This window comes from Xanthobacter sp. NM-59 (assembly GCF_021401125.1).
GTDB lineage: Bacteria > Pseudomonadota > Alphaproteobacteria > Rhizobiales > Xanthobacteraceae > Xanthobacter.
Window position 1 is genome coordinate 172,757 of record NZ_JACBFQ010000006.1, and the last position, 57,671, is coordinate 230,427.

Consider the following 57,671-nt stretch of genomic DNA (forward strand, 5'->3'; position numbering starts at 1 on the left):
TCTCGTTCTCCGTATTGATGCGGAGATATTCGGTCATGGCGATTTTCATTTTCCTCAATCCTCCCGGCTCAGCAGGATGTCGCCTGCGTCGCTGATGACGAACTGCCAGCCCTCGGGGACGCGGCAGGTGAAATAGTCCTCCTCCAGAATGGCGGGGCCGGCGGCGAAATCGCCGGCTGCAAGATCGGCGAGGCGATAGACCGGCACGTCGATGCGCCCACGCTCGCGCACCAGCACGTTGCGCTTGCCGTGGGAGGGCGCCGGCGCCTTGGGGGCGAAGCTGGCCGCCTTTTCAGTGGCCGACCGCAGGCCCCGGACCGCCTTGAGCTCCAGTTCGAGGGACTGCGCCGAAGCGAAGGCGGCCGGCACCACCGGCTGCTCGCCCAGCGCGAAGGTCTCGATGCGGCCATCCCCGAAATCGGCCACGAGCCGGGCCTCGATGTCGTAGCTGCCCGCGGCGCAGCCTTCCGCGAACATGTCGCGGGCGGCCTTCACCTTCAGCGTCGCGAGGGTCTCTTCGAGCGCGGACGGGCTGGGAAGGGTCACCGCATAGCGCTGCGAGATATCGCAGGAGCCGATGCCGTAGGCGGAGAATACCGCCGCCATCTGCGGGATCGCCACCCGGCGGATGCCCGCTTTGTCCGCAACGCCGCAGGCATTGAGCGGACCGGCGCCGCCAAAGGCCAGCATCACCGTGTCTTCGGAAATCCGGGTGAAGCGGTGGAGCTCCGCCGCAATCTTCTCCTCATACGCGAACTCCATGCGCAGCAGCGCATCATCCAGGCTGAGGCCCAGGGGACCAGCCACATTCGTCGTCACTGCCGCCGCCGCGCGATCGAGGTCGAGCCCCATGCCACCGCCGAAATAGGAGGTGGGGTCGAACAGGCCGATAAGCAGGCTCGCATCCGTGATGGTGGCCTCGCGCCCACCGCGCCCGAACGACGCTGGCCCCGGCACCGCCCCAACGCTGTCCGGCCCGATGACGATGCGCCCGTCGACCACCTTGAACACCGAGGAACCGCCGGCCCCAGCGCTGAGGATCTCGCAGAGCGGGAACGAAACGGAGATGCCCTCCACATGCCCGCGGCGCACCTCGGCCACCGTGCCGTCGCTGTACTGGCCGATGTCGGTGGTGGTGCCACCCACGTCGATGGAGACGGAATCGGTGAAGCCGTAGCGCCGCGAGAAGGCCTTCACCCCCTCCATGCCGCCGCGCGGACCCGAGGAATAGGTCTTGATGGCAATGGTCTTGGCCACGCGCGAGGCATCGCCGTCATTGCGGAAGATCAGCAGCGGATTCTTCGTGCGGTAGGCGCGAAGACGGTTTTCCGCGTTGAAGAGAAACGCCTCCATGGAGGGATGGAGGAAGGAATTGATGATGGCGGTCCAGGTGCGCCGCTCCCCGTCCGCGTCGCTGGTGAGGTCGGAGCCATAGAGGATCGGAACGGCACCCAGCAGATGGCGCGGATACTTGCGCAGGGCGACGAGGCGGAAGCGGTTTTCCAGGGCTTCGAAATCCGCCCCGCTGAAGCTCACCACAAGGCGGTTGGCGCCGGCGGCGGTGAGCTTGTTGATGGCCTTCACCACCTCCACGTCCGCATCCTCGCCGCGCACCGTGGCGGCGTCGAGGAAGGCGATGCGATCCCCCACCAGGGCTTCGAACACATCCTGGTCGTGCGCCGCCAGGCGGCTCGGCAGATCGTGGGCTGCCGCATCCAGGATCAGGCCCAGGCGCGGCCCCTTGCGCTCGCAGATGGCGTTGGTGCCCTGGGTGGTGGAGTAGCGGATAAGATCCACCTCCTCCAGCAGCCGCTTCACATCCGGCTCGCCATAAAGAACGCCCGAGGCCTTCGTCAGTCCCTCGAAGAAACACTTGCTGAGATCATAGGGCGTGGTGAGGACCTTGGTCTTCTTCACCTGATCGCCGGACAGAATACAGATGTCCGTCAGCGTGCCGCCATTGTCGATGTTGATCTGAAGGGACATTCCCTCACTCTCCTCCCATTTTCCGGCTGGCGCCGGATGCGCCCATTGCTTGGAAGACCACGCGGCCGCTCCCGCCCTGCTGGCGAGACGCTCTCGGCGAGGCTCGCGACCCTGATCGCAAGGGCCATGCCAAAAGAGAGAGAGAAGAGGAAAATCGATCTTCCCCTTTATTTGCGTCGACTCCGGGCATGAAGATCTATTGCGGGACGCAGGCCACCGACTTCTTCGCGAATACCCGCCCGAAAATCGAACTCTATTGTGCGACGCGATGAGGAGAGAGGGTGCAACGCAGCATCCGCGCACAGGCAAAAAAACACCGCCGATCAGGACCGGCGGTGCGCAGGAGGCTTTCGGGAGGACGGCGAAAGCTGCTTCACTCAGGCAATCAGCGTGCCGAACCAGAGGACCGATCGGCCGATATCGGCAACGCAGAGACGCCGCCGTTTTCAGGAGAGCGGAAAATCCGGGGCACGAGACCCGGAAATGGCTGCGTTTCAAGCCGGCGCGGCGCGGCGAAGGGGCCTCGGGTTTGGAACCCGGCTGCGGTCCGCGCCCCTCCCGGAGGGGCGTCAGACCTGGAACCGGCGCGCCTCACCCACCGCGTCTTCAAGGCCGAAGCGGCGCAGCTTGGCGTACACGGTGCTTTTGGCGATGCCCAGCTCGCGCGCCACCGCCGTGACATTGCCTTTATGGGTCTGCATGGCCTGCAGCAGGGCGAGCCGCTCGGCATTCTCCATGCCGGTCAGCCCCCGCGGCGGCTCAGGCGGCGCGGTCCCGGCGGCCGCTGACACGTCGACGACGTGGCCGGGCGTTCGAATCTCGTCCGGAATGTCGCGCTCGGCCAGCTCGTCGCCCTCAGCGGTGAGCAGCATGCCTTCGATGACGTTGCGCAGCTCGCGCACATTGCCCGGCCAGGCATAGGCCTGGAGCACCTCGATCGCCCGCGGCGAAAGGGGCCGGGGCACAAGCCCGCCCCGCGCCGCGAGTTCGCGGATCAGATGGGATGCCAGCAGCGGAATATCCGAAGGGCGCTCGCGCAGCGCGGGAATGGCGATGCTGGTCACCGCCACCCGATAGAACAGGTCCATGCGGAAGCGCCCGGCCTCCACCTCGCCGCGCAAATCGCGATTGGTGGCGGCGACGAGCCGGAAATTCACCTTGCGCGGGCGCGTTTCACCGATGCGATACACCTCGCCGGATTCCAAAACGCGCAGGAAATGCGGCTGCAGATCCTTCGGCATCTCGCCGATCTCGTCGAGGAACAGCGTGCCGCCATCGGCCGCCTCGATCTTGCCCACCATGCCGCCACGCCGGGCCCCCGTGAAGGCGCCCTCCACATAGCCGAACAGCTCGCTGGTCAACAGCTCGCGCGAGAAGCCGCCGCAATTGAGCGCGACGAAGGCGCCCTCGCGCCCGCCGCTGGCCCCGTGGAGAGATTGCGCGAACACGTCCTTGCCCACGCCGGTCTCGCCCAGCAGCAGGACCGGCACGCGACTGCGGGCCAATTGGCGCGCACGGCCGATCGCCTGCAGCAGCGCCGGCGCTTCGCCCACAATGGTGGAAAAGGCGCCGGTGCCCGCGCTGCGGTCTGCCGCCCCTTCGGCGACGGCAGTGCGCGGGGCCGCGCTGCGACGCGCCGGCAGCCGCAGCACGATGCCCAGGCGTTCCCCATCGCTCACCACGGGCTCAAGCCATTCCCGCCGCATCCAGGCCGGCAGCTGCTCCGGCAGGTCGGCACTCTTGCGCCAGTCGAGACGCAGGCGCGACAGGTCGGAACCGGGCGCGTCGCCGCGCTGGGGCTGAAGATCGGCCAGAGCGGCGGTGGCCGCGCCATTGGCCTTCACGGCACGCCCACGGCGATCGAACACGATCACCCCCTCGCTGCCGGAGCCGGAAAAGCGCTCCATGCAATGGTCGAGCAGGCGCAGGCGAAAATCCATTTCCTGCTGCGCCAGGCGGTTCTCGATCCGTCCCGCCGTCGCCACCACCAGCGCCAGGCTGTGGCGGTTGAAGGTGTCCGACAGGCCGGAAACATCCACCACGCCGACCACATTGCCGTCATAGGGATCGCGAATGACGTTGGCGGAGCACGACCAGCGCTTGATGCCGGAGCAATAATGCTCGGCCGAGTGGATCTGCACCGGTTGGCCGATCTCGATGGCGGTGCCGATGGCATTGGTGCCGCAGGCCTGCTCGCTCCAGCTCGCCCCCGACAGAAGGTGAATATTGGCCGCCGCGTCGCGCAGACGCGAGTCGCCCTCGAGGTTCAGGATGATGCCGGCGCCGTCCGTGAGCACCATCACCGTTCCGGTTTCGGCCAGAAGCTCGCGGGCGGAGGCCATCACCGGCTGGCTCGCCTCCAGCAGCTCGCTGCAGTCGTCGCGCAGGGAGTGCAGCGAATCCTCGCGCATGGGCGGTGGCGCCTGCACGCGCTGCGGATCCACGCTGTTGCTCAGGCAACGGCGCCAGGAATCATCCACCAGCCGACGCAGCGCATCCGAGCCAAATTGATCGCCGCCGAGGAACTTCTCCCACGACGTCATAACTTTATCGTCGTTCTCGGGCACCGAGAACTTCTGTCGGGACCATCCCAAAGGCATTTCGCGTCCTCCCCCCGGCGGCCTGAAGGGCCAACCGGTGCGCCGCCCCGGGGCAAATCTATTGTCTGCGTCCTCTTGGGCGGACTTGTCGTTCATCATCCTCAGGCAGCGCGGCATGCGCCCGCTCCGGTCTCCTCTGCAGGAAGCAAATGGCCTTTGCCCTGGAAACCAGGGCCGCCGCGCCTGTGGGGTGTCACACTAGCATCCTTCATGCCAGCCCGCACTTCCCCCACGCCAGTGCCGCGCCGGTATCCAGCCCCCGCAACGACCTTAGGGAAAGCATCGGCCGGCGTTTGATTTTGATCCATCCGACCGTCTGAAAATCGAACGCTCGGCCGTTGCGCCCGCCAGAGGGAGGCGGTTTGCCGCCACTGGCACAACCATTGCTGCGGGCCCACACCCGCTGAACCATCGGCGCAACCCTCCCGAGACAGCCATGGCCGAACGTGACACCGCCGATCCGCGCATCCCTGTGAGCGTCCTCACCGGCTTTCTCGGCGCGGGCAAGACCACCTTGCTGAACCATCTGGTGACCCATCCGGACATGGCCGGCACCGCCCTGCTCATCAACGAGTTCGGCGCGGTGGGCATCGACCACCATCTGGTGGAGCGCATTGGCGAGACCATGGTGCTGCTCGAATCCGGATGCGTGTGCTGCACCGTGCGCGGCGACCTGGTGGCGGCGCTGGAGCAGCTCCACGACAAGCTGTCCCGCCGGCAGATTCCGCAGGTGAACCGCGTGGTGATCGAGACCACGGGCCTTGCCGATCCCGTGCCCGTGGTCTGGACCTTGATGGAGCACCGCTTTGTCGCCACGCGTTTTCGTTGCGACGGGGTCATCACCCTGGTGGATGCCCGGCTCGGAGCCGGCCAGTTGGAGCGGCATGAGGAGGCCCGGCGCCAGGTGGCGATGGCGGACCGCATTCTGCTCACCAAAGCGGATCTTGCCGACCGCACGGCCCGCGAACAGCTGGAGGCACGGCTTCAGGCCCTCAACCCCGCCGCCCCCCGCCTCACCGTGACCCACGGTGCGATCGAGCCCCGGCGCATTCTCGATGCCGGGCTTTATGCACCCGGCAGCCGCCCGGCGGAGATCGAGCGGTGGATGGCGGAAGCGGCCGCGCCCGACAGTGCGGCGCCCTCCGCCGCCCATGCCGGCGGCCCCCCGGTCACAACTTTCACCTGCTTCTTCAACCGTCAGGTCCCCTGGCGCGGGTTCGCTGTCACCATGGGGCAGATCCTCGCCGAATACGGACCTCGCCTGATGCGGGTGAAGGGGTTGATGAACGTCGCGGGCCTCACCGCGCCGGTAGTGGTGCAGTGCGTGGAGGGCGTCGCCTATCCCCCTGTGCGCCTGCCGCGTTGGCCGAGCGACGGAAAGCGCTTCGACATGCGCGGACGGCTCGTCTTCATCGCCCGCGACCTGCCGCAGGCGGCCATGGACGACATTCGCCAGCGGCTGGAGGAGCTGCCCGCCGACGGGCCAGCCCTGAAGGCCGCCGCCACCACGCCGCTTCTGCCCACGCGCTGCTGGCTGAGCGCGCGCATGCCGATGCAGGGCACAAGCCGGCTCGAAACCGGGGGCTGGCATGTGAGCTCCCTGCGCCTGGGTGCCGGCTCACGCTGAACCGGACCCCAGGGCCCAGGCCCACGCTGGGGGCCCGGACTCCGCCGCCGGGATTGCACTTCAAGATGTCGGCGCAAAACGGACGGTGCCGAACCTGCGCCCGAAGGAGAGCCCGAGGTTCCGCGCGGCCGCAAGCCCGTCCGGACAAGCCGTGCGCGGCCACGTCTCGCCCGGGGAACAACCTCCCATAGGGACAACCAGCCCGGCTGCCTCCGCGTGTCGCGGAAACAGTGAATCATCCTCTTACTTTGTTTCGAAACACATTTCTCGCGCGGACCGAGACCCGCTTCGCATGAAGGTGCTCCGCCGGCGCCGCCACTTCGGGGCGCACCGTGAGGTGCCGCCGAAGCGAGTGCGCGCGGGCCGCGCGAGCTTGACCGAAGGCCCAGGGGCCAAGCTCGCGCTCCCGGCGTCACTTCACCGGTTCGAGCACGCTCACATAGTTCGCCACTGCCGATCCGCCCATGTTGAACACGGCGCCCAGGCTGGCTCCGGGCAACTGCATGTCGCCCGCTGCACCGGTGAGCTGCATAGCCGACAGGGCGTGCATGGACACTCCGGTGGCGCCGATGGGATGCCCCTTCGCCTTGAGGCCGCCCGAAACATTGACGGGCAGACGGCCCCCGCGTGCCACGGTTCCGTCCTCCAGCACGCGCGCGCCCTGCCCCTCCGGCGCCAGCCCCATGGCCTCATAGGCCAGCAGCTCAGCGATGGTGAAGCAGTCGTGCACCTCCGCGAAAGACAGGTCATCGACGCCGATGCCCGCTTCCGCGAACGCAGTGGCGAAGGCCCGGCGCGGTCCTTCGAACCGCACCGGATCACGCCGCGACATGGGCAGCAGGTCATTCACCTGGGCGCGGGCGCGAATGCGCACCGCCCGCCGCGCGTCCGCGAGCAGCTCGTCCGAGGCGAGCACCAGGGCGGCCGCCCCATCGGAAACCAGCGAGCAATCCGTCTTGCGCAGGGGGCCGGCGATGATCGGGTTCTTCTCGGAGACGGTGCCGCAGAACTCCAGATCCAGCGCCTTGCGCATCTGCGCGAAGGGGTTGGAAACACCATTGGCGTGGTTCTTCACCGCGATCCGCGCCAGCGTCTGCGAATGGTCGCCATAGCGCTCGAAATAGGTGCTGGCGATCTCCCCGAAGATGGAGGGGAAGGTTTTGCCGCAGCTCGCCTCCTCCTTCACGTAGGAGGCAGACCCCAGGATGCGGGTGACCTCCTCACCGCTCACCGCCGTCATCTTCTCGGCACCGACCACCAGCGCCAGCCGCGCGCGGCCGGACTGGATGGCGTCGCAGGCGGCGAAGATGGCGCCGGCCCCGGAGGCACAGGCGTTCTCAACCCGGGTCGCCGGCTTCCAGCGCAGCCCCGGCTCGCCATTCATGGGCAGCGAGGAACAGAAGATCTCCGGCACGAAGCCGCCATTGAGGTTGCCCAGCCACACGCCGTCCATGCTTTCCGCAGGAAAACCGGAATGCGCCAGCGCCTCGTGGCAGACGCTGGCGATGAGCGCTTCAAGATCCATGTGCGCGAGGCGACCGAAGGGCGAATGGGCCCAGCCGACGATGGACACTCCGTTGTTGCGTTCCATGATGCTCCCTACCGACAGATTATGATTGTCGCGCCGGCGCTCCTGCACCGGCCATGCCACTGCCGCCCCTGCCCCGTCCGGCCCCGAAGGCCCGGCCCCGGGCTTCCGAAGCGGCCGGAATCACGACGCCACCGTCGTATTTTCACACGGCGGGGCGGCGCGGCCCGCCAGCAATAGCACGCAAACCGCCAGCCGGCCGCATCGCGCGCCGTGGCATCCCTCTTGCCGAAGGGGGAAGGCCCAAGGCGGGCGCCGGCCAGCGCACCGCCCCTCAACGACATCCAGAAAGAGAATCCCCATGAAGGGTCTTGTCTATCGCGGTCCCGGCCAGAAGGCGCTGGAGGATGTGCCTGATCCCAAGATCGAACAGCCCACCGATGCGGTGGTGAAGGTGTCGCGCACCACCATCTGCGGCAGTGACCTTCACATCCTGAAGGGCGACGTGCCCACCGTGAAGCCGGGAACGGTGCTCGGCCATGAAGGCGTGGGCATCATCGAGGAGGTCGGACCGGCGGTTTCCACCTTCAAGAAGGGGGACCATGTCCTCATCTCCTGCATCTCCGCCTGCGGACGCTGCGAATATTGCCGGCGCGGCATGTATTCCCATTGTTCCGTCGCCGGCTGGATGCTCGGCCACACCATTCACGGAACGCAGGCGGAATATGTCCGCATTCCGTTCGCGGACACCTCCCTGCATCGCATTCCCGAAGGCATGGACGAGGAAGCCCTCGTGATGCTCAGCGACATCCTGCCCACTGGCTTCGAGTGCGGGGTGCTGAATGGAAAGGTGCAGCCCGGCAGCACGGTGGCCATCGTCGGCGCCGGGCCGGTAGGCCTCGCAGTGCTGCTGACCGCGCAATTCTACTCCCCCGCCGAGATCATCATGATCGATCTCGACGACAACCGGCTGGAGCTCGCCCGCACCTTCGGCGCCACGCAGACGGTGAACAGCGGGCGTGAAAATGCGGCGGAACGCGTGATGGCCCTTACAGGCGGTATCGGCGTCGACGCCGCCATCGAGGCGGTCGGTATTCCGCCCACCTTCCTGCTGTGCCAGGACATCGTGGCGCCCGGCGGCACCATCGCCAATGTGGGCGTACATGGCACCAAGGCCGACCTGCATCTGGAGCGCCTGTGGTCCCACAACATCACCCTCTCCACCCGGCTGGTGGACACGGTGACGACGCCCATGCTGATGAAAACCGTCCAGTCCCGGAAGCTCGATCCGGCCAGGCTGATCACCCACCGCTTCCCGCTCACCGACATCCTGACGGCCTACGAAACCTTCGGCGGCGCCGCGCACACCAAGGCGCTGAAGGTCATCATCGAAGCCTGACGCCCCCGAACACGACGGGAGCCCCGGTCGCGGGCTCCCGGCTCTCGGGCGCGGCCCGCTCGGCCGGCGGTGGCCTTGAGCAGCCGGTGCCCGGCTTCCCGCCGCTCGACCTGATCGATGTCCCATACCGCGCCGCCGGCTGCCGCGCGGGCAGGCTCCACCCCTCGCGGAACAGTTGCTCCCGCGGAGTGCCGTTACGATAGGATGGGGGTAGATGCCGCGCCGCTGAAGCTCCGGCACCAGATGACCCATCACATCCGCGAGCGTCTCGCGGGCGACCACATAGGCCAGAAGCCGTCGAACGCCGTTTCCTCGACCCAGTCCTGGAGCAGGTCCGCGGCCGTTTTCGCGGAGCCGACGAAGAGCGGCCCAATTTGGCCAGCTCCTCAATGGTCCAAGTCGATGACCCAGGCCTTCTCGCCGTCGGCCTGATGCCCGATGGTGGAGCCGGTGGCGTTGGTCTCAGCCTTTTTCACCGTGGCGGCGGAAATCGATGCCGGGGCAACTGGACATCAACGCCAGGGCCCCGTCATGGGACGCGTAGCGCACATCGTCCACATGCTTCGCGCGCGCCCCGGCACAGGTCTCGTCCACGATGACGGTCGCCATGGCATAAACCAGGATCTTCCGCGGATCGCGCCCCTGCACGGCAGCGCGTTGCGCTACTCGCTCGCCGGAGGACCTCAGGGCGTTCCGGCGGGAATGGGGTGGACGCCGGGAGCTTCCGCAGGCGCCCCGGCAACGCGCGCCGCGATGGCTTCCGCCCAGGCGGTCACTTCGGGCACGCCCATCAGCTCGCCAACCGACCCGCGCGCCAGCGGACCTGCAACGAGCAGATTCGGCTGCTCCACCCCGTAGCGGTCGAGCACCACGCCCTGCGGCGACGTCCACAGCCCGAGCCCCAGCGGATCGGACTGCAGCAGCCCCTGCGCGGCGAGGTCCTTAAGGACCGGGTTTGCCGCGATGACCGACCCGTGGGCGGGCCCGGTGGCAATGACGATCCGCTCCACATCAAGGACGGGCGAGGCGCCACCACGCAGCGCGATGCGGACGGCGATGCTGGCGCCGACGCTCTGCGCCGAAACCAGCCGCCCCGCCAGCGGCTCCAGCCGGCCGGCCGCGATCTCACTTTGCAGCGCCTGATAGGTCTGCGGCGCGATGCGAAAGCGATGAATATCCCAAAGCCCCCGAAGATGGCGGACCACCCGCCGCCGCTCAGGCCAGGGCAGCGCGGCCCAGATGCGAGGCCCCTGCTCGCGGAGCCGATCAAACACGGCGTGCCATGTTCGCCCGGCTTGCGCATCGCGCTCCAGCTCGCGGCGCACCCGGCGCAGCAGCCCCACCGCGCGCGTCTCCCTCGGCTGCGTGAAGTCGGCGGACGTTGGCGACTGCGCCGGCCCGTGAGGTTGCGACCGGCGGCCGTGGCGGGACAGCATGTGAATGGACGCGCGATGGGAGCACCGCCGCAGGGTGGCCACCACATCGGCCCCCGTCAGCCCGGAACCGACAATCAGCACGCGGTCACTCGGGGCGATAGCGGAAAGCGCATTGCAGCCATAGGCATCCGCCACCAGCCGCGGATCATCCCGAAATGCGGCCAATGCGCCGGGAACCGCCGGAGCGGGATGGGCGACGGCCAGCACCACCCGATCGGCGACGACCTCTCCGCCGCCGTCCAACCGCACCGCATAGCCCTTCCCCCGCTGCCGCACGCCCGTGGCCTGGGCCCGCAGATGCTCGACCCGCCCGCTCTCCAGCAGCGGCCGCAGGTGGTGCGCCACATACCGGCCGAAGATCTCGCGCGGCACGAAAGCCTCACCCTCGGCCGTGCACGCCCCGTGCGGAACGCCCGGCCCCTCGCGGGACAGCAGCCAGCGCTGGAAATGCAGCGGATCGCTGGCATCGAGGCTCATCTTCCGCTCGGGCACGTTGAGGCGATGATCTGGATCCGGCGTCGCATAGGCAAGACCCCGGCCCAGCTCCGCGCGGGGCTCGACGATGATGATGCGGATCTCGCCCGGCCGGGTGCGGCGTGCGAGATGCCAGGCGACCGCAGCGCCCGAAAGGCCCCCGCCAATGATGACGACGCACGATGGCCCACGCGGCGCTGTCCGCATGCCGGCTGGCCCGCCCCCTGTGCCTTCGGATGAACTCATCAAACTTCACCTTCCCGTGGCATTGCGCACCAGATCCGGGCTTCAACTCCGACCCGGAAGCGCCATCGCTCCCATCGGCGCGTTTTCCGCCAAAGGCCCTTGCGCCGCCCCACACCAAGAGCAGCACGCCATGCTGGCAATCCCGCTCACGCAACGGACAGCTACTGAACGCCCGTTCCGGTGAACCGGATGCCGGCCCGCGTGCATAACTCGCATCAGCGCCCTAGAGTTTCAGCAGGCGAGCAGCATTTCCATAAAACAGCCTCTCCAAGAGGGCCTCATGGAAGCCCACTTTCTGAAAATCCGCGATGGTCTGGGTGATCGGGCGGAACGGATAGGAGGAGCCGAACAGGAACTGGTCACCCAAAAAGCTGTTCACGGCCTCCACATAGGTCTGCGTTCCGGGCTGAAACAAATACATATCGGGAATGAGAAAGACATTCTCATGCCGAAAGGCGACGCCGACGATCTGCTGAACATTCGGCCATGAGCCGTGATAGACGGCAATCTTCAGCCGCGGAAACAGCCGGGCCACATTGCCGATGGCGGCGGGATCGTTGAAGCGGGGGTCCGGCGTGGTGGGGCCACTCATCAGAAACAGGGGCACATCCAGCGCCACTAGAAGTTCGTAAAGGGGAAAATACACAGGGTCGTCCGCGTGGCGGGCGGGCGTGCCGAATCCGGGCTCCAGATCGATGCCCTTCAGCCCCAGCACCTTGATGGCCCGCTCCGCCTCATCGAGCGCCGCCTGCTCGCCCTCAACCACCGGATCCACCGCGCCGATGCCCTCAAGCAGCGCAGAGCCGGCCACGATCCCATGGATGGTGTCATTCGGAAGGTGCTGGGTGGGGGTGTGGCGGCCCACAACCACGGCCTTCGCGAGGCCCGCCTGCGCCACCTCTTCCAGAAAGCCTTCCGGTGTCGCCGAACGGATGAAATGGGTGTCGCTCCCCCGGGTCCCCACGCGCCGGTTGAGCCAGCGCGCGGTTTCGAACTCCGCCGTCCCGGGCGTTCTGCCAAAGAAATCGTGCAGATAAGCCGGCCGGCAGCGCATATCGATGATCTGCATGAGCGCCTCTCAGCTCGCCGCGACCTGCCGCACGGCTCGAATGTCGAAAGCGCCCCCGGTCTGCGCGCCGCGCTGCGTCACCGCCCCCTTGCCGAGCAACGGGAACACCAGCTCCGCGAACCTCAGGGATTCCTCAAGATGCGGATAGCCGGAGAGCACGAAGGTATCGACGCCCAGGCCCTGGTATTCGCGCAGCCGTTCCGCGATCTGTTCCGGCGCGCCCACGAGCGCAGTTCCGGCACCGCCGCGAACGAGCCCGACCCCGGCCCACAGGTTCGGCCCCAGCACGAGCCGGTCGCGCCGCCCCCCGTGCAGTGCCGCCATGCGGGCCTGCCCCACGGAATCCATCTTGGCGTAATTGGCCTGCGCCGCCGCGATATCCTCATCAGTCAGGCGCGAAATCAGGCGATCCGCCGCCGCCCACGCCTCCTCCTCCGTCTCGCGGGCGATGACATGGAGCCGCACGCCGAAGCGCACAGTGCGCCCGTGCCGCGCGGCACGGGCGCGAACGTCGGCGATCTTTTCCGCCACGGCCGCCAGCGGCTCGCCCCAGGTGAGGTAGGCGTCTACATGCTTGGCGGCCAGTGCATGGGCGGCGGGCGAGGAGCCCCCGAAATAGAGCGGAGGATAGGGCCGCTGCACCGGCGGATAGTAGTTTCGGGCGTTATCCACCTTCAGGTGACGGCCCTCGAAGCTGAACTTTTCTCCCGTTTCCAGAATGCGCCGCCACACGGTCAGGAACTCGTCCGCCGCCTCGTAGCGCTCGTCATGGCTCAGAAACACCCCGTCTGCCGCCAGCTCGGCGGCATCGCCGCCCGGCACCAAGTTCAACAGCAGCCGGCCACCCAGGGCTTGGTCCAGCGTCGCTGCCTGGCGGGCGGAGGCGGTGGGCCCCATGATGGAGGTTCGCAGCGCCACCAGCAGCTTGATGCGGCTGGTTACCGGAATGAGGCTGGCCGCCGTGATCCAGGGGTCGTGGCAGCTGGAGCCGGTGGGGATCAACAGCCCATCATAGCCGAGCCGCTCCGAAGTCACCGCGATTTCGCGCAGATAGGCGTTGGTCGGCTCCCGCCCGTAATCCGAAGTTCCAAGGTAACGGGTGTCGCCCGAAGTGGGCAGAAACCAGAAGATTTCGGGAGAGGAACCAACGGCCATCGCATTTTTCCTATCACGGGGTGCGGCGCCGTCACCCAGATCGGCGATATTCCCGCATTCATCCTTTGATAGGCCCCGACGCATGGCCGCGGCCATTCCAAAGAACGTGGCCAGTTTAGGAGAAGACCTTCGCGGCCGATGCTCAAGGGAGATCAATATTCTCCGCCGCGCAGGGGCCCTCAGTTCCAGGGGGCGGCGCGGATGCACGCCATTCAGATACCAGTTCCCCACATGGAAGAACTTCCACCGCACCGGATCGCGCAGGGGCTGGACCCGCGCATTGCACCAGTGCTGGTCGAGCCCGAACTGGGCAAGGGCCGTGCGCGAAAAGCCGGGCGCGCCGAAGTGCTTGGAGATGAAAAGGGACCAAATGTCGCTTTGGGAATAACGCTCCAGCGCCGCCTTCAGGACGGAGGCGATGGCGTGCGGCAACGTTTGGGCAGCGACATCGGGCGCAAGGCTCGCGTCCTCGTCGCGAAGAAAAATTCTTCTCGCCACCACCGGCTCAATGCAAAACGCCTGCTCTGTGCGCGTGAAATATGGAAGACGTAACTCTCGCTTCCGCGCGGCTGTTCTGACTACACTTGATGCACTCGGTACTCCACTGGCCAACGGCTGCAAAAAGCCGCCCCATCAGAAGATCTTTTCGCCCTCCGAACCTCCCTTCGCGGGCATGAAGGAGCCTTACCGTGACCGTGCATGAGTTCCGGGGCACGTTCCCCGACACCGGAAAGCTGAAGGCGCGCTTCAGCCCGCTCTTCGCGCGCATCACGGAAGGCGCCATCGAGCGCGAGCGCGAACGCATTGCGCCCGTCGAGCAGATCGCGAGGCTGAGGAATCCGGGTTCAACGCCAGCCACAACCTGCTGATCTACAAGGAGCGCAGTCTGGGCGACAACGCGGCGAACGGAACCGAGCCGATCTATGTCTGGCAGATCGCGGCCATCGCCAGCTGATGCGCCGCCTCGCGGCGGCCCGTCGCGGCCGCGCAGCTTGTCCCCGAAAGCCAACTTCAATCCACCACGGCACCACGAACCGGAGGATGTCGCCATCGCGCCCTCCGGTCCGCCATCACGCGCCGCCGCATCGCCCGAGGGCAGCGGACATGACGAGGACTTCATATGACCACGAAGAAACGCATCATTCTCAATGCCTTCGACATGACCTGCGTCGGCCATCAGGCGGCCGGCACCTGGCGACACCCCTCCAGCCAGGCCTCGCGCTATAACGACATCGAGTACTGGACCAACCTGGCGATCGAGCTGGAACGGGGTGCTTTCGACGCCCTGTTCATCGCCGATGTGGTGGGCGTGTATGATGTGTATCGCGGCTCGGCGGAAGCAGCGCTGCAGGACGCGGCGCAGGTGCCGGTGAACGACCCGTTCGGCGCCATTTCCGCCATGGCGGCGGTGACCAGGAATTTGGGCTTCGGCGTGACGGCGGCGGTGACGTTCGAGCACCCCTATCTGCTGGCGCGCCGGCTCTCGACCCTCGACCACCTCACCAAGGGGCGGGTGGCGTGGAACGTCGTGTCGTCCTACCTCGATTCCGCCGCGCGCAATATCGGCATGGATCGCCAGATCGAGCATGATGCGCGTTACGATCTCGCGGAAGAATACATGGAGGTCGTCTACAAGCTCTGGGAAGGGAGCTGGGAGGACGGGTCCGTTCTGCGCGACAAGGAGAAGGGGATTTTCACGGACGCCTCGAAGGTCCATCCCATCCAACACGATGGTGAATACTTCAAGGTTCCCGGCTTCCATTTGTGCGAGCCCTCGCCGCAGCGCACGCCGGTAATTTTCCAGGCCGGCGCCTCCACGCGCGGGCGTCGCTTCGCCGCGCGCCATGCGGAGGCCATGTTCGTTCTGGCCACCTCGCCCGAGACGGCGCGCAAGCTGACCGACCAGATCCGCGCGGAGGTGGTGGCCGCCGGCCGCGAGCCTGACTCCCTGAAGATTTTCACGCTGCTGACCGTCATTACCGGGCCCACCGACGAAGCCGCCCGGCGCAAGTATGAGGAATACCTTTCCTATGCGAGCCCGGAAGGGGCACTCGCCCTTTACGGCGGCTGGACGGGCCTCGATTTCTCGTCGCTCGACCCGGACCTGCCGCTCACCGCCGTGGAGAATGACAGCCTGCGCACGACGCTCGAATCCCTCGCCGCCGATGGCAAGGCCTGGACGGTGCGCGAGGTGATCCGCAAAAGGTCCATCGGCGGGCTCGGCCCCGTACTGGTGGGTGGACCGAAAACGGTGGCGGACGAGCTGGAGCGCTGGGTTGATGAAGGCGGCGTGGACGGCTTCAACCTCGCTTATGCCATCACGCCCGCCTCGACCACCGACTTCATCGACTTCGTGGTGCCCGAGCTGCGCAAGCGCGGGCGGGCGCAAAGCGGCTACGCCCCCGGCACCCTTCGCGAAAAGCTGCTGGGCGATGAAGGCGGGCGGGTGCGCGCAAGCCACCCGGCGGCCCAATGGGGCCACCATTATGTGGGACGGGAGAGTGTGGCCGATACAAGCCGCGGCGCGCCCTTCGACGCGCCGGCGGACCGCCGCCTGAACGCAGCCGAGTAAGCTGCACGCCATAGGAAAAGGGGCCTGGCCCAGGGCCCGCCCTTACCTTGCCGGCTCCCGCTTCGCGCGGAGCCGCTTTAGCGCCGCGCGCCGTGGAGCTCCAAAGGATAGGCCGTGGTGAACTTCATCCGCTCCATCGCAAAATGGGAGGTGACATTTCGCAAGGGCAAGGTCTCCGTCAGCCGGCGATAGAACAGGTCGAAGGCGGGCATGTCGGGCATGGCCACGCGCAGCAGGTAGTCCATTTCCCCTGCCATGCGGTAGACCTCCAGCACCTCGGGCATCGCCGAAACAACGCCCATGAAGGCTTCCCGCCATTCCCCTGTGTGATCGGGCGCCTCGATGCCGATGAACACGGTGAGCCCGAGGCCAAGCTTGACCGGGTCCGCAATGGCGACGCGGTTCATCAGCACCCCGGAGGCCTCCAGCTTCTGGATGCGCTTCCAGCACGGCGTTTGGGACAGGCCGACCTTGTCCGCGACCTGGGCGACGGTCTGCGTTGCGTCGCGCATCAGCTCGGCGACGATCTTGCGGTCGATCTGATCGAGGCCACTCATCGATTTTCTCCGGAACCCTCGGTGGGAAAGCACCATTCCAGATATACGATATAATCAATGGATTTTATATAATATATAATTCCCGCAGTCCGACGCGCTGTCGGCCCCCTTCGATCGAGATCAGGTGCCCGCAGCCGCCGAAGCCCTGACGAGACTGAGGCTCGCCAAGGGCCCTGTTCGCTTCCAGCCTTCGATCGTGGTACCTAGATGCCTTCTCCACAGCGCCGGGCCGGACTTGGTTCAGGAGCGCAGTGACCGCTTCAGGCCGACGAGCCGGGCGCCCGACAAGCAGTTCGCCGCGGCTTAGGGCCAGACATTTCAGCTTTTGATAGACACGCGATAAGCAGGCTATCGTTTTGTTTTTAAACACGTCCTGCGCGGGGGCGCATCTCACTTCGCACACAGGACGCGCTCTGGTCTCGACCGAGTGGCGGCCTCGGCCCAGCCGTTTCCGGTGCAGCCCGCCGGCGATGGCCCGCCCATGGTGGGGCATGTATTGCCCGCTCGCCGCTCTGTGCAGGGCCTCTCCTGCTCGGCGATCACCCTTTATTGGTCACCGCCATTGCCGCACTTGCCGGCGGGCCGGCTCTCTCCTTTGCCCGTGGAAAAGCGGGTCGTGAAAACCATCGGCATGGGCGAAACCGTCGCGCCCCTCACGACAACGCTCGGCTTATGGCCACCCCGTCCGCAGCCGCCTGAAGACAGTGTTCCGCGAAGCGGGGGGCATCCGGGTGGTCCGGGGGCGTGAGTGCGGCTGAATGCGCAGGATATCCGCGCCTGATGGCCCGACGGCCCCCGGGCGCGCGGCCCGAGTGCGGGAGGAACGCCCGCCGATGCCCGCGCCGGCTCACGCCTCGGCGGCCTGGGCGCTGCGCCATTGGTGGGGAGTGGCGCCGGCGAACCGGCGAAACACCGTGGTGAAGTGCGCCTGGGTCTGGAAGCCCACGGCCAGAGCGATCTGCACCAGGGGATCGCGACTTTCCAGCATCAGCCTCTGCGCGCGCATGATGCGGGCCTTCAACAGGTATTCGCGCGGCCGCAGGCCGGTGGAAAGCCGGAACTGGGCGGCGAAATGCATGCGGCTGAGCCCCGCCGCGCGCGCCATATCCGCAAGGGAGATGGCGTCGCAAAGGTTCGCCTCGATGAACGCAAGCACCCGCTTCAGCCGCCATGTCACGAGACCGGATTTCACCCGCGCCGGCGCGCTCGGCTCGACTTCGGGTGGAAGGGCGGGACGTGCATTTTCCTCCACGGCGAGCATGCGCGCCACCAGCGCCAGCTGGAGCGCATCGGCATAAACACCGCATCCGCCCTCCGCGCGCGTCGCCTCCAGCGCCTGCGACAGCTGCCGCACCACATGATCGTCCACAGCGGCGTGCCTGCGGTCGGCCTCGCGGCGCGCAGGCACGCTGGCGCCCCCAGGCGCCCCGCCACAGCGCCTTTCGAGGCGCAGAACGATGCCTTCCGGCTCGCCGTCGGGCCGATGCCGTCTTTCCGGCTCGCTCGCGGTCATGCCGAGGACGAGGCCCATATGCGGCAGGTACACAGCAAGGGCGCCCCGGCGCGCCCCAGTGGGCTCGGTTTCCTCGAAGTCCTGGAAGGCCCCCCCTGTAGCGGCTATCGAGACATGGACGGACATGCGCGGAACCCCAATCGCTCGGAGCGGATGTTCGGCGGAGGCTCACCCCTCGCCAGTGGCTGCAGCGAGGATCGGGGATGGCGGCCGCGCGCTCCATTCTACGTGGGTTTCGCCACCCATATGATGGGAGGTGCCTGCCCATACCTTGGTATGGTCGCAGACGGGATCCCGAAGCCGGGCCAGGCCTGGCCCCAAAGCGCCAGCACGTCCGTTCGCGGGCCGACGATTCGGAAATTCAGCGTCCGATCTGACAAAACGGCCGGATCCCGCAATGGTAGTGAATGTCTCGCTTGCAGTGGGCTGGCCCGCCGCCGGTCGATGGACTGACGGCGGCGCACGGTTCCGCATGAAGGTCCATCGAGGTGTCCATGTCCGGCCAGCACCACATCTTTTCGGGGACCGGGCCACCGACAGGTCGATGGCTCGGCCCCACCCTGGTCATCGCGTCATGCGGCGGCATCTTCCTCGTCGACACGCTCTCGCCGCTGGATATGGCCATCGCGGTGCTCTACGCGCTCGTGGTTCTCCTCTCGGCGCGCCTCCTCGAAAGGACGGGACTTCTGCTTGTCGCGGGCAGCTGCATCAGCCTCACGGTGCTGAGCTTCACGATCGTGCACGCGAATGATTACGCTCTCCCCTCCACCATGCGCGGGACGGTCAGCATCGTCGCCATCATGGTCACGACCCTGCTGTGCCTGCGCAACCAGGATGCCACGCGTTCCCTCAGGGAGCAGGCGGCGCTGCTCGACCTCTCTCACGACGCCATCTTCGTGCGCGATACGTCGGATACCGTCACCTATTGGAATCGCGGCGCCGAGGCGCTCTATGGCTGGTCCCGCGAGGAAGCCGTCGGGCAGAAGGCGTCCGCTTTGCTGAAGACCGTCTTTCCATTGGCGCGCGCGGACATCGCCAGCACCCTGATCGACACCGGGCAGTGGGAGGGCGAGCTGGCGCATACCACGCGCGACGGCCGCAAGCTCACCTGCATCAGCCGCTGGTCGCTTCAGCGCGACACGCGCGGGCGGCCCATGGGCACCATGGAGACAAACCACGACATCACCGAGCGCCGGCGCGCCGAAAACCAGCTCCACGAAATGCGGGCCGACCTGGCCCATGTCACGCGTGCGAGCACCCTCGCCGAGCTCACCACCTCCATCGCCCATGAAGTCAACCAGCCGCTCGCGGCGGTGGTCACCAATGGCGAGGCCTGCCTGCGCTGGCTGCGGCGGCCGGTGCCGGACATCCGCGAGACGGAACTCAGCGTGACGCGCGCGATCGCCAATGCGCGCCGGGCCAGCGATGTCGTCGCCCGGCTGCGAGCCGTCGCGCGGCAGGACGACAGCGCCCGCGCGCCCCTCGGCGTCGCGGAACTGGTCGCGGAAAGCGCCATGCTGCTGGAACGCGACCTTTCCTGCCACCGGGTGGGGCTTGATCTCAAACTCAATCACCAGCTGGCACCGGTCCTGGGCGACCCGGTGCAGCTGCAGCAGGCCCTCATCAACCTCGCGCTCAATGCCATTCAGGCCATGGACGGCGTGCCGGAGCAGGAGCGGATGCTGCGCATCAGCACGTTTCTCATGGCCGCGGACGAGGCCGCCGCGCCCGCGCGCGTCGCCATCCAGGTGGAGGATACCGGCCCCGGCGTCGCTGAGGAGACGCTGCCATTGCTGTTCACGCCCTTCTTCTCGACGAAGAAGCGGGGCATCGGCCTCGGACTGTCCATCTCCCGCTCCATCGTCGAGGCTCATGCAGGCCGGATCAACGCCGCCCTTGGCGCGGGCCGTGGCATGTGCTTCACCATGGCCCTGCCCATTGCCGAGGATGTTCCCCAGGCCATCGCCAAGGAAGCCCTGCCGTGACCAGCCGACAGCCCCCCAGCGCGACACCCCCGAGCGCCCCCGTCGTGCTCGTGGTCGATGACGATGCGGGTCTGCGGGATGCGCTCTCCAGCCTGTTCCGCTCCATCGGCCTGGAAGTCGCGCTGTTCTCCTCGGCCGCCGAGCTGCTGGCGGCAAGGCTGCCGGACGGGCCGCGCTGCCTGGTGCTCGACATCCGCATGCCGGGCCTCAGCGGGCTCGATTTCCAGAGCCAGCTGGCCCGATCGGGCATGGAGATTCCGATCATCTTCATGACGGGGCATGGCGATATTCCCATGTCGGTGCGGGCCATGAAGGCGGGGGCGGTGGATTTCCTCACCAAGCCCTTCCGCGACCAGGACATGCTCGATGCGGTGGCGGCCGCAATCGACATCGACCGCACGCGGCGGGAAGCGCGCGCCACCTCGTCCCGCCTGCGCGCCCTCTACGACACCCTGACCGAGCGCGAGCGCCAGATCATGGCACGCGTCACCGCCGGCCTGATGAACAAGCAGGTGGCCGCCGAGGTGGGGCTGAGCGAGATTACCGTGAAGATCCACCGCGGCAACGTCATGCGCAAGATGGAGGCCCATTCCCTGGCGGACCTGGTACGGATGGCCGAAGCCCTCGGCGTCAGTACCGCGAAAGGGTAGCGCGGCAAACGAGTGTATGATTCCTGCGCCGGAAGGCGGCAGCTACATTGGGTGTACATCGGTGCGGCGTGCCGCGCCGAAAAGCTCGCGTTTCGAGGTGTCCAGACGTGTCGCCTGTCCCGATGATCACGATCATCGACGATGACGAATCCGTTCGTCTCGCCACCGAAAGCCTCATCCGCTCCCTCGGGTTCGGCGCGAGCTGCTTTGCCTGCGCGGAAGACTTCCTCGGTTCCCCCGAACGCTGCCGGACGAACTGCGTCATCACCGACGTCCAGATGCCGGGCATGAGCGGGGTGGAGCTGCAGAGCCGCCTGCGCGCCGAGGGCGACGCGGTGCCCCTGATCTTCATCACCGCATTTCCCGAGGAGCGCATTCGCCGCCAGGTGGATGCCGCGGGCGCCTTCGGCTTCCTCGCCAAGCCGTTCGACAGCGCCGCCATGATCGACTGCATCGGCCGTGCGCTGCAGGCCGGCGCGGCCGCGCGGCAGGGCTGAACCGCCAGCGCCGGGCCACCGCCTTTCGGGCCCGGCACGATGCCGCGCCTTGGCAACGGCCGCTCCCTGGTCCCCGCATCCACCAGCGGATGCGCCCATTATCGCCATCCCGCGGCAAGTCCCGACCGGCTCGGCAACTCCCGGCAGGCTCGACCAGCGCCGCTTTTGGGGATGCCATGGTCTTCGTGAAGGCCGCGGCCCCGGGCCAGGCGGGATGATCACTGGCTCGGCGCGCCCCGTCACGCCGGCCCCATCCTCGATCTCCGAGAGATCATGGGGGCAATGTGCTGGCCTCAGTGCGAACAGACAAAGCCATTCGCTTTTGCGCAAACCCGTCGCGACGACACGGGCCATGGTCGACATGCCATTCACAGCTGGATGCAAGGGATATCCATGCCGACCGCAAGCCCCACTCCCGGAACGGCGCTCATCGCGCCCGACAACCACATGCTCGTGATGATCGACTTCCAGTCGCAGATGTCGTTCGCGACCAAGTCCATCGACGCGGTCACCCTGCGCAACAACGCCGCTCTCGTCTCGCGGGCGGCGGCCGGCTTCAAGGTGCCGACCATCCTCACGACAGTGGCCGAGAAGAGCTTCTCGGGCCCCATGTACGCTGAAATCACCGATGCCTTTCCCGGCCAGGCGCTGCTCGACCGCACCTCCATGAACACCTGGGAGGATGCCGCGGTCATCGCCGAGGTGAACCGCATCGGGAAGGGGCGCGTGGTGCTGGCCGGGCTCTGGACCAGCGTGTGCATCGTCGGCCCGGCTTTGTCCGCCATCGACCAGGGCTTCGAGGTCTATGTGATCGCCGACGCCTGCGGCGACGTTTCCGATGAGGCCCACGAGCGGGCGATGGATCGCATGATCCAGGCCGGGGCGGTGCCGATGACGGCGTTGCAATACCTGCTCGAGCTGCAGCGCGACTGGGCGCGCACCGGCACCTACGACATGACCACCGGCATCGCCAAGCAATATGGCGGCGCCTATGGGCTGGGCATCATCTACGCCAAGAGCATGTTCGGCGCCTCCGAAGGTCATTGAGGATCGCCTCATGACCGAGCCGCAGCTGTCCCTGACGCGCCGAACCCTCCTGGAGCTGGGCGGCGCCGGTGCCCTGGCCACCGTCCTCAGCTCCCTGCCCGTGGCCGCCGCGGCCACCCCTCAAGCCAAAGGAGCGCCTCCCATGCCGAGCGTGACCACCAAGGACGGGGTCGAGATCTTCTACAAGGATTGGGGGCCGAAGGGCGCCCAGCCCATCATGTTCCACCATGGCTGGCCGCTGTCCGCCGACGATTGGGACGCGCAGATGCTGTTCTTCATCCAGAACGGCTATCGCGTCGTTGCCCATGACCGGCGCGGCCATGGCCGCTCGACCCAGGTGGCCGACGGCCACGACATGGACCATTACGCCGCCGACGCCTTCGCGGTGGTGGAGGCGCTGGACCTGAAGAATGCCGTTCATATCGGCCATTCCACGGGCGGCGGTGAGGTCGCCCGTTACGTGGCGAAGTTCGGCCAGCCTTCCGGTCGCGTGGCCAAGGCGGTGCTGGTCTCCGCCGTGCCGCCGCTGATGGTCAAGACCGCCGCCAACCCCGAGGGCCTGCCCATCGAGGTGTTCGACGGCTTCCGCAAGGCACTGGCGGACAACCGCGCCCAGTTCTTCCTCGATGTGCCCACCGGCCCCTTCTACGGTTTCAACCGCCCGGGCGCGAAGGCGTATCCGGGGGTGATCGAGAACTGGTGGCGCCAGGGCATGATGGGCGGCGCGAAGGCCCATTATGACGGCATCAAGGCCTTCTCCGAGACCGACCAGACCGAGGACCTGAAGGCCATCACCGTGCCCACCCTCGTCATGCACGGCGAGGATGACCAGATCGTGCCGATCGCCGATTCCGCGCTGAAGTCCGTCAAGCTGCTCAAGAACAGCACGCTGAAGACCTATCCGGGCTTCTCCCACGGCATGCTCACCGTCAATGCCGAGGTGATCAATCCGGACCTGCTGGCCTTTGTGAAGAGCTGAGCCGCCAGCGCGGCCCATGACCGGCGCGGGCCATTCCGCGCCGGTCGCGACCCTGGGGGGCGGAGCGCACCCCGGTCGCCACCCGTTCCCACCACCGTTCGGGAAGGAGGCCCCATGAAGCTTTATCTCGCCTCGCTGGGTGCCGGCCTGCTGGTCGGCATCGTCTACAGCCTCATCAATGTGCGCTCGCCGGCGCCGCCGGTCATCGCCCTGGTGGGGCTCTTCGGCATTCTCCTGGGCGAGCAAATCGTGCCGGTCACGCGCCACCTGCTGAAGGGCGACAGCCTCAGCCGCGCCATCGGCCTTGCGGACTGCTCGGACCACGTCCTTGGCCAGCTCCCCGGCCGCCCGGACACGCCGACATCCCCCATGGCCTCGCGCGACAAGCCGCCCGCAACCTGAACCAGACCGCCCCGCCGTCGTTCCCCCCACAGCAGAACCCGAAGGCCCGAACCATGAACGAGATCGCCGACCTGATCCTCTTCAACGGCAAGGTGACCACCCTCGACCGCTCCAACCCGCAGGCGGAAGCGGTGGCGGTGAAGGATGGGCGCATCCTGTTCGCCGGGTTGGCGGCGGAGGCCATGCGCCTTGCCGGGCCGCAGACGCAAACCATAGACGCGGGCGGGCGGCGGATCGTCCCCGGCCTCATCGACAGCCACATGCACATCATCCGTGGCGGGCTCAACTACAATATGGAGTTGCGGTGGGACGGGGTGCGCTCCCTGGCCCAGGCGATGGAGATGCTGAAGGCCCAGGTGGCCATCACCCCGCCGCCCCAATGGGTGCGCGTGGTGGGCGGCTTCACCGAGCACCAGTTCGCTGAAAAGCGGCTGCCCACCCTCGACGAGATCAATGCCGCCGCGCCCGACACGCCAGTCTTCATCCTGCACCTTTATGACCGCGCCCTGCTCAATGCGGCCGCCCTGCGGGTTGTCGGCTACACCCGCGACACGCCCAACCCGCCGGGCGGGGAAATCCTGCGCGATGGCGCGGGCAACCCCACCGGCCTGCTGGTGGCGAGCCCCAATGCCACCATCCTTTACGCCACCCTGGCCAAGGGTCCGAAACTGCCGCCGGAATACCAGAAGAATTCCACCCGCCATTTCATGCGGGAGGTGAACCGCCTGGGCGTCACCTCCGTCATCGACGCGGGCGGCGGATTCCAGAACTACCCGGACGACTATGCCATCATCGAGGAGCTGGCCCGAGAGGGGCAGCTCACCGTGCGCATTGCCTACAACCTCTTCACCCAGAAGCCGAAAGAGGAGCTGGCGGACTTTGCCGGCTGGGCCAAGCAGGTGAAGCCGGGCCAGGGCGACGACATCTACCGCGCCAACGGCGCCGGCGAGATGCTGGTCTATTCCGCCGCCGACTTCGAGGACTTCCAGCAGCCCCGTCCCGAAATGCCGGCGAACATGGAGGGCGACCTTGAGCCGGTCATCCGCCTTCTGGCCGAAAACCGCTGGCCCTGGCGCCTGCACGCCACCTATGACGAGACCATCTCGCGCGCCCTCGACGTGTTCGAGAAAGTGAATCGGGATGCGCCCCTGAAGGGCCTCAACTGGTTCTTCGACCATGCGGAAACCATCTCCGACCGCAACATCGAGCGCGTCGCCGCCCTCGGCGGCGGCATCGCGGTGCAGCACCGCATGGCCTATCAGGGCGAATACTTCGCCGAGCGTTACGGCGCGCAGAAGACCGAGCGCACGCCCCCCATCCGCCGCATGCTGGACATGGGGGTGCCGGTGGGCGCCGGCACGGATGCGACCCGCGTCGCCTCCTATAATCCCTGGGTTTCCCTGTCCTGGCTGGTCACGGGGAAGACCTTGGGCGGCCTCTCCCTTTATCCCGCCTCCAACCTCCTGGACCGCGAGGCGGCGCTGCGCCTGTGGACCGAGGCGAACACCTGGTTTTCCACCGAGCCGGGCAAGAAAGGGCAGATCAAGCAGGGCCAGCTCGCGGACATCATCGTGCTGTCGGACGACTATTTTTCGGTGCCGGGCGAGCGCATCCAGGACATCACCTCAGTGCTGACCCTGCTCGGCGGCGTTCCGGTGCACGGGGATGGCGACTTCCGCACGCTGGCGCCCGATCTTCCCCCGCCCATGCCCGATTGGTCGCCGGTGCGCCGCTTCGGCGGCTACCAGGAACGGGCGGCGGCGAGCGAAAACCGCCTCGCGTTCGCTTCCGCATGCGGCTGCGCGAAGGCCTGCGGCGTTCATGGCCACGCCCATTGGGGCGCCTGGGGCGCCAGCCTTCCCGTCGAGGATGCGCGCGGCTTCTTCGGCGCCCTCGGCTGCGGCTGCTGGGCCGTCTGACGCGGCACCATGGCGCAACTCCCCAAAGGCGCGACACCCAGGGCCGAGACACCCAAAGCGTGGGCGAAGCGGGCGCTCGCCTTCGCGCCTGTCCGGGTTCTCGCCTTGCTCGCGCTTACCTCTCCCTATGTCGAGGGCGGTCTGGCCAAGGCGCTGGACTTCGCAGGCGCGCAGGCCGAGATGGCCCATTTCGGCCTGGAGCCCGCGGCGCCCGTCGCCATCGCCGTGGTGGGCGTTGAGCTCGGTGGCTCGCTACTGGTGCTGACCGGTTTCCAGCGCTGGCTGGGCGCCCTGGCGCTGGCAGGCTTCACGGTGATGGCGACCTTGCTCGCTAACCAGTTCTGGGCGGCGACGGGGCCGGAGCGCTTCGCCGCCATCAACGGATTCTTCGAGCATCTCGGGCTCGCGGGCGCTTTTGTCCTCGTGGCCTGGCATGATCTTGCGCACGGGCCGGGACAGGGGCCAGGAGGACATCGGGAATGAGCGAACCGCATCACGCTCCCCACATGGACGGCACAGCCACCACGGCGCCCGCTGCGCAGGGCGCCTTCGCCCCGCTGCGGCGGAAGGTGTTCGCCGTGCTGTGGGCGGCGACCGTGCTCGGCAATACGGGCACCTTCATCCGCGATGTGGCGAGCGCCTGGCTGGTCACCGACCTTTCCGCCTCTCCGGCGGCGGTGGCCACGGTGCAGGCTGCCTCCATGCTGCCCATCTTCCTGCTCGCCATGCCGGCGGGTGTACTCTCGGACATCCTGGACAGACGGCGTTTCCTCATCGCCATCCAGATCGGCCTCGCCTGCGTGAGCGCGACCTTGATGGTGCTTTCCCATACCGGCCTCATCAGCGTGTCGTCGCTGATCGGCCTCACCTTTCTCGGCGGCATCGGCGCGGCGCTGATGATGCCCACCTGGCAGTCCATCGTGCCGGAGCTGGTGCCGCGCCAGGACCTCAAGAGCGCGGTGGCTCTCAATTCGCTGGGCATCAACGTGGCCCGGGCCATCGGGCCGGCCACCGGCGGCCTGCTCTTGGCCTCCTTCGGCGCGGCGGTGACCTATAGCGCGGACGTAGCGAGCTACCTCATCGTCATCGCCGCCCTGCTGTGGTGGCGCCGTCCCCCCTCCGCCGAGGACGAGCTGGGCGAGCGCTTCGCCGGCGCCTTCCGGGCCGGTCTGCGCTATGCGCGCTCAAGCCGCGAGCTGCATGTGGTGCTGGTGCGGGCGGCCTTCTTCTTCGTGTTCGCCAGCGCCGTATGGGCGCTCCTGCCGCTGGTCGCGCGCGAGCTGCTGAAGGGCGACGCCGCCTATTACGGACTGCTGCTGGGTGCCATCGGCGTCGGCGCGATCGTGGGCGCGCTGCTGCTGCCGCGCATGCGGGCCAGCCTCGGCACCGATCGTCTGGTGCTCGCGGCGGCCCTCGTGACCGCAGCGGCCACCGTGAGCCTGGCGCTAGCGCCACCGCGCTGGCTGGCGCTTCTCATCCTGCTTGGCATCGGCGGCGCCTGGATCGTGGCGCTGACCACCCTCAACGCCACCGCCCAGGCCATTCTGCCCAATTGGGTTCGCGGGCGGGCGCTGGCCGTCTACCTCACCGTGTTCAACGGCGCCATGGCCGCCGGCAGCATCACCTGGGGCTTCGTGGCCCAGGCGCTCGGGCTTCCGACGGCACTGATGCTGGCGGCGGGCGGGCTCGCGCTGGCGGGGATCATTCTCCATCGCCTGCGTCTGCCCACGGGGGAAGCGGACCTGACGCCCTCCATGCACTGGCCTGAGCCGGCCATGGCCGAACCGATGGACAATGATCGCGGCCCGGTGCTGATCCTCATCGAATACCGCATCGACCGGAGCGACCGCTCGGCCTTCCTCAAGGTTCTCCATCACCTCTCCGCCGCCCGCCGCCGCGACGGCGCCTACAATTGGGGGGTGACGGAAGACTCGTCCGACCCGACCCTCCTCACCGAATGGTTCATGGTGGAATCCTGGGCCGAGCACCTGCGGCAGCACCGCCGGGTTTCCCACGCCGATGCCGACACGCAGAAGGCGGCGCTGGCGTTCCACAGAGGTGAACAGCCGCCCGTCGTGCGGCACCTGCTGGCGCTGGATCCGCGGCAGAGGTGACCGGCCGCAGGCGCGCCCGCCCTGCACCATTTCAGGGGCCGGGCCGTTAGCGCGGAGACCGTTTGTCAGCGAAGCCCATCCAGCAGGCGCAGCCCCTGCCGGATGGGCTCATTCGACGAGGCCGAGGCTCAGAAAGAAGGTGCTGCCCCGGCCGACGACCGAGCGGACATCCAGCCTTCCTCCGTGGGCCTCGACGACAGACCGGCAGATGGCAAGGCCGATGCCCATGCCCGCGCTCTTGGTGGTGAAGAAGGGCTTGAATATATCCTCCATGACCTCCTCGCTCATGCCGCATCCGGTGTCACTGATGGCGAGATGAACCCGCCCGCCTGCGCGACGGGTCTCGACCAAAAGCCGTCTTTGCCCCATGGGGGTCTCGCCCATGGCGTGCATCGCATTGGTGATGAGGTTGAAGACCACCTGCTGGATCTGGACCGGGTCCGCCTCCACCCGTCCCGGCTGCGTCGACAGGCTGGCGCTCACGACAATTCCCTGGGCCTGCGTGTCGTCGCTCGTCAGCCGCAGCACGTCCTCGACAATGTGCTCCAGCCGGACCGGGACGAAGCTGATGGGCGTCTGCTTCGCCAGGGCGCGCAGCGACTTGATGATGCCCGCCGCCCGCAGCCCCGCCACCCGGATCTGCCCCAGCCCGCCAAGGGCCTCGCCCAGATCCGGCTGCGGGCGCTTCAGCCAGCGCATCGCGGCATCCGCATTGGCGACGATGCTGGCCAGAGGCTGGTTGATCTCGTGGGCGATGGAGACGGCATAGCCCTCGATCGCCGTCATCCGCGAGGTGCGCGCCAGCTCTGCCCGCGCCTCCCGCAGCGCGAACTCGGCATTCACGCGGCGCGTGTTCTCATCCAGCAGGTCCTTGTAAAGCCGCGCGGCATCAAGGGAAATGGCCGCCTGGGGCGCCAGGATCTCCAGCATGGCCGTGCGCTTCGGCGTGAACACCTCTGCCGCCAGGTTGTTCTCCAGATAGAGAATGCCGACCAGAACGCCGCGCTTCATCAAGGGCATGCAAAGCAGGGAGCGCACCACGCGATCCTTCGGCCCCTCCGACCGCAGGCGCGGGGCCTCCGCGAAAGCGTCGGAAAAGACGACGGCCTTATGGGTCCGCATCACCGTGTTGAGCACCGGCAGGGGCAGATCCGCCGCCGTCGGCACGGCCGAATGGAGCGTCACCGCCACCTCTTCCCGCCACACATGGGCCGATGCCTCGATGAAGGGCTCATTCTCACGCAGAAGCATCAGCAGTCCCGACTGGGCGCCCGCATGCACGATCATGTCGCGCATGAGGGTTCGGATAACCGCCTCCAAGCCGATCTCCTCGGCCAGGGTCTGCGCGCATTTGGTCATCACCGCGAGGTCGAGATCCTCCTGCCTCTCCTCCCCCGGCGCACCGGTGCCGGGATCCTCCGCCAGATCGAAGCTCCGCAGCAGGTGCTCCGCCTTGCCGTCCGCCCCCCATTGCCGATAGCCGCGGCAGGCGGCACGGACGTAGGCTTCCACGGGACGGGGCAAGCCCGCGTCACGGTAGCAGCGGGCGGCCAGCTCGAACGCCAGCGCCTGCTCGTGCACGAAACCCGCCGCGGCGGCCGCCGCAGCCGAGCGCTCATAAAGGGATTGGGCCACGGCCAGGTCACCGGCCATCCGCGCCGCCTCGGCCTCCACCAGCAGATGCTTGCACCCGAACGTCGTGGGATTGAGCCGAGCCCAGTCCGCGAGCCGGGCACGCACCGCAGCCATCCGCCGCAGCCGCGCCTGGGGCTCGGTGCCGGAGGACCGCGCGACGGCAAGGGCGAAGAACAGGGAACAGGCCGCCGTGTCGATATGGGCGGGCGCTGCCCACGCCAGGTCCATCGCCTTTTCGAGATGCCGGACCGCCTCGTCGAAATCGCCGAACAGGAAAGCGGTAATGCCGGCGTAATCGTGGCTCCAGAACAGGGTCGAAACGGAGGTGATCCGCTCCTCCGGCACCGTCCTGGCGCTATCGTAATTCCCGGAAATCAGCGTGTCCGCAAGGGCATGCTGGGCATCGAGGATATGTTCGATATCCCGGTACTGGATCTGGCGCGTCCAATCGAGCCCCTCCTCGATCTCGTCGCGGGTCGCCCGCAGGGGTTCGCCCAGGATGAGGAGATCGGACGCGATGTGGTTGCGGGCATAGCAGGCCATGCCCATGTCGCCGGCCGCGCGACCGACCCGCGCCGCTTCCCGCGCCAGTTCCAGCGCGAAGCGCAGGGGCCGGGTCCAGGCAACCACCTGGTCCAGGGCGACCAGCGTGGCGGTGCGCTGAGCCTCATAGCCTTCGCGACCGACCAGGGCATGGGCCTGCATCGCATAGGCAGCGCCATCCTCATAAGCCCCATAGTGGTGGGCGCTGAACACGCCGAACCAGGCTAGGCCATAGGCGGATTCCGGGGTCGTCCCGTGCTCCAGCGTGAGCTCGACGATCTTGATGACGTGCAGGAAGCGCAGGCCACTCTCGACGAAAAACGACGAGATCAGCGTCGACAGCAGCGCCTGCGCCGAGCGCACCGCGGGATCGCTGGCCTCCGGCAGGGCGGACAGCTGGGGCACGCCCATGTCATGAATCCTGGTCCGGCAGGCGCGATAGGCACGCTCAAGCTGGTCCCCGTCGGGAGAGCGCTCCAGCTCAACACCGAGCAGGGCCAACCCCTCGCAGGCCGCTTCGATGGCCGATTCGTATGCGGACTGAACAGTGTGGGCGATCGCCTTCAGGCGCAGGGTGTCGGCCCGGTCGACTGGCCGTATGGCGAGCGCCAGAAGCTCATCGAGCGCGCCCAGGGCCTCCTCGGTCCGGGCCTGCGCCAGGAGGCCGTCGCAATAGAGCCATTCGACCTCGAAGAACAGGGCGCAATGGGTCACCAGCCATTGTGGAATCAACAGCTCGCGCGCGATACCCACATAGTCGGCGGCCTGCGCCACCGCCCCCGCATTGCGCGCGCGCCGGGCCGCCATCCGCAGCACCCGCACATAGGAAAGGCGTTCGGCCACGGACAGGGCGCTTCTGTCGCTGCGCTCGATCTGGGTGGAGATGTCGAAGGCATGATCGCGGTTTCCCTCGCCATGGAACGCGATCATCTTCAAGGCGATGTCCCGGTGCTCCCCGGGCCGGTGGGCCGGCGGGGTGAGCGCGTAGGCAGCCTCCAGAATCCGGTCGTGGGCCAGGAGATATTCCCCCTCCCGCCCCTGTAGAAGACCGCCCTTGACCAGCTTTGCGGCCACCTCCTCCACCTCCGCCGCGTCCCGCTGGAGGATGCGCGCGAAAAGGCGGGAGGGGCAGCGCCCGCCGGTGCAGGCGAGGCGGCGCAGGAACTCCCGCGGGCCGGGCGCCAGGGTATCCAGCCGGTGCAGCATGAAGTCCGCGACCGTATCGTGCTCGACAATGCGCGAACGGTCCCAACTCCAGCGCCGCTCCATGGGATCGAAGGCAATGACCTTTTCCTCGACAAGCTTCCGAAGAAGCTGGCTCACATAGAAGGCATTGCCCCGCGTCCTGCCGTGGACGCTCCGCGCCAGCTCCCCCACGTCGGCTGGCGTGCTGTTCAGCGCGCTGGAAACGAACTCGACCGCGTCGGCCTCTGACAGCGGGCCAAGCTTCATCGCGGTGACCGGCATCGGGCCGGAGTGGGCCATCTGCAACAGCTCCGCCAACTCCGGCCGGCCGGCGACTTCTTCCACGCGATAGCTGCCGATGAACAGCAGGTTGGGCGGTGCGTCTTCCAGGAACGCGCGCAATACTCCGAGGCTCGCCTCGTCCAGCCACTGGAGATCGTCGAGAAACAGGATGAACGGCCGGCCTTCGGTGGCGATGGCGGAGCAGGTTTGCAGGATGACGCGGGCAATACGCCTCGCCGCGAGGTTCGCTGGCACCTCCGGCAAAGGCGGGCTCTCACCCATCACGAACGCGGCTTCGGGCACCAGATCGGTCAACAGACGCCCATAGCCGGCAAGGCTGGCGGCAAGCCGCCGTCGCGCCTCATCCAGATCGGCGGCGGGTTCGCTCAACAGCTGCTGCACGATGGCGCGCAGGGCCTGGGTGAAGGGCGCGTAGGGCACATCCTTCTGTAAAATCGCGCTTTTTCCGGCGGCGAAGGGCACGCCCCGCGCGCTTCGGCCCTGCGCCCACTGCTCCACCAGCGCCGACTTGCCGACCCCCGCTTCCCCGGCAATGAAAACGATCTCGGTCTCGCCGGAGCCGCGCACCCGCTCGAACGCGGCGCCAAGATCGGCCAGTTCCGCGGCGCGGCCGAACAGGCGTTGGGACAGCAGCCGCTTCGGCGCGAACTCTCCGCGCCCCAGCGGAAACGCCTCCGCATGCCCGGTCTGCGCGAGCGCGGTTTCGACTAGGCGCAGATCCGCGAACAGCGCCTCCGCACTTTGGTACCGCTGGTCCGCATCCTTGGCGATCAGCCGCAGCAAGAGGGCATCGAGGGCCGCAGGCACATCGGCCCGCACGGCACTGGGCCTTGCCACTTCGACCGCCACATGGGCGTGCAGCCATTCCGCGGTGCCGCGCGCAAGCAAGGGAAGGCGGCCGACCAGACACTGATAAAGCGCGACGCCCAGCGTATACAGGTCGCTTCGCGCATCGGTGTAAGGACTGTCGCGGCGCGCCTGCTCGGGAGCGGCATAGCCGATTTCGGCCGGGGAGATGGGGTGGAGCGCGCCGGCGGGCACGTCGAGCTGCGGCGCCACCGCCCGCCCGAAGCGCCGAAAACGCACGCTTCCGTCCTCCTGCACAAGGATATGGAGGGGATTGAGCCCGCCATGGGCCACGCTGAGCCCGTGGAGCCGCCCCAGCGCCCGCGCCAGCGACGCGGCGACACGAATGAAACGCCCCAGCGGCACATCACCCGCCGGCAGATCGGCCAACGCCGTGCCCTCATTGTGGGGGTACAGGAGCAGCACACGATCACCGTGCTCCAGCCGCTTCGGCTGCTCCGCGAGCTCCGCCGGGAGCTGCCAGGCAATGAGGGCTTCGCGATCGAGAAGGGCGGCCGCCTCGCTCCCCCGTGGGGCGCCAACCACCCACCAGCGCTCGCCGCCCTCGTCACCGGACGCGAGATGAAATTCGGTGACTCCGTCAGCGCCAAGAGAAGCAAGCTGCAGCCGGTCGAAGGCAGCGGGGTCGAAGGCGCGGCCGGTAGCGAAGCCGGCCGTCCGACGCCCCATCGCGCTCTCTGCCCGCCGATCCATCATCGCTCACGCCCCATCGCGCGCATCCGCAACGCGCCGCCCGAATGAACCGCGCCGCGCAGTGCGTCCGGAACCTGTCGGCCGCGAACTACCCCGCCGCCACCTCTGGAGGCGGCGGGCGTTGGAAGCAGATTGTGCGCCCGCTCTGTCTTTCCGTATCGAACGATCTGCCGTCGCCTTGAACGAAAATCGCCTCCGCGACGGGACGGCCGCGGTCATCCCGGTTTCGATGGCCGCCGGCGCCTCGAATAGGGTTCCACGCGGCACGCACCGGCACGCGGGAGAGGTCTTAAGAGCACAATTGTCGCGGTGGCGGCCCCCGGCGCGAGCGACAGGCGACGCGCCCCTGCGGCAGGCAATGGCCTCGGGGCACCCCGCCCCTTTTCCGCAGGCGCAGGAGGGAAGGCGGGCGCAGGCAACGCCCACGCCCAGGCCCAGGCCCCGGCCCATGCCCACGGCACCGCCTGCCATAAGCGGCCGCGCCCCGCATGGCTTCTCCCTGATCCCAAGAGGCATCGCCGACATCGCGCTCACCCCGCCCGCTCACCCTGCCGCTGCGATCCGCCACGAGAGCCGGCCCGAGAGCGAATGCCCGCTGACGATCCACAGGCCCGGCGATCCGCTCAGCGCCATACGCTAACCGCGATATTATTTATCGCAACAATTTTTATTGAAAATTATTTGGACGCGGGAATTTTTCAATACTCACAATTTTTTCGTGCTAAACTCTCGCGCAACGCTGAACAATGAGCCCCCGCGAGACCGTGCCCCTCCCCCTCCAAAGACAAATCTGTTTCACGCTCTATGCGACGAGCATGGCGGTGGGGCGGACCTACAAGCCCATGCTGGACGAGCTGGGCGTCACCTATCCCCAATACCTTGTTTTGTGCACCCTTGGGGAAGGAGGCGATATGACCATTGGCGCGATCGCCCGCCGCCTGGGGCTGGAACCGAGCACGATAACGCCTCTGGTCAAACGGCTGGAAGTCGCGGGGCTGGTCAGCCGCCACCGTGGTCAGTCGGACGAGCGGCAAGTGCATACGACCCTGACCGACCAGGGCCGCGCCACCCTGTCGCGATGCAGCTGCCTGGGAGAGAGCCTGATCGAGCGTTCCGGCATGACGCTGGATCAACTGGACCATCTCAATGAGCAGATCCAGCTCCTGCGCCAGGCGCTCGACCCCTCCGCACAGTGAACGCCCTCTCCCGCCGCGCTTCAGGACGGCCGCAGAGTGAGGTGCCCCGATCAAAGCCGACGCCATGAGCAGGAGCCCGCCGGCCACAGCCTGAGCCCACAGCCTTCGGCACACCGGGAATGCTTCAAACGCGGCTCGCCGGCGGTGGCACTTTGGCTTCCATCCTATTAGGAAGGCATTCCAGACACCTTCCGATGGCTCCCCTTCGACGCCTGACGATAATGCGAGATAGGCGGAACCAGCCGTGCCCTTCATGACCACCAATCCGGCGCTTGCCCGTTCCCTGGCCGAACGGGACTATAACGAACCGACGCCGGTGCAGAGTGCCGTGCTGGCGCCCGAGGCCGCGGAGCGGGACCTTTTGGTGTCCGCGCAGACCGGTTCCGGCAAGACCGTCGCCTATGGCCTCGCCATGGCCGAAACGCTGCTGGGAACGGCGGAGCGATTTGCACCCGCAAGCGTGCCGCAGGCCCTGGTGGTGGCCCCCACGCGCGAGCTGGCGCTGCAGGTGCAGCGCGAATTCACCTGGCTTTATGCCGGCACCGGCGCGAGGATCGTCTCCTGCGTTGGCGGCATGGATCCGCGACAGGAACAGCGCCAGCTGAACCAGGGCGCTCATATCGTCGTCGGCACGCCCGGCCGCCTGCGCGACCATCTGGAGCGTGGCCGCCTCGACATTTCCGAGCTGCGCGTTGCCGTGCTCGACGAGGCCGACGAGATGCTGGATCTCGGCTTCCGCGAGGATCTTGAGTTCATTCTCCTGGCCACCCCGCCGGAGCGGCGCAGCCTGCTGTTTTCCGCCACCATGCCGCGCGGCATCGTCACCCTGGCCAAGCGCTATCAGCGCGACGCGCTGCGCATCGAGGTGGCGAGCGCGGAAGGCGGGCATGCCGACATCGAGTACCGCGCCATGCGCGTTGCGCCCACCGAGGTGGAGCACGCGGTCGTAAACGTTCTGCGCTACTATGATACGCCCACCGCCATCGTCTTCTGCAACACGCGCGAGGCAGTGCGGCGCCTGCACGCCATGCTTCAGGAGCGGCAATTTTCCGCGGTCGCCCTTTCCGGCGAGCTGAGCCAGAACGAGCGCAACCACGCCTTGCAGGCGCTGCGCGATGGCCGGGCGCGGGTGTGCGTGGCCACCGACGTCGCGGCGCGCGGCATCGACCTGCCGAACCTGGGCCTCGTCATCCACGCGGAACTGCCGAACGACGCCGAAAGCCTTCAGCACCGCAGCGGCCGCACCGGCCGCGCGGGCCGCAAGGGCGTGAGCGTGATGCTGGTGCCGCCCTTCCGCCGTCGCCGGACCGAGGACCTGGTGCGGGCGCTGGGCATCAAGCCGGTCTGGTCGGGTCCGCCCACCCCCGAGGACATCCGCAAGCTCGACCACGAGCGCATGCTGGGCGACGCCCTGATCACCGATGAGCCGAACGAGGAGGATGCCGCGGCCGGCCTTGCGCTGCTCGCCGCCCACTCGCCCGAGCATCTGGCCGCCGCGCTGGTGCGCCTTTATCGCAGCGGCCTGCCGGCCCCGGAGGAGGTCACCGACCCCGGCGTGGGCCGTGCCGCCCGCGATCGTGCGGCGGACCGGGATTTCGCCGGGGCCTCGGGCGCCGGCAGCGTCTGGTTCCGGCTCAATGTCGGGCGCCGCAACAATGCGGATCCCAAATGGCTGCTGCCCCTCATCTGCCGCCGTGGGAACGTGACGAAAAAGGATATCGGCGTCATCCGGATCTTCGATGAGGAGACGGCCTTTGAAGTGGGCCTCGCCGCCGCCGACCGCTTCGGCAAGGCCGCTCGCAAGGCCGATGGCGACGACGTGATCATCGAGCCCCTGCCCGGCGGCCCGGCGGCTGGCTATTCGGAGCGGCCCGCGCGCGGGAAGCCAATGCGCGGCCGGCCCGCCCAGAGCCGACATCATGGCGACGAGCCATCCGCCGAAAAGCCCTTCCGGCCCAAGAAGTTCCGCGCCGCGCCGTCCCAGGTGCGGTCGACTGAGGGCAAGGCGGGCGACGCCAAGGCGGCAGGTGCCGGCAAAACTGAGCGTCAGCCAAAGAGCCGGCGCCCGGGGGGCTTCGAGGGCAAGCCGAAGGGTAAGCGCACGCGCCAAAGCTGACCGCCGATCTCCCGGAAGCAGGGCGGGCGCGCGCCGCGTGCCCCCCGGATACGCACAGTCGCGGATTTCAAGATCACTGCTAGCGCAAGATGGCGGCGCCACGCGCTGGCGTGCGCCGACCATGGCCGTGGCGGGAACAGAACCGCGGAGCGCTCTCAGACCTGCCGTCGTGAGAGTGGTCGCCATGATCGCCCGATGCTGCGGGACGTCCGCCGCTCCGTTCACGGGGCCGTCTGATCGCTGAGACGCGCGCCACGACAGGCGGGGCCGCGCATCGCATGCGGGCATCGCCCCGCGAAACCGTCCTGCCCCACCAGCCTTGAGAGACCCCCTCGCCGTCCGGAGGCATCGGGCTCGTGCGACATGCCTTGCGCAGCATACGGGGCATGGCGGCACACATGATGCCTTTTAGGCATCATTAGCCGCACAAAACGGCATTTGCTGGCATCGTTCCGATTTCTGAAGCTGTCGCTCGCAACAACGCTTCCGCCGGGAGCGCGCAACACGCGCGCCAATGCGCCAGAGGGAATGATGTCGAGCAACAAATCGCTGATCACACCGACAATAGATCTTGATGCGCCCGGCTATCAGATCGGGACCTTGAAGATCCCCCATTCACACAACCGCTCCGCGTACGGACACATCCCGGTTCCGATCGCCACTCTCGCACGGGGCAAAGGCCCCACCCTGCTCCTCACCGGGGGCGTCCATGGCGATGAATATGAAGGGCCCGTCGCCCTTATGAAGCTGCTTGGCCGCCTGCCGGAGCTGGAGATCAATGGCCGCATCATCGTCGTTCCCGCACTCAATCTACCCGCCTTCCTGGCCGGCGCGCGGAACTCGCCCATCGATTCCGGCAACCTGAACCGCCTTTTCCCCGGCAAGCGCCACGGCGGCATCACCGAGATGATCGCCCATTTCGTCGAAGCCGAACTGCTGCCGCGCGCCGATGTGGCCTTCGATTTCCATGCCGGCGGGGCTTCGTTCAACCACCTGCCCACCATGTTGGCCTCTCCGCCCCGGGATCCGGCCCGGCGGGCGGACTATCTGAAGCTGGTGGAAGCCGTGGGCGCGCCCGTAACCATGGTGATGGACCTGCTGGGCGAGGACCGCACCTTTGCGGCGGCGGCGGACCGGCTCGGCATTCCGTTCCTGTGCGGTGAGTTCGGCGGCGGCGCCTCCTGCAATCCGGACAATCTGGCCCTGGTGGAAGCCGGCCTCCAGCGGGTCCTCGCGGCCCTGGGCATCGTCCGAGACCCGCCATTGCCACCGCCCGGCCCCACCCGTTTCATGAAGGTGGAGGGCGCGGAGCATTATCTCTACGCGCCGCGCTCGGGCATCATCGAGCCATGCTTCCACCTGGGCGACGAGGTTGAAGCCGGCCAGCTGGCCGCGCGCCTTTTCGACCCCCACGCGCCCGCCGCCCGCCCCGTCGAGCTCATCTTCGCGGCCTCGGGCAAGGTGGTGTGCGCCCGAACCTTCGCGACGGTGGAGCCCGGCGACTGCATCGCGCTTTGCGCTGCGGACCACAAGTGGAGCTGAACCGATGCCCAACATCGCCTCCTCTCCCCCCGCCGCAATCGCCACACCGGGCCGGGACCCGGCAGCCGAGGGCAACCGCGCCTATATCGTCGCCCTGTTCTTCCTCGCCTTCGCCTGCTCCTACGCGGATCGGCAGATCATCAGCATCCTGGTGCAGCCGCTGAAGGAAGCGCTGTCGCTGAGCGACACCCAGATTGGGCTGGTGCAGGGCTTCGCCTTCACCATCTGCTATGCCACGGCTGGCCTGTTCGTCGCCCGCCTCGTGGATGTGTCGAACCGGGTCGCCGTCAGCGCGGTGTGCATCCTCATCTGGTCCCTGGCGACCATGATGTGCGGAACCGCGACCGGCATCGCGACCCTGGTCTTCTGGCGGGCGGGCACCGCCATCGCGGAAGCGGGCCTCAGCCCCGCGGCGTCATCGGTCTTCAGCGATCTCTATCCCCCGCGCAAGGTGGCGCGGGCCACGAGCATCTTCATGCTTGGCCCGTATTTCGGCGGCGGGCTGGCGCTGCTCGGCGGCGGCACGCTGCTGGGCTGGCTGAACCAGCCAGAGCCACTGGCCGCGCTCGCCTCCCATGGGCTGGCACCCTGGCAGGTGTGCTTCTTCGTTCTGGGCCTGCCCGGACTGCTGCTGGCCGGCCTGCTCTACTTCACCGTCGCCGAACCTGCCCGCCACCGCTTCGCCCCACGCCCGGCGACGATGAACGCTGCAGCGGACGACACCGTGCCCAACCTGCGGGATCTGCTGCATGCGCTATTCCGCCAGAACCGCTTCGGCCTCCCCTTCTTCGCCGCCTATATCTTTCTGATCGTCGTGTTTTATGCCCACACGGCGTGGTTCCCGACGCTGCTCATCCGCGCGTTCGGGGTTCCGGCGAGCACGGTGGGCCAATTCGCGGGGCCGACCTTCATGATCGGCGGCACCTGCGGTGTGCTCGTCGCCGGCTTCCTCGCCAGCCGGGGGGATGATGCGCAAACCCTGCGGCGGGTGCTGCTCATTGCCGGATGCGCGGCAACGATCCTCGTGCCGCTGGCGCTGGCGGCGCCGCTGGTAGGCCACTTCGGCCTTTCACTGGGCCTGTTCGGGCTCTGCGCCTTCGCCATGAGCATCGTGCAGGCCCTGGCGCCGGTGCCGATCCAGGTCGCGATCCCCAACCGCATGCGCGGCCGCGCCATCGCGCTCCTGGTCTTCCTCACCAATGCCATCGCCGGCAGCCTCGGCCCCCTCGCGGTGGGCGCCGCTGCGGACTGGACAGCGCGGAGCGCCCGCTCCCTCCATGGCCTGGGGCTGGGCCTCGCCGCGGTGGGAACCATCGGCGCTGCGGCGAGCGCAGCACTCTACTTCATCGCGGCACGGCGCACCGGTACCGCCGGCAAGGCTGCCGCCCCCTCCCCCCTTTGCAGCGAGACGCAACCATGACCATCGGCATCTCACCCGCCCCAATGACCGAGAGGGACCTGCGTCGGATCGGCAGCGGGCCACGGCTCAGCCGGGCCGTCGTCCACGGCACCACCGTTTATCTCTCGGGCCAGGTACCGGACCGCGCGCTGGAGGGCATCGAAGCGCAAACCCGGGACGTTCTGGCCACCATCGACCAATTGCTCGCCCAGGCGGGAACGGAACGGGCGCGCCTCATCTACGTCCAGATCTGGCTTGCCGACATCCGCGATTTTGCGACGATGAACGCGATCTGGGAAAGGTGGCTGGAGGGCGCTCCGCCCCCCGCCCGCGCCTGCGCGCAAGCGCCGCTTGCCGATCCCGCCTATCGGATCGAAATCCAGGCAATCGCCGCCCTCTAGGAGGATGGTCCATGGCTGCGCGGCATTGAGGGGGAACAGATGGCGATGTCGCAGATGACGACGACATACCGGGTCGGAGACGCCGAGATCACGCGCATCGTGGAGACAGTGCTGGGGGACTTCCCGCCCCCCAGCCTGTTCCCAGGATGGGGGGAGCCGGCGCTCGGAAACGCCGCTGCCCGCCAAAGTGCGCCAGCCTTGTCCGCCCCACCCGTCACCCTCAATGTGAACATCTGGGTGGTGCGCCTCGCGGGGCGCGTCATGCTGGTGGATACGGGCGTCGGCAATCACAAGGATCGGCCCTTCAACCCCGCCTTCCACCACCTTGATACGCCCTTCCTCCAGCAGCTGGCCGCGCTCGGCGTGCGCCCGGAGGATGTGAGCCATGTGCTCCACACCCATCTGCACACCGACCATGTGGGCTGGAATACCCGGCTTGAGGACGGGGCGTGGGCTCCCACCTTCCGCTCGGCGACCTATGTCATGCCGCAGGTGGAGCGCGCTTTCCTTGAGACGCCAGCCGCGGCCGGCCGGCGCATGGTTTTCGACGATTCCATCGCTCCGATCCTGGCCCATGCGCCGGTGGAGCTGATCGGACCGGCGGGCGGCGACTGGCGCGAGGACATCACCTTCCTGCCGACACCCGGACACAGCCCGGGCCATATGTCGATCCGCCTGAGATCCGCGGGCCAGGAGGCGATCTTCACGGGCGACGTTCTGCACGCGCCGCTTCAGGTGCCACGTCCGCAGCTAAACTCCATTTTCTGCGCGCAGGCCGAAAGCGCGCGCGCCTCCCGCTTGTGGCTGCTCGATCACGCGGCGCGCCACGGCACGCTGCTGCTCACCGCCCATTTTCCCGAGACCGGAGCCGGGCGGATCGCGGACGATGCCGGCGCGTTTGCCTGGGCCTATGCCTGAGGACCTCTTGCGCCCTTAACAGTGGAGCGCGGCGAGGAAACGCGCCAGGATCGGGTCGTCGTTTCCCGCCCGGTGGACAAAGACCAGCGGCAGGCGGATCGACAGATCCAGCAGCGGTGAGAAGCTGGCGCGTGCCACCGGGCGGCTCAAATTCGCCGCGTTGACGATCGCCCCGCCAACCCCGGAACAGACCAACGCCAGGATCGCCGTTTCCGTATTCTCCTCCTGCACCACGTTCAGGGTCACGTCGATGCGCCGGCAGGCCTCGATCATGAGATCGTGATACGCCGGATACATGGCGCGCGGAAACAGAATGAAGGGGCGCTCCGCAAGCACCCGCAGCGCCACCGCGCTTCCACTCTCGATGCCCCAGGAGCGCGGCGCGGCGAGCACCACACCCTGCTCGATCAGCGGAACCGCCACCAGCTCCGCTGGCAAGGCACCGATGTGGTAAATGAAACCGCCGTCGAGCGCGCCAGAGAGAATATCCTCGATCTGGTGGGGGCTGTTCTGCGGGCGAAGCTCAAGATCAACGTCGGGCACCGTCTCCTGGAAGCGCGCAAACGCGTCAGGCACCAGCCCATCCCAACCGGCATTCTCCACGAAGCCGATCCGCAACTGGCCGCTCAGCCCCTTGGCGAGGCGACGGCCCGATTTGGCGGCTGCCTCCAGCCGTGCGAGCGCGAGCCGCGCCTCATCGAGGTAGCTGCGCCCGGCGGGCGTGAGAACAAGGCGATTGCGCTGCCGCTCGAACAGCAGAAAGCCAAGCTCGGTTTCAAGATCTTGAATCTGCCTGGAAATCGCCGGCTGGGTCACATGGATCCGCTGCGCCGCGAGACGAATGCTTTCGTGCTCGGCGACGGCGATGAAGTAGCGCAGATGGCGGAGCTCCATGGGAACGCCTCGGCGGAAGAAGGAGCCCAACGTCTAAGCCAAAGCCGGCATGATGCCGTGCCGACGCCATATGGGCCGGAATCAGCGTTGGTTCATAGCCCATGTTATCCAAAATGCGAGCCGGGCAGCGGCTGCTCGTCATCGTCACCACCGAAGCATGCTGCTGCAGCGCATCGGAGCCCTTTCTTCGGCCCTTCCCGCGGGAACCATAGCGACGCGATGGCGGCCAACGCCCAGGAAGCACACGCCATTCCGGGCCAGTCTCGCCACGGCGCCATACCGGTAAACCACTCGGGTTCGAGCAAGACTCCGTGCGGCCTACATGAGAACAACGCAGTCGCAATATCCGGAAATATTGCGTTGCACCGTGCCTGCCGCGCACCAATGCCATGGCTAGATCTGCGACATAGTGCCATTTGGCACCATTGCCGCACCCATGCCCCCCGCAGTTAGAATTCCAACAATAAAGAACGAACCGAAACGAGCCGGGACGACTACATCGAAAACACGACGTTTTCGGGCGCGAATATTTTCGCGCCGCGTCTCTCCTTGCGCGTTTTCGGAAACAAATATTCGGCTGCTCCGTTCAGGCAGGCCGAATGTGCACGGGGAGTGAGATGACCCACGACGATCTGACCATCAGCAAATACGATCTCCTGTTCGAGCCCATCAAGATCGGCCCGAAGGTGCTGAAGAACCGTTTCTATCAGGTTCCGCACTGCATCGGCGCAGGGTCCGACAAACCCGGCTTCCAGGCCGCCCACCGCTCCATCAAGGCCGAAGGCGGCTGGGGCGCCATCAATACCGAATATTGCTCCATCCATCCGGAAGCGGATGACACCCACCGCGTCTCAGCGCGCATCTGGGACGAAGGCGACGTGCGGAATCTCTCGGCGATGACGTCGGAGATCCACAAATACGGCGCCTTGGCAGGCGTCGAGCTTTGGTACGGCGGAGCGCACGCCCCCTGCATGGAGACCCGCCAGACCGCCCGGGGCCCCAGCCAGTATGCCTCCGAGTTCGAATCCCTCACCTATTGCCATGAGATGGATTACGACGACATCCGTCGCGTTCAGGGCTTTTATGTGGAAGCGGCGCGGCGCGCCCGCGATGCCGGCTTCGACATCATCTATTGCTATGGCGCGCATTCCTATCTGCCGCTGCAGTTCCTCTCCAAATACTACAACAAGCGCACCGACAAATACGGTGGAAGCTTTGAAAACCGCGCCCGCTTCTGGATCGAGACGTTGGAGCAGATGAAAGCCGCGGTGGGCTCGGAATGCGCCATCGCCACCCGCTTCGCCGTCGACACGCTGATCGGCGAGGAAGGCATCGAGGTGGAGCGCGACGGACTGAAGTTCGTGGAACTGGCCGACGACGTGGTGGACCTGTGGGACGTGAACGTGGGCGATATCGCCGAATGGGGCGAGGATGCCGGCCCCTCGCGCTTCTACCGCCAGGGCCATCAGCTCTCCTGGCAGAAGTTCGTGAAGCAGGCCTCGAAGAAGTGTGTGCTCGGTGTCGGTCGCTTTACTGATCCTGAGAAGATGGTGGAAGTCATCCGCAATGGCGAGCTGGACGTCATCGGCGCGGCGCGCCCCTCCATCGCCGACCCCTTCCTGCCGCAGAAGATCCGCGACGGGCGGCTGGACGACATCCGCACCTGCATCGGCTGCAACGTGTGCATCTCCCGGTGGGAGATCGGCGGCCCGCCCATGATCTGCACCCAGAACGCCACCGCCGGCGAGGAATTCCGCCGTGGCTGGCATCCGGAGCGCTTCCCCAAGAAGGGCTCGGACGATTCCATCCTGGTGGTGGGCGCCGGCCCGGCCGGCTCGGAGTGCGCCCGCGTGCTCATGGAGCGCGGCTATGTGGTGCATCTGGTGGACAGCGCCGAGAAGGTCGGCGGCTATGTGAACGATGTCGCCAGCCTGCCCGGGCTGGGCGAGTGGAGCTACCACCGCGACTATCGCGAGGTTCAGCTCACCAAGCTGCTGAAGCGCAACCGCGACAACCAGATCGCCCTGGGCGGCAAGCGCCTGTCGGTGGATGACGTGCTGAACTACGGCGCCGACAAGGTGGTGGTGGCCACTGGCGCCCATTGGGTGGCGGACGGCACCAACTGTCTGACCCACGCGCCCATTCCGGGCCTCGACGGCGCGCGCCGCGACAATGTGCTGACGCCGGAGGACGTTATCCGCGGCACCAAGCCCATCGGCAAGCGGGTCGTCATCCTCAATGCCGACCCCTATTACATGGCCCCCAGCCTGGCGCAGAAGCTGGCGGAGGCGGGACACCAGGTGACGGTGGCCACCGGCGTCGAGCTCGGCCGCTACATGCACTTCACCCTGGAAGCGCCCAACATGCACCGGATGCTGCACGAGCTGCACATCAACGTGCTGGGCAACACCTGGGCGAGCCGGGTCGAGGATGGGCGCATCGAGCTCTACAACATCTGGGGCGATGGCCATAAGCGCACCTATACCGGCCCCGGCAAGATGCCCCGCTCGGCCAACACCACCCATGCCTGGCATGAGTTCGACACGCTGGTGCTCGTCACCGCCCGCCGCTCGGACGACACCCTGTTCCGGGGGCTGAAGGCGCGCGCCAGTGAATGGGACGCCCGCGGCATCAAGGGTGTCTACGTCATCGGCGATGCCTGGGCGCCCAAGCTCATCGCCGACGCCACCTTCGACGGTCAGCGGCTCGCCCGCGAGATCGAGGAAGCCAACCCGCAGGAGCCCAAGCCTTATCGGCGCGAGGCGGCCGTCTACGGCTCGCCCTATCAGCCGGGCGGCTCCTACGAGATCCGCTACCAGGGCTAGTTCCCCTCTCCCTGGTCGTGGCGGAGCGGGGCGCGTTCCATCCGCGCCCCGCAGGCGCCGCCCGCTCAGCCGGGCGGCGCCCCTTCCTCACTGTTCGAGACACAGGCGGTGGCCCGGCGGGACACCCTGCGCCTGAAGCTCCGAGGACGAGCAAGACATGATTCCGAGCGGCATCGCCCCCACTGAGGTCACGCGCATCCTGTTCCAGGACTTCTCCCTGTGGATGCTGTTGCTGTTCTATGCCTATGCCATCACCGCCATCGCCGTGTTCGGCTTCGGCGTCTATGTGCAGGTCCGCAAGTATCGCAGCGGACGTCCCGGCGCGGCCTTTTCCTGGCGCCAGCTTGCCACGCGCCTTGCCGACACCGCGAAAGTCATCGCCAGCCACCGCGCCCTGCGCCGGCGCGATGCCCGCACCGGCCGCCTCCACGCCTTTATTTTCTATGGCTTTACCCTGCTGTTTATTGGCACCGCCACCATCACCCTGCAGGAAGACATTCTGGGCCCGCTGCTCGGCGTGAACTTCTGGCACGGACAGTTCTACCTTATCTTCAAGCTGGTGCTGAATTTCGCGGGCGCGGGTTTCATCGCCGGGCTCACGTACATGATGTACCGGCGCGGCTGGCTGCGCCCGCCCAAGCTCGACTACACCCGCCCCGATCGCACGCCCGAGGATGCGGACTTCAGCCGCGAGCGCTACCGCATCGAGGATTGGGCCTTCCTGTGGACCCTCCTTCTCATCGGCGTCACCGGCTTTCTGCTCTCCGGCGCGCGCATGGTGTGGCTGCAGTCAGAGCCGGCGGTGTGGGAAACCCGCTGGTGGGCGCCCATCGGCGCGCTGGTCGCGGCGGGGTTGAAGGGCGTCGGCTTCACCAGCGAAGGCGCGGGGGCGCTGCGCATGGGCCTGTGGTGGTTCCACGGCGTGCTGGCGCTCACCTTCGTCGCGCTCATCCCCTACACCAAGGCTAAGCACATCGTCACCGCCGCCACCTCGTGGCTGCTGAAGGACCCCAATGCGCTCAACCACCTGCCGCTGGGCGATCTCGATGCCGACCATATCGGCTATCGCACCCTCGGCGACGTCTCCAGCCGCTATCTCGTCCAGGCCGATGCCTGCACCAAGTGCGGCCGCTGTCACGAGGCCTGCCCGGCCCGTGCCGCCGGCTACCCGCTCTCCCCGCGCGATGTCATCCTGACGCTGCGCGAACAGGCCAACGCGCTGCTGGGCGAAGTGCTGCCCAAGCCACGCGCGGCGGCCTGCGCCACGCCGCTCATCGGCCTGGCCACCGGCGAATACAGGCCCGACACGCTGTGGTCGTGCCGCCAGTGCGGCGCCTGCACCGAAATCTGCCCGGTGGGGGTGGAGCATCTGCCGCTCATCAACCTGCTGCGCCGCGACATGGTGGACCAGGGCGAGATGGACAGCGCCCTGCAGCGCACCCTGGGCGCCATCGGCAAGACCGGCAACTGCTTCAACGAAAGCCGCCGCAAGCGGCCGCAATGGACCCGCGACCTGCCGTTCAAGATCAAGGACGCCCGCAAGGAGCCGGTGGAGGTGCTGTGGTTCGTGGGCGATTATGCGAGCTTCGATCCGCGCAGCCAGAAGGTCAGCCGCGCCTTCGCCCGCATCCTGCACGCCGCCGGCATCGATTTCGGCATCCTCTATGAGGGGGAGACCACCGCCGGCAACGACGTGCGCCGGGTGGGCGAGGAAGGGCTGTTCCAGCAGCTGGCGGAAGGCAATGTCGAGACCCTTTCCGGCTGCACCTTCTCGCGCATCGTCACCACCGATCCGCACTCCTTCAACACCCTGAAGAACGAGTATCCGGACCTCGGCGGCAGCTATCAGGTCAGCCATGCCAGCGCCTATCTGAAGGAGCTGCTGGACGCCGGCCGCATCGCGCCGGCGCGGCAGCTCGACTTCACCGTCACCTATCACGACCCCTGCCATCTCGGCCGGCTGAACAAGGGTTACGACGCCCCGCGCGAAGTGGTGGCCGCCACCGGCGCCAAGCTGGTGGAGCTGCCGCGCAGCCGCGACAATTCCTTCTGCTGCGGCGCCGGCGGTGGGCGCGTGTGGGTGCCGGACCCGCCCGGCACCTCCAAGGTCAGCGAGATCCGCGCCCGCGAGGCGGCCGAGATCGAAGGGCTCGACGTGCTGGTGGTCAACTGCCCCAAGTGCATGACGATGCTCGAAGATGCGGTGAAGACCACCGGCAATGAGCGCAACTTCCGGGTGATGGAGCTCACCGAGCTGCTGGCCGAGGCGCTGGAGGCCGACGAGGCCGCCCCCGCACCCGTGCCCGCCGAGGCCCACGAACCATGACCGCGTCGATGGCTCCCCCGCCGCCCCCTCCAGCAGACATGGACGCCCTGCTGTGCGCCCTGGAGCGGCGGGCCGACCCCTACCTCTGCCTGCCGGCTTATGGCGCGGCCGGCGCCGAGGGGGCGGAAGCGATGCTCGAACGCATCCTGCTGTCGCGGGAACGGCTGAAGCTCGCCTTTGCCGCTCTGCCCTTCACGCCGGTCCGCTTCCTGGAGCGGCTGGCGCGGGACGGACGACCCGCCGTGCTGCGCCGCCTCGCCCGCAACTCCGCGAGCAGCGCGACGACGCTTCTGACCCTGGCCCAGCGTGCGCCGGAGCAGGAAACGCGCATCGCCATCGCCGGCCACCGCAACGCGCCCGCAGTGCTGCTTGCCGGGCTTGCGGGCGAGCCGGATGGCGCGGTGCGCGTCGCCCTGCTGCGCAATCCGGCCACCACCACGCTGGTTCTGCACCGCCTGCTGGACCGCGCGAGCCCTCAGGAGGCCGCCTTGCTGGCCCGCCATCCGCAGGCGGATGCCGCGTTGCTGCGCGCGCTGGCCCGGCGCGAAGAGCCGGCGGCGGACGCGGAGATGCTCACCCACCCGGCCTGTCCGCCGGAGCATCTGGAACGCGCGTGGCGCGACAGCGACCCTGCCATCCGCCGTCGCTGCGCGGGCAATCCCGCATTGCCACGCGAAGCGCTGGGGTCCCTGTTGGCGGATCCCGATGCCGGGGTGCGTGCCGAGGCCGTGCGCGCGGCAGCCGGGGCGGAAGCCCTTTCCACCGAGGACGAAGCGGCCCGCGTGCGCCGCGCCCAGGCGCGCCACCTGCGCCTGCCGCCCGCCCTTGCCGCAGCGCTGGGGCGTGATCCGGATGTGTGGGTGCGCACCTGGCTCGCCCGCAATCCCCACCTGCCGGAAACCATCCTGCGCGGCCTGTGCGGTGACGGCGAAGCGCGCGTCCGGCATGCGGCCGGGCGCCACCCCCATTGCCCTCCCGACGCGCTCGTCGGCCTTGCGACGGACACGGACGCCTGGGTGCGTGCCGGCGTCGCCCCAAGGCCGGACCTGCCACCGGCGGCCCTGCGCGCGCTGGAGGCCGACACCGATATCGACGTGTGCTCCGCCGTCGGCCGCAACCCCAATGCCCGGATGGAAGCGCTGCTGGCGCGCGCCAGCCATCCCGATGTGGATGTGCGCCGGGCGGTGGCCTTGAACCCGCGCGCGCCCGCCGCGGCGCTGCGCCCGGTTCTCGCCGACCCCTATCCGCTGAACCGCGCCATCACCGTGCGCCACCCCAACTTGCCGGACGCCGAGGCCTGGCCGCTCGCAGAGGATCCGGAACCGCAGGTGCGGTTCGCGGTCGGCGCGCGCCTGGTGTCGCGCATGGCCCCACGCGCCGTGCCATCGCGTGCCATTCCGTTGTGCGCCCGCGCGCCCGAACTTTCTCCAGCCCTGTGAGGATGCCCATGAAGATACTCGTGCCGGTGAAACGCGTCGCCTCCCTAGACGACGAATTCGAGCTTCGCGACGACGGCCGTGATGTGGATCCGGACTTCTGCGAGTTCGACCTCAACGAGTTCGACGAATACGCCCTCGAAACCGCCGTGCTCATCAAGGAAAGCGCGCCCGAGGGAGCGGTGGAGGTGGTGGTCCTCACCATCGGCCCTGACGATGCCGACGATACCTTGCGCAAGGCCCTCGCCAAGGGCGCCGACCGGGCCATCCGGGTGGACGACGCGGACCTGGGCGACGCGGACCGCGTCGCCATTGCACGCGCCATCGCCAAGGTGGCGGAGCGCGAAGAGCCCGGCCTCGTGCTGTGCGGCGCCCAGTCCTCGGACTTCGGCCACGCGCAGACCGGCATGTCCGTGGCGGCCCTCCTCGGCTGGCCGCGGGTGGCCGTGGTCTCCCGCCTCGACTATGCGCCCGGCACCGCCACCGCGACCGTCGAGCGCGAGCTGGAAGGCGGGCTGGTGGAGCGTCTCGAGGTGGAAACGCCGGCGGTGCTGACCATCCAGCTCGGCATCAACACGCCGCGCTACGCCTCCCTGCGCGCCATCAAGCAGGCCAACGCCAAGGCCATCGAGAGCCTTGCGCCCGCCGATCTCGGGCTGAGTGCCGGAGAAACCGGCGGCGCCGGCGCGCTGAGCCGGGTGCGGCGCGTCTACGTGCCCGAGCGCGGCAAGAGTGAAATGATCGAGGGCACGCCCGCCCAGCAGGCCGCCCGTCTCTTGGAAATCATCGAGGAGGTGCAAGGCTGATGTCTGGAATTCTCGTTCTGGCAGAACACCGGCGCGGCGAGCTGCGCGCCGCCACGCTGGAGGCCATCGGCGCCGCCGGCCAGTTGAAGGCTGCGGTGGGCGGCGAGGTGAGCGTGGCGGTCATCGCGGCCGATCCGTCCGCCTTCGTGCCCGCGGTCAGCGTCGGCGCGGTGGACGAGGTGGTCACCATCACCGCCCCGGAGGCCGCGACCTTCGAGCCGCACCTGTACGAGCAGGCCCTCAACGGCCTGATCGCCGCGCGCAAGCCGGCCCTGGTGCTGCTGCCCCACAGCGTGGACAGCTGGGCGCTGGCCCCCGCGGTGGCCATCGCCAACGGCCTCGGCTTCGCCACCGACGTGTTCGGCCTCCAGGTGGAGGATGGCGCCATCGTCGCCACGCGCGCCGGCTACCAGGAAAAGGTGTTCGTGGAGATCGACTTCCCCGGCCGCGAGGGGGTGCTCGTCACCCTGCGCGGCGGGGCGTTCGAGCCTGCCAGTGGCCCGGCCCAGCCCCGCGTCACGCCGTTCGAGGCCGGCGACGCCCAGCGGCGCAGCCGGCACCTGGAATGGCGCGATCCGCCGGCCACCGGTGGCATCGACATTCCCGGCTCGCCCTTCATCCTCTCCATCGGCCGCGGTGTCGGCGACGAGGCGAACGTGTCCCAGTTCCTGGAACTGGCGGAGGGCCTGGGCGCGACGCTGGGATGCTCGCGTCCGATCGCCGACAACGGCTGGCTGCCCAAGGCGCGCCAGGTGGGCCAGTCGGGCCAGCTGGCGGCAAAGTGCAACCTCTATGTCGCCATGGGCATTTCCGGCTCGGTGCAGCACCAGTGGGGCATGAAGCACGTGGAGAACATCATCGCGGTCAACAAGGACCCCGAGGCCTCCATCTTCTCCATCGCCCGCTACGGCATCGTCGGCGACATGCTGGAGATCGCCGAGGAAGTACGGAAACAAAAGGGCCTGTAAGCCCCCGCCCGGACACGAAGCCGCCCGGCATCACAAGCCGGGCGGTGCGCACGCCAAGTTCCGAGCAAGTCCACAAAAACGCCCGGGCCGGCACGCCTGCCTGACCTGACGCCGAGCACACGGGCGAGGGAGGAAATCGTGACCATCATCACCAATGTCCAAGACGGTGCCGGGACTGAGGGGCGACTGCATCGCTCCATCAGCTGGACCGGCGCCTTCTGGGTCGCGAGCGGCGTTCCCGCCCTCGTGCTGTTCTCCATCGGCGGCATCGCCGGCATGACGGGGACGCTCTCGTTCCTGATCTGGGGCATCTCCATCGGCATGGGCTTCATCCAGTCCTTCATCTATGCCGAGATCGCCGGCCTGTTTCCCAACAAGTCCGGCGGCGCCTCCATCTATGGCGCGGCGGCCTGGGTGCGCTATGTGAAGCTGGTGGCGCCGCTCTCGGTGTGGTGCAACTGGTTCGCCTGGAGCCCGGTGCTCTCGCTGGGCTGCTCCATCGCCGCGGCCTACATCCTCAACGCCCTCGCCCCGGTTCCGGCGCTGAACAGCCCGGAGGTGGCCCAGTGGCTCACCGTGCATGGCGCCAGCCTCGCCGGCACCGAGGCCGAGAAGGCCGCCGCCGCTGTTGCCGCGCTGACGCCCCACATCCGTGACTGGACGCTGATGACCCATGCCATCGGCCCGGTGTCGTTCTCCCTCAATGCCGCCTTCTTCGTGGGTGCGGCGCTCATGCTGCTGGTGTTCGCCATCCAGCATCGCGGCATCCTGGGCACAGCCAATGTGCAGAAGTGGATCGGCCTGTCGGTGATCGTGCCCATGCTGGTGGTGGGCATCGTGCCCCTGCTGACGGGACAGGTGAACTGGAGCAACTTTTCGCCGCTGGTGCCGCTGGCCGCCGCCGGGGCGCCGGACGCGGGCAGCTGGAATATTCCCGGCTGGACGCTGGTGCTCGGCGGCCTGTTCATCGCCGCCTGGTCCACCTACGGCTTCGAAACCGCCGTGTGCTACACGGGCGAATTCCGCAATCCCGAGCGCGACACCTTCAAGGCCATCTTCTATTCGGGCCTTCTGTGCCTCGCTTTGTTCATCCTGGTGCCGTTCACCTTCCAGGGTGTTCTGGGCCTCGGCGGCATGCTCGATCCGGCCATCGTCGACGGCTCCGGCGTCGCCCAGGCCATGGCCCACATGGTGGGCGGCGGCAAGATCGTCGAGAGCGTGCTCGTCATGCTGATGATCCTGGCGCTGATGCTCTCCATCATGACCGCCATGGCCGGCTCCTCGCGCACCCTCTACCAGGGCGCGGTGGACGGCTGGCTGCCCCGCTACCTCGACCATGTGAACGAGCACGGCGCGCCCACCCGCGCCATGTGGACCGACCTGTGGTTCAACATCGTGCTCCTGGCCATCGCCTGCGCCGACAGCACCAGCTTCTTCTTCGTGCTGGCGGTGGCGAATGTGGGCTACATCATCTTCAACTTCCTGAACCTGAACTCCGGCTGGATCCACCGCATCGACAGCGCCCATGTGGACCGGCCCTACAAGGCGCCCACCTTCATCCTCGCCCTCGGCACCCTGTTCGCCTTTGTGAATGCGGTGTTCATGGGCGCCGGTGCCAAGGTGTGGAACCCGGTGGCCCTTTGGGCCGGGCTCATCACCGCCGCCCTCATCATCCCGGTCTTCATCTACCGGCATTACATCCAGGACGGCGGCAAGTTCCCGCATGAGACCTTCGAGGATCTGACCATCGGCGACGGCAAGCACACGCAGAAGCGTGCCGGCATGCTGCCCTACCTCGCACTCGTCGCCGGACTTGTGGTGGTGCTCGCCTCCAACTGGCTGTTCCAGCTCTGACGCCGCGCGGCCCGGTGCCCGCCGGGCCGCGAGACCTCCCCTCATTCCTCAAGAAGGATGCCCCGCATGACCGCCGGCACCCCTGCCTATTCTCGCCTGTCCGCCCTCTCCGACCGCCATCGCGCCCTCGGCACCACCTTCGAGGCGGCATGGAACGACATGCCCGTGCCGCAGAACTACGCGACCGACCCCGATGACGAGGTGATCGCCGTGCGTACCGCCGCCGGCCTGTTCGACGTCTCCGCCCTGCGCATCATCGATGTCTCGGGCAGCGACGCACTGGCCGTGCTGGAGGAGCTGTTCACCTCCGATATCGCCAGCATCGCGCCCGGGGCCGCCTCCCTCACCGGGCTGCTGGACGAAAACGGCAGCCTCATCGACGACGTGCTCGTCTATTGCGACGGGCCGAACGCCTATCGCGTGTCCCACGGCAGCGGCTGCCTGGAAGACCTGCTGCCAGCCGCGGCGGCGGGGCGCGACGTCACCTTCCGCAAGGACGATGACGTGCATATGCTGTCCTTCCAGGGCCCGAAGGCGCTCGACATCCTGGCCCCGCACACCGGATTCGACCTGAAAACCCTGCCCTATTTCGGGCACCGGCGAACCACCCTGTTCGGCCGCCCGGTTTCCATCGCGCGGGGCGGCTATTCGGGCGAGCGCGGCTACGAGGTCTCCTGCGCTTCAACCGATGCCGTCTTCATGTGGGATTCCATACTGGAAGCGGGGCGCCCGCACGGGGCTATGGCGGTTTCCTGGTCCTGCCTCGACATCGTTCGGGTGGAAGGCGCGCTGCTGTTCTACCCCTATGATATGCCGGAGGGCGACACCACGCCCTGGGAGGCCGGGCTCGGCTGGACCGTCAATCCGGACAAGCCCGCCTTCCGCGGCCGCGAAGCCGTGCTGCGCCGGCGTGGACAGGAGCGGGTGGCGCAAGCGGGCATCGAGATCGACCATCACGCAGCCATCGAGCCCGGCGCCAAGCTGTTCCGCGATGGCAAGGAGGTGGGCATCGTGAATTCCACCACCTACAGCCGCTATCTCATGCGCTCCCTGGCGCTGGTGCATGTGGCGCCCGAGCTTTCCGCCTTCGGCACGGAGCTGGAAGTGCGTGGCGCCGAGGGCCGCTTCCCCGCGCGGGTGGTGAAGACGCCGTTCTATGACCCACTGCGCCTGCGCACCCACCCGCTCGCTGAACGGACGGCCTGACCTCCCGCAGCTGCCGCGACAGGCCGAGCCGTAACCTGGGGGCTTCCTCCTGGGCAACTGCCGGAGAACGAGCGGGCCTCGCGCCCCTCGTCTCCGGCCTTTTCCCGCCCCAAGCCGTACCGTGGCGCAACAAATTCCGCCGCGGAGAAATACAATCGCTTCGCGCGCGCGAGATGTGTCGCCGACGCGCGCAATGAAATCAATGCATGCAACTGGAAAACAACCAGATTGCACCGCAATATCAATCAGATGTACGGAGCATGATGACGCAAGGTCCGCATTGCCACGGGGCTGCCTCTCCGCTTTACTCCAGTCGGAAGAATTCAAATGTATTCACATGCCGGCTGGAGCGTAGGGCATGGCAGAACCGCTTCCCCTTCGGCCGCCTTCCGCACTTGGGCGATACAGCGCCGTGCCGCTGAACAGTCCGGAGTGGTTCGCGCACGTGGGGCAGGTTGCCCGTGTGATTGGCAGCGACCGCTTCCATCGCGAGCTGGTCGAGCTGTTCGGAGCGGCCATCGATCACGATGCGTGCTGGATCATCCGCTATTCCCGCGTCGCACCGCCTGACGTGCTTTTCACCAAGAACGTGGCGAGCGATATCGTCGCTTATTATACCAACATCTACGCCTCGGTCGACCCGTTTTCCGAGTATTGGCGAAATAATGGCAACCCTGGCGTGCTGCAGCTCAACGACGTGCGCTCCCCCGGTCGCGCGTGGGACATGTACCACAAGGTTTTCCAGACCGTGGCCAACATCTCGGACGAACTGGGCATCTTTTTCTCGACCGTTGGCCACTGCTGCTTCGGCCTGTTCCTGGAACGGGAGACCGGCCGCTTCTCGCCCGGGGACATCGAGCGGGCGCGGCTGATTTTTCCCATGCTGGAGGGTTTCCACCGCTCGCACCTCGGCTCGCTGTTCAACAATCTGCGCAATCTGCGCGGGCCGCAGGTCGAAGGCTTCATCACCCGCCCGACCCTCATCAAGGACCGCTTCGGAGTGGATGTCTTCTCCAACGAGGCATGGCAAAAGGCCGCCGCGAGCGAGCCCGCATTGACTCTCGTGACCGAGGAACTGCACGCCGCCGGCGCCACCGCGCCACGGGCGTTGCCGCAATTCACCGTGAAGGTGGAAGCGTTCGACCGCGACTTTCCCCTGGCCCCCGGCGGGCGCATGTACGTGCTGGACACCACCGCGGCCCGGCCCGTGGAGGACCCCGACCGCCTGCTGGAAGAAGCGCTTAAGATCTTCACCCCGCGTGAGAGGGAAATTCTGCTGCTGCTCATGAACGGTGAAACCACCGGCGGCATCGCGCAGAAGCTCAACCTCAGCAAGGGCACCATCAAGAACTGCCGCCTGCGCATGTATCGCAAGACCGGGGTGGGCTCAGAACGCGCGCTGGTGAAGCACGTGATGCAGCACCTCGACCCGCGCCACGAGGCCGGATAGGTCCCGAGCAAGTCGCAACCGGCGACGCTCAGCGCTCTCCGGCACAGCTGGCGAGAGCACGCGGAAGCACGACGGCGAGGCGCTCCGCCCATGCTCTCTGCTCTTCCGCGCGGGCGATGAGATCCTGCCGAATCTCGATGCCCACGTGCAGCGCCCCGCGCTGCTCGCCGTGCACGGGGATCGTCCAGTCCGTGTCGTCTCCCACATCATAGGGCTCGTTGTCGCCCACCGGGAAATCGGCCTCGCCGCGCAGGTGCGCCAGCATCGCATGGGCCAGCCTGCTGTCGCGATTGTGGAGCAGGCCCACATGCCAGGGGCGCGCGACACCTCCAAAAACCGGGGTGAAACTGTGCATGGCGATGAGGACCGCCGGCACCCGCTGGGCCCGCCGGCGATCGAGCTCGGCTGAGATGCGGCCGTGATAGGGCGCGAAAATCTCCTCTTCGCGCGCGCGCCGGGCCGCTATGTCCAGCGAGCGGTTGCCCGGAACCGGGGTCCCGTCGCTGATCTCCGGAATTGACTGCCCGCTGCCGGGCGGGCGGTTGCAATCAATGACGAGGCGGGAATAGTTCTGTTGTATGAGCGGCGCATCAAGCAGGTCTGACAACAACCGGCAGACCCCGGCTATGCCGAGATCCCACGCGATGTGGCGTTCACGGTCCCCCTCGGAAAGGCCAAGCGTGCCGAGCGACCCTGGAAGGCCGTTACCCGCATGATCCGAAACAATGACGAACTCGGATCGGCCATTGGCATTGAACACCGAAACCGGCGACATATCGCCCGCCGCCAGCACAGACAGATTTACGCTCACGTCCCGCGCCCCTTTCGGCACCACGCCGCACCCGAGTCCCGACGCTTTAGCGCCGCACCGATACACCCGATCCCCTCGGGCCGCCCACGACAGAGGTTCAGATGCTCATTCACGCCGGCTATGAGATTTCCTACACCTGTCCGCAGCCCACGCCCATGATCCTCACATTGAGCGTGCACCCCTCGCGAATCTACGATCTGGAGAGCCTCGACCGCGTGCTGTTCGATCCACCGCTCACGGCCAACACCTATCATGACAGCTTCGGCAATTTCTGCCACGTCATCGAAGCCCCGGCGGGCCAGCTGACCATGCACACCGACTTCGTTATCCGCGATGGCGGCCGACCGGACGAGGTGGCGCCGGACGCCCCGCAGCACCCGCTTAGCGCGCTGCCGGTGGACGTGCTCATGTTCCTTCTGGGCAGCCGCTATTGCGAGACGGACCGGCTGTCGGCGACCGCGTGGTCGCTGTTCGGTCATTTGCCCAAGGGCTGGCCCCTCGTCCAGGCCATCTGTGATTTCGTCCATTCGCATGTGGCCTTCGATTATGCCCATGCGAGCCCGCTGAAATCCGCCTTCGACGTCTACACCCAGAGGCAGGGCGTCTGCCGCGATTTTGCCCATCTCGCCATTACCTTTTGCCGCTGCATGAACATCCCCGCACGCTACTGCACCGGCTATCTCGGCGATATCGGCGTGCCGCCCGATCCCGCACCCATGGACTTCAGCGCGTGGTTCGAGGTGTATCTCGGCGGGCGGTGGTACACATTCGACGCACGGCACAACACTCCGCGCATCGGCCGCATCCTGATGGCGCGCGGGCGCGACGCCACCGACGTGGCCATGGTCACGACATTCGGGCCTTCGACCCTCACCGGCTTCAGGGTCGTGACCGCAGAAGCAGCCTGAGCAGGTCCACGGATCGTCTCCACTGTCGCCTTGGAGGCGCATCCGCTCTATACCTGCGCGACCGGCTTCGGCCGGGCATTCGAGCGAACGGTCATCAGGTGGCCGGGGATTCGGAGCCACGATCGGATTGGATATCTTTTGCAGGTTCTCGTCAGAGACAACAATATCGAGCAGGCCCTCAAAGTGCTCAAGAAGCGCATGCAGCGCGAGGGTGTCTTCCGTGAAATGAAGCAGCGACGTGCCTTTGAGAAGCCCTCCGAGCGGCGGGTGCGCGAACACGCAGAAGCGGTCCGCCGCCATCGCAAGGCGGCGCGCAAGAAGGCCCAATATGATGGCTTGATTGCAGGCCCCAAGCGCCGCGCAAAGAAGCCCGCAGCAGCGGCCAGCCGTTGAGGATGCGGCCGGGACGGGGCTTGCGAGGCCCCGTCCCGGTGGACACTCACCAGCTCGTTGCCACCTACGGACTTGACCTGGAGGAAAAAACCAGGCTGCCGCCGAAATTGAATCCGCATCAGCAAGAAAATGTGTTAATAAAATGCATGGATGCGAAATTTGAGAGCGGTGGCTGGGTGGAATTCGTTACTGGTTTTCAGTCACCGCGAGGGCGTTTCCGCATTGTGCGTCCGCTACCGGTGGACCAGGGAGAACCGACCTACCGGGTCAAGGGCGAAGGCGAGACATTCGAACGCGTGGCGCGAGAATCCCAATTGCGTGGCGTCGCCAACAAGGGCGACATTTCAAATTAAAATTGCATCGAGCCTTGCTATCAACACAATCGCCGCCTATCTTCAGCCGACTTGAATTTGACGGCCGGTTTTCGACGCGACCTCAGCGTCTGCTGATGACTTCCTTCAATTTCGAACTTTTGTTCCACCTGTCTTGTCAGGCGGACGCTCCATGCACGATTGAAAGGAAATCATCGTGAACATCGGTACGGTAAAGTGGTTCAATGCCACCAAGGGCTTCGGCTTCATTCAGCCTGACAATGGTGGACCGGATGTGTTCGTGCACATCTCCGCCGTCGAGCGCGCTGGAATGGCGTCCCTGGCCGAGGGGCAGAAGATCCAGTTCGAGCTCGTCCAGGACAAGAAGTCCGGCAAGAGCTCTGCGGGCAATCTGCAGGCTGCGTGATGCATCCCAATCATTGACCACGGATGTACTGGCAATGATTGTGCATTCCATGTGAAAATCATGCCGCTGAGCCGCTCCGGGTTTACCGGAGCGGCTCACAGGCGGCGACGAAGGGGACCGGCGGCGCAGTCCCGTCCAGGATAATGACCGCCCCTGTGCGGCGCCTGGCGCGCCCTCACTATTGCCCTCCTCCCCCTGCAATGCGGGCCCGGAGGCGCCCTGCGCGCATGCGGCGGCCATCGCCTGTAAGTTTTTGACTTCATTCCCGCAGCCGTTTCGTTTTGGTGGAACCCCGCTATGATTTGCGCAGGGGGCCTGATCGTTTTCGATCATGCCAAGGGGCGAGAATCATGATGTTGCGGGCTTTCCTAGCCGTGGGATTCGGCGTTGGGATCGGTGCGTCCATGGCGCAGGCAGCCGACGCGGAGATCGGCTTCACCTACGAGCTCCTTCAGTTTGAAGGGTCGGACACGTTCTTCACCGGTATTCACGACAACATCATC

At 67.3% G+C, this 57,671-nt stretch carries 46 protein-coding genes (2 of these 46 running past the window's edge); 33 read left to right on the plus strand and 13 right to left on the minus strand.

Going from position 1 to position 57,671, the window contains the following annotated elements; genetic code table 11:
* The 3 genes from L0966_RS12960 to L0966_RS12970 form a co-directional block, all read right to left on the minus strand.
* Positions 1 to 37 carry the start of an acetone carboxylase subunit gamma gene (locus tag L0966_RS12960; protein WP_234052361.1) on the minus strand. 350 nt of this gene lie to the left of the window's left edge, so 37 of the gene's 387 nt are visible here — the first part of the coding sequence; it begins with the start codon at positions 35 to 37; its stop codon lies beyond the left edge, outside the window.
* Positions 38 to 54: 17 nt separating this feature from the next.
* Complete coding sequence (locus L0966_RS12965; protein ID WP_234052362.1) at positions 55 to 1,986, minus strand: hydantoinase/oxoprolinase family protein; 1,932 nt, start codon at positions 1,984 to 1,986, stop codon at positions 55 to 57.
* Between the two features lie 569 nt (positions 1,987 to 2,555).
* Positions 2,556 to 4,529: a sigma-54-dependent Fis family transcriptional regulator gene (locus L0966_RS12970; RefSeq protein ID WP_234052363.1), complete on the minus strand. Its 1,974-nt coding sequence runs from the start codon at positions 4,527 to 4,529 to the stop codon at positions 2,556 to 2,558.
* Positions 4,530 to 5,022: 493 nt separating this feature from the next.
* Here L0966_RS12970 and L0966_RS12975 point away from each other — a divergent pair, with 493 nt between their 5' ends.
* Positions 5,023 to 6,213, plus strand: coding sequence for a GTP-binding protein (locus tag L0966_RS12975; RefSeq protein ID WP_234052364.1), 1,191 nt, complete (start codon positions 5,023 to 5,025; stop codon positions 6,211 to 6,213).
* A 412-nt stretch (positions 6,214 to 6,625) separates the two neighbouring features.
* Here the strand turns inward: L0966_RS12975 and L0966_RS12980 are convergent, their stop codons facing one another.
* Positions 6,626 to 7,804, minus strand: a complete 1,179-nt coding sequence (locus L0966_RS12980) for an acetyl-CoA acetyltransferase (protein ID WP_234052365.1) — start codon at positions 7,802 to 7,804, stop codon at positions 6,626 to 6,628.
* Between the two features lie 298 nt (positions 7,805 to 8,102).
* On the opposite strand from L0966_RS12980, the gene L0966_RS12985 reads away from it, so the two are divergent.
* Positions 8,103 to 9,140 (plus strand): zinc-dependent alcohol dehydrogenase family protein, encoded by a 1,038-nt coding sequence (locus L0966_RS12985; RefSeq protein ID WP_234052366.1) that lies wholly within the window; start codon positions 8,103 to 8,105, stop codon positions 9,138 to 9,140.
* A gap of 462 nt (positions 9,141 to 9,602) precedes the next feature.
* On the opposite strand, the gene L0966_RS12990 is transcribed toward L0966_RS12985, so the two are convergent.
* The 4 genes from L0966_RS12990 to ssuD form a co-directional block, all read right to left on the minus strand.
* The gene (locus tag L0966_RS12990; protein WP_234052367.1) at positions 9,603 to 9,749 is read right to left on the minus strand and encodes a hypothetical protein; all 147 of its coding nucleotides are present in this window, start codon (positions 9,747 to 9,749) and stop codon (positions 9,603 to 9,605) included.
* A 74-nt stretch (positions 9,750 to 9,823) separates the two neighbouring features.
* Positions 9,824 to 11,296: an FAD/NAD(P)-binding protein gene (locus L0966_RS12995; RefSeq protein ID WP_234052368.1), complete on the minus strand. Its 1,473-nt coding sequence runs from the start codon at positions 11,294 to 11,296 to the stop codon at positions 9,824 to 9,826.
* Between the two features lie 223 nt (positions 11,297 to 11,519).
* Positions 11,520 to 12,365, minus strand: coding sequence for an amidohydrolase family protein (locus L0966_RS13000; RefSeq protein ID WP_234052369.1), 846 nt, complete (start codon positions 12,363 to 12,365; stop codon positions 11,520 to 11,522).
* Positions 12,366 to 12,374: 9 nt separating this feature from the next.
* Positions 12,375 to 13,520, minus strand: a complete 1,146-nt coding sequence (ssuD, locus tag L0966_RS13005) for an FMNH2-dependent alkanesulfonate monooxygenase (protein WP_234052370.1) — start codon at positions 13,518 to 13,520, stop codon at positions 12,375 to 12,377.
* A 201-nt stretch (positions 13,521 to 13,721) separates the two neighbouring features.
* On the opposite strand from ssuD, the gene L0966_RS13010 reads away from it, so the two are divergent.
* The 3 genes from L0966_RS13010 to L0966_RS13020 all read left to right on the plus strand — a co-directional run bounded on the left by L0966_RS13010 (position 13,722) and on the right by L0966_RS13020 (position 16,092).
* Positions 13,722 to 14,072 carry a hypothetical protein gene (locus L0966_RS13010; protein WP_234052371.1) on the plus strand — a complete coding sequence of 117 codons (351 nt, stop codon included), beginning with the start codon at positions 13,722 to 13,724 and terminating at the stop codon, positions 14,070 to 14,072.
* Between the two features lie 137 nt (positions 14,073 to 14,209).
* On the plus strand, positions 14,210 to 14,389 hold the full coding sequence (locus L0966_RS13015) for a hypothetical protein (RefSeq protein ID WP_234052372.1): 180 nt from the start codon (positions 14,210 to 14,212) through the stop codon (positions 14,387 to 14,389).
* 251 nt (positions 14,390 to 14,640) lie between these two features.
* A complete protein-coding gene (locus tag L0966_RS13020; RefSeq protein ID WP_234052373.1) occupies positions 14,641 to 16,092 on the plus strand; it encodes an LLM class flavin-dependent oxidoreductase in 1,452 nt (483 codons plus the stop codon).
* A gap of 77 nt (positions 16,093 to 16,169) precedes the next feature.
* Here the strand turns inward: L0966_RS13020 and L0966_RS13025 are convergent, their stop codons facing one another.
* Both L0966_RS13025 and L0966_RS13030 read right to left on the minus strand, forming a co-directional pair.
* Complete coding sequence (locus L0966_RS13025) at positions 16,170 to 16,649, minus strand: Lrp/AsnC family transcriptional regulator (protein ID WP_234052374.1); 480 nt, start codon at positions 16,647 to 16,649, stop codon at positions 16,170 to 16,172.
* 847 nt (positions 16,650 to 17,496) lie between these two features.
* Positions 17,497 to 18,288 (minus strand): helix-turn-helix domain-containing protein, encoded by a 792-nt coding sequence (locus tag L0966_RS13030; RefSeq protein WP_234052375.1) that lies wholly within the window; start codon positions 18,286 to 18,288, stop codon positions 17,497 to 17,499.
* A gap of 368 nt (positions 18,289 to 18,656) precedes the next feature.
* Between L0966_RS13030 and L0966_RS13035 the strand changes: the two genes are divergently transcribed.
* The 9 genes from L0966_RS13035 (at position 18,657) to L0966_RS13075 (ending at position 27,755) form a co-directional block, all read left to right on the plus strand.
* The gene (locus L0966_RS13035) at positions 18,657 to 20,147 is read left to right on the plus strand and encodes a nitrogen regulation protein NR(II) (protein WP_234052376.1); all 1,491 of its coding nucleotides are present in this window, start codon (positions 18,657 to 18,659) and stop codon (positions 20,145 to 20,147) included.
* Positions 20,144 to 20,797, plus strand: coding sequence for a response regulator transcription factor (locus L0966_RS13040; protein ID WP_234052377.1), 654 nt, complete (start codon positions 20,144 to 20,146; stop codon positions 20,795 to 20,797). Before L0966_RS13035 ends, L0966_RS13040 begins: the two co-directional genes overlap by 4 nt.
* Before the next feature lie 107 nt (positions 20,798 to 20,904).
* The gene (locus L0966_RS13045) at positions 20,905 to 21,294 is read left to right on the plus strand and encodes a response regulator (protein ID WP_234052378.1); all 390 of its coding nucleotides are present in this window, start codon (positions 20,905 to 20,907) and stop codon (positions 21,292 to 21,294) included.
* A 393-nt stretch (positions 21,295 to 21,687) separates the two neighbouring features.
* Positions 21,688 to 22,341 carry a hydrolase gene (locus L0966_RS13050; RefSeq protein ID WP_234052379.1) on the plus strand — a complete coding sequence of 218 codons (654 nt, stop codon included), beginning with the start codon at positions 21,688 to 21,690 and terminating at the stop codon, positions 22,339 to 22,341.
* A gap of 142 nt (positions 22,342 to 22,483) precedes the next feature.
* Positions 22,484 to 23,320, plus strand: a complete 837-nt coding sequence (locus L0966_RS13055; protein ID WP_370640736.1) for an alpha/beta fold hydrolase — start codon at positions 22,484 to 22,486, stop codon at positions 23,318 to 23,320.
* A gap of 114 nt (positions 23,321 to 23,434) precedes the next feature.
* Positions 23,435 to 23,722, plus strand: coding sequence for a XapX domain-containing protein (locus L0966_RS13060; RefSeq protein WP_234052381.1), 288 nt, complete (start codon positions 23,435 to 23,437; stop codon positions 23,720 to 23,722).
* 53 nt (positions 23,723 to 23,775) lie between these two features.
* Positions 23,776 to 25,641: an amidohydrolase gene (locus tag L0966_RS13065; protein ID WP_234052382.1), complete on the plus strand. Its 1,866-nt coding sequence runs from the start codon at positions 23,776 to 23,778 to the stop codon at positions 25,639 to 25,641.
* A 9-nt stretch (positions 25,642 to 25,650) separates the two neighbouring features.
* Complete coding sequence (locus tag L0966_RS13070; protein ID WP_234052383.1) at positions 25,651 to 26,124, plus strand: DoxX family protein; 474 nt, start codon at positions 25,651 to 25,653, stop codon at positions 26,122 to 26,124.
* A 23-nt stretch (positions 26,125 to 26,147) separates the two neighbouring features.
* Positions 26,148 to 27,755, plus strand: coding sequence for an MFS transporter (locus L0966_RS13075; protein WP_234052439.1), 1,608 nt, complete (start codon positions 26,148 to 26,150; stop codon positions 27,753 to 27,755).
* A gap of 108 nt (positions 27,756 to 27,863) precedes the next feature.
* On the opposite strand, the gene L0966_RS13080 is transcribed toward L0966_RS13075, so the two are convergent.
* Positions 27,864 to 32,957, minus strand: a complete 5,094-nt coding sequence (locus tag L0966_RS13080) for an ATP-binding sensor histidine kinase (protein WP_234052384.1) — start codon at positions 32,955 to 32,957, stop codon at positions 27,864 to 27,866.
* A 788-nt stretch (positions 32,958 to 33,745) separates the two neighbouring features.
* Here L0966_RS13080 and L0966_RS13085 point away from each other — a divergent pair.
* From L0966_RS13085 to L0966_RS13110, 6 genes are all read left to right on the plus strand, one after another.
* Positions 33,746 to 34,177: a MarR family transcriptional regulator gene (locus L0966_RS13085; protein ID WP_234052440.1), complete on the plus strand. Its 432-nt coding sequence runs from the start codon at positions 33,746 to 33,748 to the stop codon at positions 34,175 to 34,177.
* Positions 34,178 to 34,430: 253 nt separating this feature from the next.
* The gene (locus tag L0966_RS13090; protein WP_234052441.1) at positions 34,431 to 36,293 is read left to right on the plus strand and encodes a DEAD/DEAH box helicase; all 1,863 of its coding nucleotides are present in this window, start codon (positions 34,431 to 34,433) and stop codon (positions 36,291 to 36,293) included.
* A 531-nt stretch (positions 36,294 to 36,824) separates the two neighbouring features.
* On the plus strand, positions 36,825 to 37,835 hold the full coding sequence (locus L0966_RS13095; protein ID WP_234052385.1) for a succinylglutamate desuccinylase/aspartoacylase family protein: 1,011 nt from the start codon (positions 36,825 to 36,827) through the stop codon (positions 37,833 to 37,835).
* Positions 37,836 to 37,839: 4 nt separating this feature from the next.
* Positions 37,840 to 39,255: an MFS transporter gene (locus L0966_RS13100; RefSeq protein ID WP_234052386.1), complete on the plus strand. Its 1,416-nt coding sequence runs from the start codon at positions 37,840 to 37,842 to the stop codon at positions 39,253 to 39,255.
* The gene (locus L0966_RS13105; RefSeq protein WP_234052387.1) at positions 39,252 to 39,635 is read left to right on the plus strand and encodes a RidA family protein; all 384 of its coding nucleotides are present in this window, start codon (positions 39,252 to 39,254) and stop codon (positions 39,633 to 39,635) included. Before L0966_RS13100 ends, L0966_RS13105 begins: the two co-directional genes overlap by 4 nt.
* 54 nt (positions 39,636 to 39,689) lie before the next feature.
* Positions 39,690 to 40,553, plus strand: a complete 864-nt coding sequence (locus tag L0966_RS13110) for an MBL fold metallo-hydrolase (RefSeq protein WP_234052388.1) — start codon at positions 39,690 to 39,692, stop codon at positions 40,551 to 40,553.
* Between the two features lie 15 nt (positions 40,554 to 40,568).
* Here L0966_RS13110 and L0966_RS13115 read toward each other — a convergent pair whose 3' ends face one another.
* A complete protein-coding gene (locus L0966_RS13115) occupies positions 40,569 to 41,447 on the minus strand; it encodes a LysR family transcriptional regulator (RefSeq protein WP_234052389.1) in 879 nt (292 codons plus the stop codon).
* A gap of 617 nt (positions 41,448 to 42,064) precedes the next feature.
* On the opposite strand from L0966_RS13115, the gene L0966_RS13120 reads away from it, so the two are divergent.
* The 8 genes from L0966_RS13120 to L0966_RS13155 all read left to right on the plus strand — a co-directional run bounded on the left by L0966_RS13120 (position 42,065) and on the right by L0966_RS13155 (position 54,318).
* Complete coding sequence (locus tag L0966_RS13120) at positions 42,065 to 44,272, plus strand: FAD-dependent oxidoreductase (RefSeq protein ID WP_234052390.1); 2,208 nt, start codon at positions 42,065 to 42,067, stop codon at positions 44,270 to 44,272.
* 157 nt (positions 44,273 to 44,429) lie between these two features.
* Complete coding sequence (locus L0966_RS13125; protein WP_234052391.1) at positions 44,430 to 46,598, plus strand: (Fe-S)-binding protein; 2,169 nt, start codon at positions 44,430 to 44,432, stop codon at positions 46,596 to 46,598.
* Positions 46,595 to 48,037, plus strand: a complete 1,443-nt coding sequence (locus L0966_RS13130) for a hypothetical protein (RefSeq protein ID WP_234052392.1) — start codon at positions 46,595 to 46,597, stop codon at positions 48,035 to 48,037. Before L0966_RS13125 ends, L0966_RS13130 begins: the two co-directional genes overlap by 4 nt.
* A gap of 8 nt (positions 48,038 to 48,045) precedes the next feature.
* Positions 48,046 to 48,840, plus strand: a complete 795-nt coding sequence (locus tag L0966_RS13135) for an electron transfer flavoprotein subunit beta/FixA family protein (protein WP_234052393.1) — start codon at positions 48,046 to 48,048, stop codon at positions 48,838 to 48,840.
* The gene (locus tag L0966_RS13140) at positions 48,840 to 49,808 is read left to right on the plus strand and encodes an electron transfer flavoprotein subunit alpha/FixB family protein (protein ID WP_234052394.1); all 969 of its coding nucleotides are present in this window, start codon (positions 48,840 to 48,842) and stop codon (positions 49,806 to 49,808) included. Before L0966_RS13135 ends, L0966_RS13140 begins: the two co-directional genes overlap by 1 nt.
* A 135-nt stretch (positions 49,809 to 49,943) precedes the next feature.
* A complete protein-coding gene (locus L0966_RS13145; protein WP_370640735.1) occupies positions 49,944 to 51,662 on the plus strand; it encodes an APC family permease in 1,719 nt (572 codons plus the stop codon).
* 66 nt (positions 51,663 to 51,728) lie between these two features.
* The gene (locus tag L0966_RS13150; protein ID WP_234052396.1) at positions 51,729 to 52,868 is read left to right on the plus strand and encodes an aminomethyltransferase family protein; all 1,140 of its coding nucleotides are present in this window, start codon (positions 51,729 to 51,731) and stop codon (positions 52,866 to 52,868) included.
* Between the two features lie 358 nt (positions 52,869 to 53,226).
* A complete protein-coding gene (locus L0966_RS13155) occupies positions 53,227 to 54,318 on the plus strand; it encodes a helix-turn-helix transcriptional regulator (RefSeq protein ID WP_234052397.1) in 1,092 nt (363 codons plus the stop codon).
* Positions 54,319 to 54,346: 28 nt separating this feature from the next.
* Here L0966_RS13155 and L0966_RS13160 read toward each other — a convergent pair whose 3' ends face one another.
* Positions 54,347 to 55,129 carry an N-formylglutamate amidohydrolase gene (locus tag L0966_RS13160; RefSeq protein ID WP_370640936.1) on the minus strand — a complete coding sequence of 261 codons (783 nt, stop codon included), beginning with the start codon at positions 55,127 to 55,129 and terminating at the stop codon, positions 54,347 to 54,349.
* Positions 55,130 to 55,230: 101 nt separating this feature from the next.
* Here L0966_RS13160 and L0966_RS13165 point away from each other — a divergent pair, with 101 nt between their 5' ends.
* The 5 genes from L0966_RS13165 to L0966_RS13185 form a co-directional block, all read left to right on the plus strand.
* On the plus strand, positions 55,231 to 56,037 hold the full coding sequence (locus tag L0966_RS13165) for a transglutaminase family protein (protein ID WP_234052398.1): 807 nt from the start codon (positions 55,231 to 55,233) through the stop codon (positions 56,035 to 56,037).
* A gap of 138 nt (positions 56,038 to 56,175) precedes the next feature.
* The gene (gene rpsU / locus L0966_RS13170) at positions 56,176 to 56,430 is read left to right on the plus strand and encodes a 30S ribosomal protein S21 (protein ID WP_234052399.1); all 255 of its coding nucleotides are present in this window, start codon (positions 56,176 to 56,178) and stop codon (positions 56,428 to 56,430) included.
* A gap of 38 nt (positions 56,431 to 56,468) precedes the next feature.
* Positions 56,469 to 56,783 carry a hypothetical protein gene (locus tag L0966_RS13175; protein ID WP_234052400.1) on the plus strand — a complete coding sequence of 105 codons (315 nt, stop codon included), beginning with the start codon at positions 56,469 to 56,471 and terminating at the stop codon, positions 56,781 to 56,783.
* Positions 56,784 to 56,958: 175 nt separating this feature from the next.
* Positions 56,959 to 57,168 carry a cold-shock protein gene (locus L0966_RS13180; RefSeq protein ID WP_234052401.1) on the plus strand — a complete coding sequence of 70 codons (210 nt, stop codon included), beginning with the start codon at positions 56,959 to 56,961 and terminating at the stop codon, positions 57,166 to 57,168.
* A 404-nt stretch (positions 57,169 to 57,572) separates the two neighbouring features.
* Positions 57,573 to 57,671: the 5' portion of an autotransporter domain-containing protein gene (locus tag L0966_RS13185; RefSeq protein WP_234052402.1), read on the plus strand. The gene runs 2,796 nt beyond the window's last position; 99 of the gene's 2,895 nt are visible here — the first part of the coding sequence; it begins with the start codon at positions 57,573 to 57,575; the stop codon falls past the right edge of the window.

Bases quoted from the DNA above. Each gene is read 5' to 3' on its own strand.
- L0966_RS13130 (WP_234052392.1), top strand. From the start codon at position 46,595: ATGACCGCGTCGATGGCTCCCCCGCCGCCCCCTCCAGCAGACATGGAC.
- L0966_RS13120 (WP_234052390.1), top strand. From the start codon at position 42,065: ATGACCCACGACGATCTGACCATCAGCAAATACGATCTCCTGTTCGAG.
- ssuD (WP_234052370.1), bottom strand. From the start codon at position 13,520: ATGGCCGTTGGTTCCTCTCCCGAAATCTTCTGGTTTCTGCCCACTTCG.
- L0966_RS13050 (WP_234052379.1), top strand. From the start codon at position 21,688: ATGCCGACCGCAAGCCCCACTCCCGGAACGGCGCTCATCGCGCCCGAC.
- L0966_RS13155 (WP_234052397.1), top strand. From the start codon at position 53,227: ATGGCAGAACCGCTTCCCCTTCGGCCGCCTTCCGCACTTGGGCGATAC.
- L0966_RS13080 (WP_234052384.1), bottom strand. From the start codon at position 32,957: ATGGGGCGTCGGACGGCCGGCTTCGCTACCGGCCGCGCCTTCGACCCC.
- L0966_RS13165 (WP_234052398.1), top strand. From the start codon at position 55,231: ATGCTCATTCACGCCGGCTATGAGATTTCCTACACCTGTCCGCAGCCC.
- L0966_RS13115 (WP_234052389.1), bottom strand. From the start codon at position 41,447: ATGGAGCTCCGCCATCTGCGCTACTTCATCGCCGTCGCCGAGCACGAA.
- L0966_RS13140 (WP_234052394.1), top strand. From the start codon at position 48,840: ATGTCTGGAATTCTCGTTCTGGCAGAACACCGGCGCGGCGAGCTGCGC.
- L0966_RS12975 (WP_234052364.1), top strand. From the start codon at position 5,023: ATGGCCGAACGTGACACCGCCGATCCGCGCATCCCTGTGAGCGTCCTC.
- L0966_RS13090 (WP_234052441.1), top strand. From the start codon at position 34,431: ATGACCACCAATCCGGCGCTTGCCCGTTCCCTGGCCGAACGGGACTAT.
- L0966_RS12985 (WP_234052366.1), top strand. From the start codon at position 8,103: ATGAAGGGTCTTGTCTATCGCGGTCCCGGCCAGAAGGCGCTGGAGGAT.
- L0966_RS13095 (WP_234052385.1), top strand. From the start codon at position 36,825: ATGTCGAGCAACAAATCGCTGATCACACCGACAATAGATCTTGATGCG.
- L0966_RS13070 (WP_234052383.1), top strand. From the start codon at position 25,651: ATGGCGCAACTCCCCAAAGGCGCGACACCCAGGGCCGAGACACCCAAA.
- L0966_RS13105 (WP_234052387.1), top strand. From the start codon at position 39,252: ATGACCATCGGCATCTCACCCGCCCCAATGACCGAGAGGGACCTGCGT.
- L0966_RS12990 (WP_234052367.1), bottom strand. From the start codon at position 9,749: ATGGCGACCGTCATCGTGGACGAGACCTGTGCCGGGGCGCGCGCGAAG.
- L0966_RS13125 (WP_234052391.1), top strand. From the start codon at position 44,430: ATGATTCCGAGCGGCATCGCCCCCACTGAGGTCACGCGCATCCTGTTC.
- L0966_RS13100 (WP_234052386.1), top strand. From the start codon at position 37,840: ATGCCCAACATCGCCTCCTCTCCCCCCGCCGCAATCGCCACACCGGGC.
- L0966_RS13035 (WP_234052376.1), top strand. From the start codon at position 18,657: ATGTCCGGCCAGCACCACATCTTTTCGGGGACCGGGCCACCGACAGGT.
- L0966_RS13135 (WP_234052393.1), top strand. From the start codon at position 48,046: ATGAAGATACTCGTGCCGGTGAAACGCGTCGCCTCCCTAGACGACGAA.
- L0966_RS13065 (WP_234052382.1), top strand. From the start codon at position 23,776: ATGAACGAGATCGCCGACCTGATCCTCTTCAACGGCAAGGTGACCACC.
- L0966_RS12970 (WP_234052363.1), bottom strand. From the start codon at position 4,529: ATGACGTCGTGGGAGAAGTTCCTCGGCGGCGATCAATTTGGCTCGGAT.
- L0966_RS13010 (WP_234052371.1), top strand. From the start codon at position 13,722: ATGCACGCCATTCAGATACCAGTTCCCCACATGGAAGAACTTCCACCG.
- L0966_RS12980 (WP_234052365.1), bottom strand. From the start codon at position 7,804: ATGGAACGCAACAACGGAGTGTCCATCGTCGGCTGGGCCCATTCGCCC.
- L0966_RS12995 (WP_234052368.1), bottom strand. From the start codon at position 11,296: ATGAGTTCATCCGAAGGCACAGGGGGCGGGCCAGCCGGCATGCGGACA.
- L0966_RS13020 (WP_234052373.1), top strand. From the start codon at position 14,641: ATGACCACGAAGAAACGCATCATTCTCAATGCCTTCGACATGACCTGC.
- L0966_RS13060 (WP_234052381.1), top strand. From the start codon at position 23,435: ATGAAGCTTTATCTCGCCTCGCTGGGTGCCGGCCTGCTGGTCGGCATC.
- L0966_RS13150 (WP_234052396.1), top strand. From the start codon at position 51,729: ATGACCGCCGGCACCCCTGCCTATTCTCGCCTGTCCGCCCTCTCCGAC.
- L0966_RS13025 (WP_234052374.1), bottom strand. From the start codon at position 16,649: ATGAGTGGCCTCGATCAGATCGACCGCAAGATCGTCGCCGAGCTGATG.
- L0966_RS12965 (WP_234052362.1), bottom strand. From the start codon at position 1,986: ATGTCCCTTCAGATCAACATCGACAATGGCGGCACGCTGACGGACATC.
- L0966_RS13055 (WP_370640736.1), top strand. From the start codon at position 22,484: ATGCCGAGCGTGACCACCAAGGACGGGGTCGAGATCTTCTACAAGGAT.
- L0966_RS13030 (WP_234052375.1), bottom strand. From the start codon at position 18,288: ATGTCCGTCCATGTCTCGATAGCCGCTACAGGGGGGGCCTTCCAGGAC.
- L0966_RS13110 (WP_234052388.1), top strand. From the start codon at position 39,690: ATGACGACGACATACCGGGTCGGAGACGCCGAGATCACGCGCATCGTG.
- L0966_RS13000 (WP_234052369.1), bottom strand. From the start codon at position 12,365: ATGCAGATCATCGATATGCGCTGCCGGCCGGCTTATCTGCACGATTTC.
- L0966_RS13075 (WP_234052439.1), top strand. From the start codon at position 26,148: ATGGACGGCACAGCCACCACGGCGCCCGCTGCGCAGGGCGCCTTCGCC.